Origin of the sequence: Enterococcus sp. C74 (assembly GCF_040887125.1) — a bacterium.
In the GTDB taxonomy this organism is placed as follows: domain Bacteria; phylum Bacillota; class Bacilli; order Lactobacillales; family Enterococcaceae; genus Enterococcus_B; species Enterococcus_B hirae.
In genome coordinates, this window is the sequence record NZ_JBFOFA010000005.1 from 173,014 (window position 1) to 219,793 (window position 46,780).

The window sequence follows — 46,780 nt, forward strand, 5'->3', positions numbered from 1 at the left end:
CAAAGTTAATGGTCCTTGGTAGACAGCAGGAACGATTTTTGCTTTTGACATTTTAGAAATCAATGCCATTCCGCCTTTTAATTCCGTTGCATGTCTTGTTCCACTTGGGAACATGATCAAACCTAAATGAGTAGATTTTAAAATTTTAACTGGCGTTTTGATGACACTAGGTCCTGGATTTTCTCTTTTTACTGGAAACGCATGGGCATGTGTCAAAATAAAGCGTAATACTGGATTTTTGAATAATTCTTCTTTTGCCATAAAGCTAAATTCTTTAGGCGAAGCTGCTACAGCAAGATATAAAGGATCCCACCAAGTTCGATGTGGCGCTACCAAAATATAATTCTCATCTTGTGGTAAAACTTCTTTATTTTCATATCGGGCATTGCCGTTGATCACTGCTAAGATCACTCGGACTAGCCCTCTCATAAATCGATAGAACATAGTCTCTTCCTTTCTAGGTGTATGGTCATAGTATGCCTAAATTTAGGAAACTTTACAAGCTACCTTGGTTCTTTTTTATAAAAATAGTATAATACAATCAATTAGTTTTTTCATTTTGGAGGGAACCCATGCTTCACGAAGATGAACGGATCGATCAATTATATGCAAATGATATTAAAATCATTCAAAGTCCTCACGTTTTTTCTTTTTCACTAGATGCTGTTTTGCTTGCTCATTTTGCACGTGTACCGAAAAAAGGACAAATCGTTGACCTCTGTGCAGGGAATGGTGCAGTCGGTCTTTTTTTGAGCAAACGAACGAATGCGTTGATTGATGGAATCGAAATTCAACCACGTTTAGCGGATATGGCAAGACGTAGTATCCAATTAAACGAGCTAACACACCAAATGACCATCCATACGCTTGATTTAAAAGAAAGTTTATCCGTTGTTCGTCATAATTCATGTGATTTAGTCGTCTGTAATCCCCCTTATTTTAAGGGATTACCAACCAATAAAAAAAATCCGAATGAGCATTTAGCGATTGCTCGACATGAAATCCATACTACCCTTGAAGATGTGATCCAAATTTCTAGTAAATTATTAAAAACCAATGGACGCTTTGCAATGGTCCATCGCCCAGACCGCTTTTTAGAAATTATTCAGTTACTAGAAAAACACCGTATCGCCCCTAAAAAAATTCAATTCGTTTATCCAAAAATGGGGAAAGAGGCAAATATTTTGTTGATCGAAGGAATCAAAGAAGGCAAATTAGATGGCTTTAAAGTTGCTTCACCGTTGATCACATACATGCCTGATGGTAGCTATACAAATGAAATCCGAGAAATTCTTTATGGCCAGTGAGCATTATTTTTATGTCTTAGCTTGTAAAGATGGCACGTTTTACGGTGGCTATACGACGGATCTTTCAAGAAGATTAGCAGAACACAATCATGGGACAGGAGCTAAATATACCCGATTACAAAAAAGGCGCCCCGTCAAAATGATCCATGCTGAGGTGTTTGCAACTAGGAGTGACGCAACAAAAGCCGAAGCAGCCTTTAAAAAACTCACGCGCTCTCAAAAAGAACGGTATTTAAAGACACAGCCCTCTCACATGTTGCCAGAACAATAATTTGGGTCAATATTACTGGGCATGTTGCCAGAACAATAATTTGGGGCAATATTACTGGGGCTGAATCGACCTTTTAAGGGAATGTATGAGAACTAAACAAAAACACAAAAATTAGTTTTTTGGCTGTTGATTGTTACCTACTTCAAACAATTGAAAAGACATCTTGAGATCCTTTCAAATGAGTTCAGCACTTATTGATAGAGGAAAATCGGCTCTATAATTTATGGGACTGATGATGTATCGAGGTTGCTTACGAAAGCTTCCAGAAGAATCCCCATATAAAGACAATCAAACGTGTAGCTTACGGATTTAAATCATTTGAGAACATGAATATTAGGATCTTTTTGAGCGATCAATTAATTAACGTGAAATAACAAAAAATCCGAGTCAGAATAAGGTTCATTCTGACCCGGATTTGATTTTATACCACTCATCGGTTCTTATTGACAAAGAATTAAAATAATGTTGAGGCGTTTTATGGATTTGATGATTTTTACATAAAGTTACAACCAAAAATCAAAAATTATTAGCAGTTATGAGTTTAAAACGATACTTTGTGAAAATATCGGCAGCATTTAAAGGTAACGTGATAAATTGAAATAGGAAGTATGGTGTCAAATTAATTTAAGGAGGTGAAGAATAATGAAAAAAGTGATACTAAAAGGCTTAATTTTAACTACATACATGGTAATGACGTGTTCAATGATTATTATAGGTGAAGTTGCTTTTGCCAGTGAAAACACTATGGCTGGTACTGAAGAAGTTATAGCCGAACCCACTAATAATATACAGTATGACATGTCAGGATTAATGATACATAGTAGCGCTAGCACGCTTAATTTTTCTGAGTATGTTTATATGCAAAACAAACCATATGGATCAAGTCGTTGGATTCCAAGCTTGACAAAAATTTGGCAAGTTAAATATAAAGACGGAAAAAAATACCAAGGCTATGTGAAGTGGACGGGTAAGTATAAAAACGGCACGCATATTGGTGCATATTATCAATACACTGGCGTATTAACTTTATAGGAAAGATAAAGTTATGATTCTTGTATAAACGAAAGGTGACAGTATATTGAAATTAAAAACGATTCGTTCTATTAGAATAGTCAAAGTAATACAGTTCTTACTTAGTTTTTCTTCTGTCTACTTACTAATAAAAGGATCTAAGTATGTATTTTTAATACCATTATTATTTGGTTTTCTCTTGGAACTAATACTTCCAAAAGAATATGGTGGTGGACTAGTTAAAAATAAAAAGAATGTATTTATAAATTCAGAAAAAATTTGGATTGAACCACTGATTGAAATTATACTTTTGATTTTATTTATTATTTTTTCAACTATTAATTGACCTAGGAAGAAGAAGATGTTTCATCTCAAAGATTCTATCTTATTCTTCTCCTTATTAAAAAAACTTCCATAAGCGCTGGATGATCGCTTTCGAGCGAAACTTCAAAACCTTCTTTCTTATGAAGAAGGAATTACCAATGCACTGATTTACCCTTACTCTAATGGAAAAATAGAAGCAAAGAATCCCCACATAAAGACAGTCAAATGTGTAGCTTACGGACTTAAATCATTTGAGAACATGAATATTAGGATCTTTTTGAGCAATCAATTAATTAACGTGAAATAACAAAAAATCCGTGTCAGAATGAGGTTTATTCTGACCCGGATTTAATTTTATACCACTCATCAGTCCTTATTGACAAAGAGCCGGAAAATCAAGATGTCTTATCTCTTATTCAACTATTCCGTACTACCATTTCCATTAGCAGAACTAGCTACACTACCACTATTAGTATTCGTATCATTTTGGGTTGATTCACTTGAAACAGTTTTCTTCGTTTTATCTTTCCCTAATAAAGTTTCGCTTACTAAATGGATATAGTGTTTCATTCCTTCTGGATTTGGATGTACTTGGTCATCATAAAACCAATCATTGTGGCTATTACTATAATCATACCAGTCGATCAATGTAAGATTATCGTATTTTTTAGCCATTTGTGCTAACAAGGCATTCACATCGTTTTGCCAACGTTTTGTAGGAACGCGGACATTTACCCAGTAAACTTTACGATCTCCTAAGGCACTCATGATGCTATCAAATTGCGATTCAGAAAAGGCTCCATTTGTTCCTAAGCCAATCAAAACCGTATCTTTCAATAAGTTTTGTTTTTTCAGTTCTTCAATATATGGCTCACTCGCATATAATTGTCGACCAACGTCTCCATCAACAACAACTTTAGGATATAACTCCTTCAAATCAGTCGCTGCATCTAACATGACTGAGTCCCCAAATGCTGTCAATTCTAATTTCTGCGCTTTCTTTCCTTGTTTAGCTGTTAGCCCATATTTATCAAGAACTGCTTGATCAACGGTGTTGGAATTATTATCTTCATTTTTCTGGCTTTCCTCCGCCAATCTTTTACTTTCAGCAATTTGTGCTTGTAATTTTTTTTGATCCGCAGTCACTGAATTCTTAGGTGCTGTAACAAAACCAACAAGAGCGATCAACACCATCAATGTTCCCGGAATGACCCAAGGTTTTTGCTTGCTGATAATCGGCTTAGTGAACCAGCCTTTGACTACTTGAATCGTTTGTCCATAATCGAATCGTGCCAAAGGACGTTCAATGTAGCGATAAGAAAGTTCGCTAATGATCAGGATCAATGAAATCTCGATCAATGTATGAAGCAAAACATGATCCGCAATATTCGCAACTTTTGCTTCATAAAAAATCATGACTGGAAATTGATACAGATAGATGCCGTAACTTCGTTTACCGATCCAAGAAAACACGGGATTGGTTAACCATTTGTTCACACTTGCGCCTGGATGCGCTGTTACCGCAACTAAAACGACACAGAAGAGACTAACTAACAGCATGCCCCCATAATAGACAAAACTATAATGATCATCTAACAAGAAAAAGAAGAGGATCAATGCGATCAGTGAAATCAATCCGGCTAGATTCAACACCCGTTTTGCTTGCTTTGGAATATTTTTTTTCAATCGGGTACTTGGCCAGACAAAAGCCAAAGCACTTCCTAACCAAATTGAAAACAATCGCGTATCTGTTCCATAATATACTCGAGTTGGATCGCCGCCTGGCGTAAACAGGATCATCATGAGGATCGCAGAAATAAGTGATCCTCCTAAGACTGTATAAACGATCCACTTCTTTTTACGTACAAAAACCATTAACAAAACAAAAAGAATGGGCCAAACTAAGTAGTTTTGACCTTCCACCGCCAATGACCAAATATGGGTAAACGGTGATTCATTGGCAAATCGATCAAAATAAGACAAACCATTTTTTATTTGCCACCAGTTGTTGACATACAATAAACTACTAACGACTGTTCCTCGTAAGTTATTCAATAACCCTCGTTGAAATAACGTAATATAAGCAGATGCAGTGATTAGTAAAAACACTAATCCTGGATATAACCTTTTCATTCGTCGGACATAAAACTGCCAAATATTGATTTTGCCATTTTGTTCCCATTCTTGCCGTAGTAAATCAGTGATCAAATAGCCTGATACAACAAAAAATATCGGGACGCCCAAATAACCACCCTTCAAACTTGTAGGGAGCAAATGGTACAAAATCACTCCTACTACTGCCAAAGAACGAATACCGTCAAAACCAGTAATGTAGCGACTATTTTTTAACCTTTTTTGTTTTTCCATTCAATATTCCAACTTTTCATAAACTTTTTTCATTTGTAATATACGTGTATTGTACAAAAATAGCAAGAAAAATTCATATGATTTTCGCTATCATTTCTATCTTCCCATAAAACTTTGAAAAAAAGAATAACTTTTTCCGCAACTTTAATAAAAATTCAACTATGAACAACATATAACTAAAAATAACCTTGAAGTCTCAGTAAGATTACATCTAACTGAAAGAATCACTTTACTAAGATCGTTACGACAAATTTAGCAAAATGAAGGGTGAAAATCTCAAAACAGGATAAACTGTTTGAAGATTCTCACCCTCCAGATACAAATCAAGCTACACAATGCCCAACTTTATCAAACGATTTGTAGAATAAAGTTGTTTCCAGCCACACTGATCGATTCATTTATTTGGATATGTCACTTTTTCTGTCAATAAGTTGCACTTGCACTAAACGCCCTCTTCATAAAACCGACCAAGAATTTGGACATTTTCGGCGATACTGACAAACGCTTGTGGATCAGAAGCTTTCATCGCTTCTCTTAACAAAGGCAACTCATAGCGTGTAACGATCGTCATCAACACCGTTTGTTTATCGTGCTTGTAAGCTCCTTCTGCCTCATTGATGATCGTGATTCCACGACGCATACAGTTTTGAATTTCATTGACTACTCGTTCGGGATGCTTCGTTACGATCATCACTTGCATTTTCTTTTGTTTCGTATACATCACGTCGGTTACTTTTCCACTGACAAAGATCGAAAGTGCGCTATAAAACATGTATTGCCAGCCAAAAAGGATACCAGCTACGAAAACAATCAATGCATTGAAGTAAATCGAAATTGAACCAATCGATTTTCCTGTCTTTTTACGAATAGTGATACTGACGATATCCAAACCACCTGAGGATAAGCCATTTCTTAAGGCTAACCCGATCCCTAACCCCATCACAGCACCCCCAAAAATCGCGCAGATGATTGGATCAGTTGAAAGAACCGTTAGAGGAAGGATATGGATACAAAGTGACGTCAATGTCACGGTGATAAATGTAAAAATCGTAAACTTCTTACCGATCTTCACCCAAGCAAGAACAAATAAAGGAATATTCAATAAGTATAAAGTCGTTGAGACGGGTACTTCGAATCCAATCAACGATTTAGATAAAGTAGTCAGTATTTGTGCCAAGCCAGTGATTCCGCTTGAATAAATATGTCCTGGTTGATAAAAAAAGTTTAGTGCTACTGATGCAATCAATGCATAAACGATAGATACCGAAAGCTTGGTCGTATAATCATGATGCGCCCAATTTTCGAAAGTTTTTTTCATTGCTTTGTATTTCCGGTTACGATTTCGTAATTTTCATATGAATTCGTATGAAGAGACAATCATTGGCTGGAAGTCAATTTCTCTCTTTTCCCGGAATTTCCTTTCTTAATTTTAATTTGGATAGTGAGTAAAGATACGTAGTATATAATGAAAGAACGAACGATTACGTTCAGTGACTACTCTATAATGATCCATCATTACACTAACCAAAAAGAAGGATTCATTCTTCGCCTATCGCATCACTAAACGTAGCATCCATTGAAAATATGGGTTAAAACTCAACTGACATTATACGCTATGGCTTAATTATAAATCGTTTTGGAATTAAATCAAGACAACATAAACAAGTACGAGAGTCTTTTTACACCTAGTCCAGACTCCCGTACTTATTATTTATAAAACGATCAATGGAATTGAGTTACTAGTCTTTTGTTCAATACGAATAAACTTAGTCCATGCTGGTTACATCAATATTCAAGTCAAATAATTGGGCATCTGATACCGTACTTGGTGCATCACTCATGACATCCGCTGCTCTACCATTTTTAGGGAAAGCAATAACTTCACGAATGTTTTCTTCACCAGCAAGTAACATCACAAAACGGTCCAAGCCAAGAGCAATACCGCCATGTGGTGGGAACCCATAATCCAATGCAGTTAATAGGAAACCAAATTGTTCCTCCATTTGTTCCTTCGTAAAGCCTAAAGTTTCTAAGACTTTTTCTTGGATTTCACGAGTATGGATCCGGATTGAACCACCGCCTAGCTCATAGCCATTCAATACGATATCATATGCTTCTGCATAGACACTAGCTGGATCTGTACTCAAGCGTTCAAGATCTTCTTCTTTTGGCATCGTAAATGGATGATGAGCGGATACGTAGCGTCCTTCTTCTGCAGAATATTCAAATTGTGGCCATTCTGTGATCCACAAGAAATTGAATTTTGATTCATCAATTAAGCCTAATTCTTTTCCTAAGCGTGTACGGATTGCACCTAGTGTTGCAGCTACGATTTCTTTTGTATCCGCACCAAATAATAAAATGTCTCCAACTTCAGCGTTTGTCGCTTGAACGATTGCTTCTGTTGCATCTCCCATAAATTTAGCGATTGGACCTTTCAAGCCGTCCTCTTCTACTTTTAGCCAAGCTAATCCCTTCGCACCAAATTGGCTAGCGTATTGCCCAAGATTATCTAAATCTTTACGAGAGTAGTTGCTTGAAGCATTTTTAGCATTTAAAACTTTGACGACGCCACCTTTTTCAAGAGCCATTTGGAAGACTTTGAAATCAACATCTTTGACGATTTCACTTAAGTCGATCAACTCCATCTCAAAACGTGTATCTGGTTTATCACTACCGTAGCGATTCATTGCTTCGTCATACGTCATGCGAGGAAACGGTAAAGTAACGTCGATTCCACGAACATCTTTCATCACTTTCGCAATCAAGCCTTCGGTATAAGCTTGGATTTCTTCTGCCGTCAAGAATGTCGTTTCAATATCTACTTGAGTAAATTCTGGCTGACGATCACCACGAAGATCTTCGTCACGAAAACAACGAACGATTTGGTAGTAACGATCAAACCCTGCGTTCATCAATAATTGTTTAAACAACTGCGGTGATTGAGGTAAAGCATAAAAGTGCCCTGGGTAAACACGCGAAGGAACAAGATAGTCACGAGCCCCTTCTGGCGTTGATTTTCCTAAATAAGGTGTTTCGATATCCATGAAATCATTATCATCTAAATAATGACGGATTGCTTTCGTTGTTTCATTTCTCATTTTGATATTTTTCGTCATTTTTGGACGACGCAAATCTAAATAACGATATTTCATACGGATCTCGTCTCCGACTGTTTGATCGTCTTCAATCAAAAACGGTGGTGTTTTTGCTTTGTTCAAGATAACAATTTCGTTTGCGAATACTTCATATTCACCAGTGACCATTTTAGGGTTGATGGCTAGCTCTTCACGTTTACGAACCACACCAGTGATTTCAATCACGTATTCACTCCGACATTTATCCGCGATTTCCCATGCTTCTTTATTGACTTCAGGATTGAAAACGATTTGGACGATTCCTTCTCGGTCACGTAAATCAATAAAGATTACTCCCCCTAGGTCTCTTCGCTTTTGTACCCACCCTTTTAATGTAACAGTTTGATCTAGTTCTTTTGCTGAAATCAAACCGCAATAAGTTGTTCTTTGTGCCATTTTTCTTTTTCCTCCTACTCGAATAAAGTCATTTCATCATAGACTTCATCAAAATGTTCATAAACTTCTGTTAAACTAAAGCTTTTTTCTTTTCTATTAGCCATTGATTTGACTGTGACGGTTTGGTTTTCCAGCTCATCTCCGCCAATAACTAACACTAACTTAGCATTCGCTTTATCAGCCGTTTTGAATTGTGCTTTTGCTTTACGATCCATAAAATCACGATCAGCTGAAAACCCAAAATTGCGGATCGTTTGCACCAGTTTCAATGCTTCGATATTCGTTTCTTCACCTAAAGCCACGACATAAGCATCTAATTCATTAAATGCCGGAATCACGACTTCTTCTGCTTCCATTGTTAACAGCAAGCGTTCAATCCCCATCGCAAAACCAAAACCGGGTGTTTGAGGTCCGCCTAGTTCTTCAACCAGATTATCGTAACGTCCACCTGCACAAATCGTCGCTTGTGCGCCCATCTTTGGTGCATCACTCATAATCTCAAAGATTGTATGTGTATAGTAATCCAACCCTCGAACCATCGTGCTATCGATTTCGTAAGGTATATTAAGTGCATCCAACATAGCAACGACCATATCAAAATGTTTTTGCGCTGTTTCGCTTAAGAAATCTAAAATCGATGGTGCATCAGCAACAAACTTTTGATCTCGTTTGTCTTTACTATCTAACACCCGCAACGGATTCTCATGCAAACGACGTTGTGAATCTTCACTCAACTCTTTTTCAAATGGTGAAAGATAGTCGATCAATGCTTGACGATATGCTTGACGCGTTTCTTTATCTCCTAGCGAGTTGATCACTAATCGAATTTGAGTGATTCCTAATTGTTTGAAGAAATCAAGGGCCATAACCATGCTTTCCACGTCAGTTGCTGGATTGTCAGAACCAAAAGCTTCTACTCCGATTTGATGGAATTGACGTAAACGACCTTTTTGAGGGCGTTCATAACGAAACATTGGTCCCATATAAAATGTTTTATAAGGTTTTGCATATTCTGGTCCAAATAATTTATGTTCCACAAAAGAACGAACGATCGGTGCTGTTCCTTCTGGACGTAAAGTGATGTGGCGTTCCCCTTTGTCATAGAAATCATACATTTCTTTTGACACGATATCCGTTGTATCCCCTACACTTCGAGAAATGACTTCATAGTGTTCAAAAATAGGCGTGCGGATTTCATTGTATTGATAATCTCTAAACAATAAACGCGCTGTTTCTTCCACGAACTGCCATTTTTCTGACTCACCAGGTAAAATATCATTTGTTCCTTTTGGTCTTTGGAAACTCATTTTTTTCTCCCCTTTACTTTTCTATGTAAAAAAAAAATCCACCCTTATTCATTACGAACAAGGGTGAATGACTAATTCATACACGGTACCACCTATTTTTGAAAGATTGCTCTTTCCTCTAACGATTAACGCTCGTACACGGGACGGCTTTTCACTCGTCCATCTCCAGAGTGTCTTTTAGAACCTAAAACTTTAGATCATTTTCAGCCTTGATGATCCTCTCTTGTAAAGCTTCAGAAACTTACTCGCTCTTTCATTGATATTTTCAATATTACCTATAACCTACTAAAAACAAGGCGTAAAGTCAAGAAAAATCTGTAAATCAACTGAGAATTAATAAGGTGCTAACCGACTAGCTGAATGAAACATCTCTTTAATTACTAGCATCCTTCATTCCAGCACACGCTCATTTTTTCAGAGCTAACTTCTTCTGTCACGACCTTCTCTGTATTTTTCTAAAAATCTTTAAAGAGTTGATCAATGGTATGGTAATCAGTGGACGATAAATGAATATCTAATGCACGAGCATTATCTCTAACTTGTTCCGGTTTTTTTGCTCCAGGTATCACGACAGAAATCCGTGGATTTTTCATATACCAAGCTAAAACGAGTTGAGCAATACTAGCTTGATTGTTTTTCGCAATCGGTGCAAGTTGTTCGACAGCCTGAATGATTTTTTCAAACCTCTCTCCTTGAAAATCCGGATTCTTCTTACGAGGGTCATCTGACGCCATACTTTTAAGACTATTTAAGTGATATTTTCCCGTTAACAAGCCGGAAGCAAGTGGAAAATAAGGGACGAAACTAATGTTATGTTGTTCAAGATAAGGCCAACGTTCTTTTTCAGCTTCACGATGGATCAAACTAAATTTATCTTCAACAACATCAACATAGCCATCTTGATTTGCTTCTTTCAGTTGAGTCATTGAAAAATTAGAGACTCCGATTGCACGGATCTTCCCTGCTTCTTTTAGTTTGTGCAACGCAGCGACTGCTTCATTTTTTGGCGTTTCTTTATCTGGAAAATGGATATAAAAAATATCAATATAATCAGTTTGTAAACGTCGGAGTGCTTCTTCTACAGAACGGGTCAAAAATTCTGGTGAATTATTGAATACCCCTTTTTGTCCAGGAACATGGGCAGCTTTAGTGGCAATGATCACCCGTGAACGATCAAATTCATTTTCTTGCAAGACTTCACCGATCAGTTCTTCTGAACGTCCATTTCCATAAGCATAAGCAGTATCAATTAAATTGATGCCGTTTTGCAAAGCGGTTCGTACAACTTCTTTCCCAGTTTCATCTTTTAAGTTAGCAAAGAGATTATGACCACCAATCGCATTCGCTCCTAAGCCAAGTTGTTCAGCGTAAACTTGTGAATGTCCAATTCTTATTTCTGCCATTCGCAATTCCTCCTTTTTTCTTTAGTCTAAAACAAAAAGAAAAAAAGCTAAACTAAAAGAACTTTTGAAACAAGAGGTTGTGAAAGCAACGGGAAGCTCCGATGATAATAAGAAAGAATTTTTTAAAACAGCTTCTCATGTTTTGAAAAATTCAGGCTTATCTCAAGGAGCTGATGCTTGAACACCGTTTACTTGCTTTAGAATAAAAAATAAAGCCCCCCAAAAGTTAGTTTTTTTAGTCTAACTTTTTTTGGGGGGCGCTACAGAATGAGATTTATATTTCAGACTTTTTATTTTCTACGCACTATTCTTTATATAAGAGTACACGACTATTAGGATAAGTTGGAAATTGATTACTAGGGATCGTCCAATCTTGTTCAGGTACTGAAAATTCATAATGGTTGACTAATTGGTCAGAAAAGACCCGTAAACTGTGTAAAGTGATCCATTCTCCTGCACAGCGATGCATTTGTCGAAAGTCTCCTCCACCTTGAGCAAGCATCTCATATTCCTCTTCGTAAGAAAGATCTTTTGCTTTCCCTAAATAACGTTTGATCATGAATGAATCTGGCGCATCGATTGTACGCTCATCATGATTCGTCCCGTATAGATCCAAAATAACCCAACTATCTTTAGGAATAAGATAGCCGTCAACTGACACATCTTTTAAAGCAATGGCTGGCAACATTGGGAAAAATGGATAGTAACGACGCATTTCCTGAATAAACGGATCTTGAAGTTCTGTAAAGTCATTTTTTAACTGCTGTTTTAAGTCTGGTCGACTGAATAAAGCATGTCCCATCAAAGCTGCCCAGACTGTCAATGCTACAGTTGGTCGAATAATATTGAGCAATTCCACCGCAGCCACTTCGATTGGCAACAAATTACCATCAAGATCAGTTGCTTGGGCAAAAGCATATAAAGCGACATCTTCTTTACCTGGAACAGGGTTTGCTCGTGCATCCTCAATCAACCTTTGAGCCCATTGTTCAGATTTTTTACGATTTTCAACCCCTTTGATATGATCGATTGGCGACGTAAATGTCTCACTGATCATAGAAATTTGGTAATCAGCGAACTGATTGATTTCTTCATCGGTCAATTCTGCTAAGTTGATTCCTGACCATTCACAAATCGAAGTAAATAGTACTTGTTTACTTAAATCAAATAATTCAAATTGTCCATGTTGTTCGTTTAACGCTTGAGACAAATTTTTTTCTAAAATTTGATGGTACGTATCCATTCTTTCCGGTGTCATCAAATCCATAAAAATCGATTTGCGATGATGGTGTTGGGCACCGTCTAGTGTTTGAACACCATCTTTCCCAAACAACGTTTTTAATACTAATTTAGGCATTGCTCCTTTTCGTTTGAAATTCCTTGGATCATAAAAAATTTGAGCGGCTTCTTTTCCATAGATCACAATCGCTTCTTTATTGAAGATTTTTGCTTTCACTACTGGCGCATTTGCCTCTTTACGTAATTCCTCTAACAAGTGATAACCTTGCTCATATCGTTTTTTAATCTCGGTTATCTTTATATCGACTACTGGTACCTCTTTCATCTTTTATCTCCTCCAATAGAACACTTCATCTATTATTAGCTTATCTTTTTTTTAGATAGCTGACAAAAAAAGTGTTCTAAAACCAAAAAGACCAAATGGACTCGATTTTAGAACTATTTCTCCTCTAAAATCACTCTTTTTTCCTTAAAAAATAGGTTCCCCCATCTGTATGACACTTTTCGAGTAGGCACACAAAAAACCGAACACTCAAAGATTCATCGCTTGTGCGAATCTCTGAGGATCGGTTAAAGAAATTGACGAGTCCTGCTCATCTTATTTCAATCAATTATGAATATACTAGCATCTCTTATTTATTTTGAGAATCAATAATGATAGTAACCGGACCGTCATTGATCAAAGATACTGCCATGTCAGCTCCAAATTGGCCGGTTGCTACGGTAATCCCTCTATTTCTAATCCCTTCATTAAAAGCCTCGTATAGTGGAATAGCTGTTTCGGGACGAGCTGCTGAGATGAAACTTGGACGATTTCCTTTTTTAGTATCTGCAAACAGCGTAAATTGGGACACACTCAAAATTTGTCCTTCGACATCTTCTACACTACGGTTCATTTTTCCTTGTTCATCTTCAAAAATACGCATTTGTGCAATTTTTTTTACTAAATAATCAACATCATCTTGCGTATCTTTTTCATGAATACCTAGTAAAATAACCAGCCCTTGATCGATCTTCCCAACTTCTTGTTGATCGATCGTCACTGAAGCTTTACTTACTCGTTGGACAACAGCTCTCACGTGTTTTCCTCCTAACCATTGGTTCGTCGCACGCTATACACATCTGGTACAGCTTTGATTTTATCCACGATGCTCTTTAGGTGAGCAAGATTTTGGATCCCTACTGTTAAATGGATCGTTGCCATTTTGTCTTTGTTGGTTCTCGCTTCCACGCTGTTTAAGTTTTTAGTCATGGTATTTACCGTTTGTAAGACATCATTTAACATGCCGGAACGATTATAACCATAAATTTCCAGATCAGCATCATATTCTTTTCTGGTATTCGAGGTATCTTCCCATTCAACTTCAATCAGGCGTTCGGCTACATTCGGCTTGTCTACTTGGACATTCGGACAGTCTCTTCGGTGAATTGAGATTCCTCTTCCTTTAGTGATATAACCCACGATATCATCTCCAGGGATCGGGTTACAGCAACGACTGATCCGAATCAACAAGTTATCGACACCTTGAATCACGACACCACCTTCATGGCGAACCTTCATTTTTTCCGGTTCTTTTTTCGGTTGGTTCATGATTTCTTCAGCTTCTTGTTTTTGTTGCTCGATCTTTTGTTCTTTTCTTTCTTTTTCAGTCAAACGGTTCGCCATCGTCAATGCACTAACTTCACCATAACCCACAGCTGCATACATATCATCTTCCGTTTGATAATTCAGCTTTTCTAAAGCATCTTGCAGCTTACTTTTTGCTAAAATTTCTTTTGGTGCAAAGCCTAGATCGATGATACATTTTGTGATTGCTTCATGTCCTTTGATGATATTTTCTTCTCTGTCTTGCGCTTTGAAGAAACGTTTGATTTTATTACGAGCTTTACTCGTAGCAACTAATTTCAACCAATCTCGACTTGGACCAAACGAATTAGGTGAAGTCAAAATCTCAATAATGTCTCCATTTTTCAACTTATAATCTAATTGAACCATTTTGCCGTTGATTTTGGCACCCGTTGTTTTATTTCCAATGTCAGTATGGATACTATAAGCAAAATCTAAAGGTCCAGAACCTTTTGGCAGTTCTGTCACGTCCCCTTTAGGAGTGAAAACATAGACCTTATCACTAAAGATATCTCCTTTGACACCTTCCATAAATTCTGAAGCATCATAACTTTCATCTTGCAGTTCAATGATTTCGTGGAACCAGCTTAATTGTTTCGTGATACCATCTGGTTCGACCTTATCATTTTTACCTTCTTTGTATGCCCAATGTGCAGCCACCCCGAACTCGGCGATTTCGTGCATTTCTTGAGTTCGTATCTGGATCTCTACCGGATTTCCAGCTGGTCCAATGACTGTTGTATGCAAGGATTGATACATATTTGCTTTAGGCATAGCAATATAATCTTTAAACCGCCCTGGCATTGGTTTCCATTTGGTATGGATTGCTCCTAAAACAGCATAACAATCCTTGATAGAGTCAACGATTACCCGTATTGCAAGTAAATCATAGATTTCATTGAATTGTTTCTTTTGGTCTTTCATTTTCCGATAAATAGAATAAATGTGTTTAGGACGTCCATAGATTTCTGCATAAATATCTAGTTCTTCTGTTGCTAGACGAATATCTTCGACTGTGGCGTTGACATATTTTTCTCGTTCTTCTCGTTTCGTTTGCATCAAATGCACGATTCGATAATATTGTTTAGGATTGAGATAGCGAAGTGCGGTATCTTCTAATTCCCATTTGATTCGACTGATCCCCAAGCGATGAGCTAATGGTGCATAAATTTCTAAAGTTTCTTGGGCGATTCGACGTTGTTTATCTTCACGAAGATGTTTTAGCGTACGCATGTTATGTAGTCGATCAGCTAATTTCACCATAATTACACGTAAATCTTGCGCCATAGCTAATAACATCTTTCGATGATTTTCTGCTAATTGTTCTTCATGTGATTTGTATTTAATTTTCCCTAGTTTCGTTACACCGTCAACTAACATCGCAACGTCTGGACCAAATTCTTCTTTCAAATCATCCAAAGTAACGTCGGTGTCTTCTACAACATCATGCAAAAAACCAGTTGCAACAGTATGGGGGTCCATTCTTAAATCAGCTAAGATCCCAGCAACTTGGATAGGATGGATAATGTATGGTTCGCCTGATTTACGAAACTGGCCATCGTGAGCAGCCGTTGCATAATCGCAAGCTTTTTGAACAAATGCTACATGATCAGGTCCCATGTATTGGCTAACCAATTTAATCACTCCAGGACCTGTCAATAATTCTTCTTTTGGCATGGAACATCCCCCTTTCAAAGGTTACGAACAACAGCTGTTGCTCCGAATAATATTAAAAACCATTCTTCTTTTTTATAACATAACTAGAAACAAACTCATGCACACCATTCATTTGATGTCATCCGTTGTTTACAATAAAATAATTGTTTTTATTATACAGATTGTTCGGAATTTTTTCAATTTTTCCTGATTTTATTCAGTTATTATCAGTGAGTGAGCTCCCACTGATAACTTGCCGCACTTAAAAGATAAAGAGGTGCCGTCTCCGTACGTAAAATCCGTGGTCCTAATCCACATAAGATTCCACCTTTTGCAACAAAGGCTTCAACTTCTTCAGGAGCAAGACCTCCTTCAGGACCAAAAATGGCTAAAATCCGACTACCATCAGTGAGTTCTTGGAATACCTTAGCTAAATTGGCTAGTTCTCCTTGTTTTGCTGACTCTTCATAAGCAATCAACAACACATCATAAGCAGATAGTCGATCAAAAAGAGCTTGCTGACTTTCCAATAATTCCACTTGGGGCGCAATCTGTCTATGAGATTGTTCAGCTGCTTCTTGAGCAATTTTGTTCAAACGTTCTTGACGTTTGTTTCTTTTTTTCGCATCCCATTTTACAATAGATGTTTTAGCTGGAAAGCCAATAAATCCATGCGCACCTAATTCTGTTCCTTTTTGAACGATCCAGTCTAGTTTATCCCCTTTTGGATAACCACTGGCAATCGTGATGTTATTGGGTAATTCCTTTTGGCTTTTTTCTTTTTCAAGCTCGCTCAAATAAACGGTATCTTCACTGATTTCTGTGATTTCCGCACGAATCGATACTTGATCGTTGAATGCTAAATAGACTTGATCTTTTGGCGCCATGCGCATGACCCGTACGATATGATAAAATGCCTCTCCCGAAAGTTCGAAGCGTGTATTTGGTTGATACGCCTCTTCTAAAAAGTAACGTTGCATTTATTCCACCTCAGGCTTTTTCAAGATAATTGCATACCAATCTTTTTGTTGGAAAATTTGATCAACGACAAAGCCCTGTTCTTTCATGGCGTCAATGACCATTTGTTTTTTTTCTTCAATGATACCAGATACGATCAGGCGCCCCGTTTGTTTTAATAAGCGCCAAGCATCAGGGATCATCAACAAAATAATATCTGCTAAGATGTTCGCCACGATAACATCACTTTCGATTGTGATGCCGTTCAATAAATCATTAGCAGCTACGTGAACATCTTTGGCTACTTCATTCATATCCATATTTTCTTTCGCTGCACGAACAGCCACTTCATCCAGATCATAGGCATAAACATCTTTGGCTCCTAAGTATTTTGCTGCGATACTTAAGACGCCAGAACCAGTTCCTACATCTAAAAGTGTTTCTCCGCCACGCAATACCGTTTCTAATGCTTGCAATGTTAAAGAGGTAGTTGGATGTGTCCCTGTTCCAAATGCCATTCCAGGATCTAATGTAATGATCTTTTCTAATGGATCACTTGTTTGATACGCTTCCCAACTAGGCACGATCGTTAACATTCTGGTGATCCGTACTGGGTGATAATACTTTTTCCAAGCAGTTGCCCAGTTGCTTTCTTCCACTTCACTAACGGTGATGATATTTTTACCGATCGCCAAGCCAAATTCTGGGAGTTGGGCTACACGGTCTTTGATAAAAGGCAAAATCTCTGGTAAAAAAATCGTTTCAGGGAAATAAGCCATCACCAGTGCGCCTTCTGTTAATGAAGTAAAATCTTCTTTATTCAAGATTTCCCCATATTGATCAGACTTGAAATTTTCAACGTCTAAAGCATCTTCAATCGCAACACCGCTTGCTCCTGCTTCCATTAGTATATTAGCCACAGCTTCCACTGCTTCACTGGCGGTTTCAACTTTTACTTCATTCCATTTCATGACATTCACTCCTTAATAACTTGGATAAGGCAAATAGACGTCCGTCTCATTTTGCTGTTTTTCTTCGACTAGTTTTGCTAACTGTTGATTGTCCCAATTCAACTCAAACACTGCTGTTTCATCATCTGCATCAAGAAAATCTAAGAGATCACTTTGCCCTTGCGCTAATACTTCGTTCAAATACTCAATCAATGCATCAATGACCGATTTGATTATCCCTTTCTTTCCTTCATAAGGAATAACCGCTAAATAATCTTTTTCATCAAAATGGGATTTTTGTGGATTGAACAATAAAATACCATCTTCAAATTCAATGATTTCTTCTTCGGAAACTACACCTTCGGCATCATCGATTTCCAAATGCGCTTTATTTTCTGCAAATAGTCGGACAATGATTTCAATCGTATGGTTTTTCGTATCCCAGTCTAATGCCACATCATAATCAGTGATCGTTTTTTCGATTGTTTTGTCTAAGTAGTCTAGTAAGTTTGTTTTTTTCATTTTTTCTTCCTCCAGCCCCAGTCTTCCTCCACCAGGTTCTTTCTTTGTAATGATAGATATGGATTTCCAGCCACTACAAAACGTAATGGTTTGTCTGTCCATTCTCCTTTGTTAGGAATACCGATCCTTGGCAAAGCCATGATTTTCTTAGGTATTTTTGTTTTTTCAAAAACAAAATGCAACGGACTGTCTAAAATCGATTGTCCATAAAGTTCTTGTGGTAATCCTAATGCCGCTACCAATTTTCCGGGACCGTTACTAATATCAGGACCAGTCTTCCCACCTCTGTTAATGCTCATTTGAGCCACACCAGTTGCAGGCTCGATTGCACGGATCATTACCCCTTGTGGAATCCCTTCAGGTTGCGTAATAATATTTAAAATACGGTGGGTGTGCATCGTATAAAGATAAATCGTTCCTGGCTTTTCATACATCGCTGCCACTCGTGGGGTTCTGCGCATCCCAAAACTATGAGCCGCTTCATCTTCTGGACCAAGATATGCCTCTGCATCAACGATGTAACCACCAACGGTACCAGTTGGCGTAACATATTCTAAATACATCCCTAAAAGATCTCTGGCAACTTCGGGTGTTGTTTTATTCAATAAAAGTTCATCTAATTGCTCTTTATTTGTCATTTTATTCACCACCCTTATCATACACAATATTGAAAGCATAAGCTATGGAAACCAAGAAAAACCTACAGCAATAGACAGGCAGATAAGAATAGCCGAAAAATCCCAAAAATAGGAAGAACTATCTTCGGATTCTCCGGCTTATTTTTCAGAACTAGACACTTCTGTCACAGCCTTTTATAGGATTTTACATAGACCGTTCAAACCAGAACAAGGTTTAGCATTCATTATTTACCGAGCACCAGTCGGCGAGTATAGATCCCCTGACCAGAATGCATCACTGCATCATCAATGATCGACACGAGACGATCTTCACGTGTGACAGGAGGTGTCCAGTTGGAATCAATGACTTCATCAAGTGTTCCTTCATCGACTTGTTCCAAGTACTCAATCGTCAATGAAACACTATTAGCTAAATAATCTGTAAGTAGTTTTTTGTCTGTTACGACGACTTTTTTTGCTTCCGCAGGTGTGTGTTGCCAATCTTGCGTATCATCAGGCAGATCTAATGCAAATTTTCCAGACCAGTCTTGACTAAACCACAGTGGTTCACTATTTTTCAAATCGGATATTTGAAGGTCTAATTCTCGAGCAGTATGCCAGATCAGCCAAGTTACTGATTTGATCAAAGGTGCCGGCATCGTATTTGCTTCTGCTACATCTAGCTGGTCTAACGTTTCTTCAAACCGTTCTTGTGCTCGTAACAATGTTTCACTCAATAATCGTGTCGCTTTCATTTTTTTCCTCCTCTAAGCCATCTATGTCTTCACTCCCTTTATTTTACCTCAAATCAGAATAAACGAGGAAACTGGTGCTTTATTTTAAAAGTCCCCCAGTCCTTTCAATAAGGATCCTCTCTGTTAAACTTAGCTTGAATATGAGTAAACTCGTTTCCTTTCACTTTTACGGTTTACGGCGTTCTAAATTAGCGTTACCATAAAGTGGATTGTCTTAATGTATGGTATAATTAACGAACGAAAAATAAAAAAAGGAGGCCGTTTTATGCAGCAACCTTTAGCTTATCGGATGCGTCCACGAACGATCGATGAAGTCGTAGGACAAGAACATTTAGTTGGTGAAGGAAAAATTATTCGGCGAATGGTTGATGCCAAAATGCTGTCTTCCATGATTTTATATGGTCCACCAGGAACTGGTAAAACCAGTATTGCTAGTGCGATTGCTGGCTCAACCAAATTTGCCTTTCGCATGCTCAATGCAGCAACTGATTCCAAGAAAGACTTACAAGTAGTTGCCGAAGAAGCCAAAATGAGTGGCACTGTCATTCTCTTACTTGATGAAATCCATCGTCTTGATAAAACGAAACAAGATTTTTTGCTCCCTCATCTGGAAAATGGACGGATCATCATGATTGGCGCAACAACTGAAAACCCCTATATCACGATTAATCCTGCTATTCGCAGTCGAACACAGATTTTTGAAGTAAAACCCTTAAACGAATTAGATATCCAGCAAGCGGTTCGATCAGCTCTAAGTGATAAAGAGCGTGGACTTGGTAATCTAGCTATTGAATTAGACGAAAACGCTTTGCTTCATCTATCACGGGCAACGAACGGCGATCTTCGAAGCACACTCAACGGCTTGGAATTAGCGGCTCGTTCGACCGAGCCAAATGAACAGGGCATCATTCACTTGACGCTAACGATCGTTGAAGAATGTATCCAACGAAAAGCCCTCACTCATGATAAAGACGGAGATGCTCATTATGATGTGATTTCAGCTTTTCAAAAATCGATCCGAGGAAGCGATGTTGACGCAGCACTTCATTATTTAGCCCGTTTGGTTGAAGCTGGTGACCTGGCAAGTATCTGTCGGCGCTTGATGGTGATTGGTTATGAAGATATTGGTCTAGGAAATCCTGCTGCCGCAGCTAGAACTGTCAATGCTGTCTTAGCTGCTGAACGTCTAGGACTTCCCGAAGCAAGGATTCCTTTAGCAGATGCCGTAGTTGATCTTTGTCTCTCTCCTAAATCAAATTCTGCTTATGCCGCTTTAGATGAAGCGATTGCTGATATCCGCTCAGGCAACGCTGGCGAAGTGCCCGATCATTTACGAGACAGTCATTACCAAGGAGCCAAGGCATTGAATCGTGGGATTGGTTATCAATACCCTCACAATTTTGATCAAGCCTGGGTGAACCAACAATATTTACCCGACAAATTAAAACAAGCGTCTTATTATCATCCGAAGACTACAGGAAAATATGAACAAGCCCTTGGGCAACAATATCAGCGAATCAAAGAATGGAAAAAATCAGGAGGCAATAAGCCAACGACATAGACTTGATTTTCCATGAGCGCTCTCATTGCTCTTTTTATTTCCATATGCTACTATAGAGGTGGGAAATCTGTGATGTTCGAATTGTCCTCTTTGTGTGTTGACCGAACATTTTTATTGATATCTTGGGACCCGTCTTGTGTCACTGCTGGTAACATGCCTTATCATTTGGTAGTTCGAGGCTACGACCGTGGGACCCACCTGCTTGAATTCGCGGGATCAATACTACAGGACGAACAACGGCATTAACGGAGATTACCATTTTTTGAAGATTAAGGGGCTATGCCAATTACTTGGTACAGCTCCTTTTTTTTCGAGTAGATCCCTTGAAAAACATTATTTGACCAATCTTTAGACTTTTGGAGGAATTTCTATGATTCAACTTTTAATGGGCATTGCCGCATTATTATTATTATTTGTTAGCTATTATTTATTAAAAAAACAACCCATCTTTTTCGTATTAATAGAAGAAACAGAAAAAAATCGTGGCTATTTACAATTCTATGGTGCCATTTACGCTTTCCTAGGGGTGTTAGGTATTTTTGTCGCCTTCTTCAATCAACGATTTATTGCTTTGGCTTACCTGCTCTTGGTCATTATTGTTGCTTCTGTCTTCAGTTTTACTTTCGCTCGGAAAATGGTCAAACCAAACAGTAAATAATTCTCTTTTTGTTCAACTTGTTTTACAATAGAATTATAAATGATTGATTTATCTGAAGGAGTGAATGCTTATGTTACAACAGTACAAAAAAATTATGGTTGCCGTAGATGGCTCTGATGAAGCTGAATTAGCTTTTAAAAAAGCCGTAAACGTTGCTATCAGAAATAATGGAGAACTTTTATTAGCACACGTGATTGATACTCGTTCTTTCCAAACCGTTTCATCATTTGATGGCATGTTGGCAGAGCAAGCAACTGAAATGGCGAAGCAAACGCTAGCTGATTATGAAGCAAATGCTAAAAAAGCGGGATTGAACAATGTTACTACCGTGATTGAATACGGCTCGCCGAAACAAATCATCGCTAAAGAAATTCCTGAGGATAACCATGTAGATTTAATCATGTTAGGTGCAACAGGATTGAATGCTGTTGAACGTCTATTTATTGGTTCTGTTTCAGAATATGTGATTCGTAACGCCACTTGTGATGTTCTAGTGGTACGTACTGATTTAGAGAATAAATTACCTGAAAAAGAATGATTAATTACTAAACAAGCGGTTGTGACAAAAGTAAAGAATACTTTTGTCACAACCGCTTTTATTTATTTTTACATATGCTAAAGAGCTTGGCACGTTCTTTTGTTCCAAGCTCTTTTTTAGATTATTTATCCAATCAATCATTTTTTCTAACCTAATCGATTTCATGATAAAAATATTTCTTTGTCATCAATTCGCCTATTTATTTCCTTTAGGAAGTACAATAATGTGCGCATCATTATAAGCTTTTTGTGCTTCTTGTACTTTCGCTAACAGTCTGTCTTTATAAGGTCCATCCACAAGACGGTGGACAAGATTCAATGCAGTATTAATATCATTTTGAGTATTGTTTGTACTTGGTTTACCATTAAAAAACAGACGATCCACCACTGGCGTTGCGTTTGATACAGCAATTAACTGATCGTATTTTTCATGCAATTCATTGGTCGTATAGCCTTCTAAAAATGGAATGTTTATATAAGGAAGTTCACCTAGTTTTTCTGCAAGATCGATCATTTCTTCTGTTGTAAAACTACCTTTAGGATTACCGATATCTCCATCAATAAAGTGTTTATCCATCGTCTCATTCGCAACTTGCCATTTTTGCATCAATGTATCGTATGCTTTTTGTGCTTGATTGACTTTTTCCAATAACGCTGTTTTTTGATCACTATCTGGTAAGCTTTCGACTTGTTGTTTCGCCGCATCAATTTGAGCTTTAGTATTGCCTACTTTTGCTCCATTTCCATCAAACAAATTATTTACTATCGTTAAAGCATCTTCGATTGCTGAATTCAAGATAGAAACTTGTTTGCTCAAAATTTCTTTCCCTTGTTCATCTAAGCTCACTAAAGTAATTGTTTTAGACGTTGCTGATACTTTATTTTTTGCATATACTTCAAATCGATTATTCTTTAACAACTTAAATCCTGGGAAGTACTCTTTTCCATCTACTATCAATTTGAATTTCTTGACATTGCCGGTCACGCTTCCTGTAATATAATCAGTGTTTACTTTATAATAATCTACAACTAAGCTTGGAGCGTTAAGGGTGATTTCTTGCATGCCGATTTCTATACCTTCAGCATTTAAAACTTTTAAAATCACTTTTTTGGAATCTACTGTTACTTTATTTTTTGCATACACTTCAAAATTATTATTCTCTAAAAGTTTAAATCCTGGTGTATATTCTTTGCCATCAACAATTAATTTGAATTGTTTAGCCTCACCTGCAATTTGACCTTTGATGTAATCTTTACCTACTGTATATTCTTCCACCGTTAATTTAGGTGATTGTACAGCAACTTCTCTTGTACCTGTTTCTTTTCCATTTGAATCAAAACTTTTCACTGTAACTGTTTTTGTTGTCGAAGGAATCCTTTTCCCAATATAAAGTTGAAATTTATTGTTTGCTAATAATTTAAATCCTGGTGTGTATTCTTTGCCATCAACAATCAACTTGAACTTCTTGATTTTCCCACTGTATTCTCCCGTCATATGGACATTTCCATAATGATAAACATCCACTTTGAATGCATTTACTCTATCATCCAAAGCTGCTTGAGCGATTTCTAATTTTTTCAATAATTGTGCTTTAACAGGAGATATATTATTTACCGCATCTACTTTTCTTCTAGCTTCATCTATTGCTTCTTGAGTATTACTTTCTTTGGGAGTGTCTCCATTAAAGAGCTGATTTACAGCTTCTACCGCTTGTTTTTCTGCAGGATCTTGGACAATATGTGCATCATTATAAGCTTTTTGTGCTTCTTGTACTTTCGCTAATAGTCTGTCTTTATAAGGTCCATCCACAAGACGGTGGACAAGATTCAATGCAGTATTAATATCATTTTGAGTATTGTTTGTACTTGGTTTACCATTAAAAAACAGACGATCCACCACTGGCGTTGCGTTTGATACAGCAATTAACTGATCGTATTTTTCATGCAATTCATTGGTCGTATAGCCTTCTAAAAATGGAATGTTTATATAAGGAAGTTCACCTAGTTTTTCTGCAAGATCGATCATTTCTTCTGTTGTAAAACTACCTTTAGGATTACCGATATCTCCATCAATAAAGTGTTTATCCATCGTCTCATTCGCAACTTGCCATTTTTGCATCAATGTATCGTATGCTTTTTGTGCTTGATTGACTTTTTCCAACAACGCTGTTTTTTGATCACTATCTGGTAAGCTTTCGACTTGTTGTTTCGCCGCATCAATTTGAGCTTTAGTATTGCCTACTTTTGCTCCATTTCCATCAAATAGATTATTGACTGCATCAGTAGCCTGTTGAATCACTTCATCTGCAAGTGTATTCTTCTGTTCCGGTACTGGCACACTTGATGCGTTCTGTTCTTTTGTAGTGGAAGATGTTGTTGTTTCTTCTACTTTTTTATTTTCTTTTTCTTCTGAAGCGTGTGTTTGACTTGTTTCACTCGCCTGACTTGATTGATTTGATTGATTTGCTTCTTCTTTTTTCTCATTTTTTTCCGAAGTAGTAATAGTGATGCCTTCTCCCGCCCCATTTTGATCTGCATGGACCATTGGTGTCACTACTCCAGATAAACTAGATAATACTAATGCACTCGTAGTTGAAAACGACACTAAATTCTTTTTCAAGTTCCCCTTTTTCAATTAAAAACCACCCTTTTTTGTTTATTTGATTTAAGGAAATAATAACCTATTCGGGCTCGCTATTTTTTTAATTATTTAAAAAAAAATGTCATTTTTTTAAATAGACTATTTTATAAAATAAAAAACAATGTTAAAGTTACTCACTTCGGTAAAAAAATTTTTGTTTGTGACACTGGCTGTTCTTCTATTTCTATTCAAGTAACTTTTTATACGAGTCGTTAATGCTTCAGCTATAAAAATAGTCAGTCTTTATTCGTTGAATCAATGAAAACCACTTGCTTACTAACGATTTCTTTTCCTTGTTCATCTAAACTAATCAAAGTAATAGATTTAGTTAGCGCCGATACCTTGTTTTTCGCGTAGACTTCAAATTGATTATCCTTTAACAATTTAAATCCTGGAAAATACTCTTTCCCATCCACTACTAACTTAAATTTCTTTACTGCCCCAGCATAGGTACCTGTAATATATTCATTTCCTAATTTATAGTCATTTATATCTAAGTAGGGAGATTGGACTCTAACTAAACCAGATTTTAACAAATCTCCTTCTGAATTCAGAGCAACCAAAACGACTCTTTTACTTCCACGTAATATTTTATCTTTCGCATAGACTTCAAATTGATTATTCGCTAATCGTCTAAAACCTGGAGTGTATTCTTTCGTGCTTCCTGTGGTCCCCACCCTCAATTTAAATTTAGCAACATCACCAATAAACTCACCTTTGACATAGTTTTCTCCTAATGTGTAATTGTTAATGGTGAGTTTCGGTGCTTGAACTGAAACGTTTTGAGAACTTGTCTCTTTTCCTTTTTTATCAAAGATTTTTACTGTGACTGAAAAAATTGAAGGCGGAATTTTCTTTCCAATATAAAGTTTGTACTGATTATTTGGTAACAAAGTAAAACCTGGGGTATATTCTTTATCGCCAACAATCAATTCAAATTGATTGATTTCCCCTTCATAAGCACCAGTCATATATACGTTTCCATAAATATAGGGGTCGATTGTACAGGAAGGAGTTTTTTCGTCAAATTCTTTTTGTCCATTTTTTTCTTTAGAATTTGTCATTTTAGTCTGTTTTGAATCATACATTTCTTGCGCTTGAACAATTTTTTCAAATAATTTTGTTTTTTGTACACTTTCTGTTAATTCCATTACTTGTAGCTTTACTTCATTAATTTTTGCTTGGGTATTACTTGTTTTTGCTCCTGTTTCATCAAACAGAAGTTTCACTGCCTCAGTCGCTTTCTTAACGTTTTGATCATTAGGAATGTTCGTTTGTTTCACATCTGAATGTTCACCTGAAATATTTGCCTGGCTGATTTCACTTTTCATTGTTTTCTTTCCTGAGACTTCATTTTGTTCTGCGTATACAAATGGACTGGCAGTTATAGATGAATTAGCTAATATTAGTACACTCATAATCGTTATCGTTAATCGATTTGTTTTTCTCAATTCAATCTCCTCCCTTTTTTTCATAATACTTTATTTTATTTCTATATTTTTTATTGATTTAAAAAAGAACATTTCTTTTTTTCAATCAATCACTTTTTATAGACAAAACAAAAAAACGAAGTGAACAATGTTCACTTCGGAAAAAATTTATTCTTAAAATTATGATACGTTCGTTACACTATTTCATACCTAAAAAAGGCTAACAACTATTTCATTAGAATATTTATTTACGTAAACGTTCCACGTCACGAGCGATCATCAATTCTTCATCAGTTGGAATGACAAGTACTTTGACTTTTGAATCTTTTGTGGAGATATCTAATTCTTCCCCACGTTTTTTATTCATTTCAGGATCAATTTCACAACCAAACCATGTCATGCCTTTAATGATTTCACTACGGACGTGCCCATCATTTTCGCCAATTCCAGCAGTGAAAACAATTGCGTCAACGCCGTTCATCGTTGTCACATATCCACCAATATATTTACGGATACGGTCTACAAAGATGTCATATGCCAAATGGATATGCTCTTGTTCATAGTTTTTCTCAAGGTCACGCATGTCACTTGATAAACCTGTTAGACCTAACAAACCTGATTTTTTATTTAAAATGTTGACCATTTCATCAATATCAATCTCTAATTTTTCCATTAGATAAGGTAAAACAGCTGGATCGATGTCCCCTGAGCGTGTTCCCATTGTTACACCTGCCAGTGGTGTGAATCCCATCGAAGTATCAACTGATTTTCCACCATCTACTGCCGTAATTGAAACACCATTCCCTAAGTGACAAGTGATCAATTTCAACTCTTCGATTGGTTTCTCTAACATCTTAGCCGCACGTTCTGCTACATAGCGATGACTTGTACCATGGAAGCCATATTTTCTTACTTTGAAATCTTCATAGTAAGAAACAGGTAAGCTATACAAATAACTGCTTTTTGGCATTGTTGCGTGGAATGACGTGTCAAACACAGCCACACTTTGGATATCAGGTAAGATTTTTTTAAATGCTTTGATACCCATTAAGTTAGCAGGGTTATGCAATGGTGCAAACTCTGCCAATTCTTCAATGCGATCCATCACAGCTTCATCCACGATTACAGAATCAGCATAAGTTTCTCCACCATGAACCACACGATGTCCTACACCAGTGATTTCATCGTAAGAGCTTAAGATTTGTAATGCAATCAGTTGATCTAACAACATTTTTACTGCTACTTCATGATCATCGATGTCCATGATTTTCTCAAATTTTTGATCTTCACCATATTTGATCGTAAAAATTGAATCTTCTAAACCGATTCTTTCGACAATTCCTTTAGCAATTACGGTTTCTTCTGGCATTTGATATAGCTGCCATTTTAAACTTGAACTTCCAGCGTTGATAGCAATTGTTTTAGACATATAATTCTCCTTCTTAGTGCGTGATTAAAGAGAAGACGATTTCCATGTTTCAAATTCTTTAAAAAATTCAGTCACCTTCTCTGGTTTCTTTAGTGAATCAAGTTTTACAAGTAATACTTCTTGTGCTTGTTTTGCCTTTGTTCCTTTTTTCTGCAAGATCAAAATACTTTTTTGTGATTGCTTGTTACGGAATAATTCATCTGGTAATTGGATCATTCCTTGAAGATATCCTTCTTCTTTAAACCATCTTTTGACTTCTTCACTTTGTTCTGTTTCTAAGAAGTTACTTGGCATCAAAAACAGACCGAATCCATCTGGTTTGACATACTTCATTGCCTGTTCTAATAGCAGATGATGGGCATAACTATGCCCTTGTGTGGTGCTTGTTAAAAACTCTTTTGCTTTTTGATCATTCGGATAATAACCAATCGGTAAATCGCTGATAGCTACATCCACTGGATCAATCAGTAATTCTTGTAAGCCATCTTGGTGAAAATATTGAACATTCGCCTGAGTCAGATCACTTGTTGAAGCAGCAACCGCTAATAACGTATCGTCAATATCTACACCCATCCCTTCCGCTTGGTATCCCGCACTTGATAGGTTTAAAAGAACTGTTAATAACAAGTTGCCCATTCCTGCTGCAATGTCCAAAATCTTGATTGGCTCTTCTTTATTTGTGAATAGCTGTTCAATTAAAAAGACAAATAAAAAACCAATACTATCTGGAGTAAGTTGATGGTTCGCTTGAAGATGTTCTGTCTGACTCCCCTTTAGTAACAGTAGTTGTGACAGACGGCGCCACTCTTCTGGTTCAAAGGAAAGTTGACTGAGTTCTTTATACAAAGCAGAAATCTGTTGCTTGATTTCTTCAGACGGTACTCCATCTACCACTCGTACTTGATAGTTGTCGATTAAGTTTTCAGCATTTTCGACATAGGCTTCTAAAAAGGAAGTTCCCAATGCATTTTGTAAAAGCTGAATCGCTTTTAGGTTTTGTTCAAACCCCTGTTCCATTTTTTCTGGTAACATGGTGCACCTCATTTCTAGATATATTATAACAATTATTTTACCTGTTTAATTTTAACGAACTATGAGCAAAATTTCAATCGTTTTCACACTTTTTTGTTTGTGAAATAAAAAACATAAACGTTATGTAAACAGCGGTAACACAGAAAAGAGTGCGTTTTCATGGATTCACTCGCTTTCTGTGTTACTTTCTGTATCACTGTTAAGCATTTCCATGAACTGAAAATGCTGAGATTCGATCTGAATTTCGATCGTTAGCTGATTCGCTTTTCTTTTGTAATGAGCCTTTCCTAAATTATATTGATACATTCCCTGTTCTTTCAACTCGTTACTTTCAGATAAAACCATTTGTTTGATTATTTTTGCTACATAATAATTTTTGGTGCGTTGATTCAAATCTACTGTCGAGCGATAAGTTTGTACAATGATCGACAATAAGGAACTACAAACTAAAAACAATAGTAAGGTTGAGAATAAGATATTACTACTGAACCCCTTGTTATGCTTTTTATGATAGTGGCTTGGTCCAAATTCCCTCATACTTTTCTCCGTTTATAAATTCGATTAAAAATGTGATAGCTGCAGTAGAATCTCTCACTTCCCAATGCTTAACTTGTGTCAACACAGGTTGGTGTCCCCCTGATACTTCTCGTTTACGTATCAACGCATGATATTGCTCAAATAAATAGGTTTTCTTTTCCAACTCATAATAAATACGGTTATCTTTAATGACGACATTTTTTCCTTTTTTTATTTCTTCTTCAAACTGAGCTAAAAAAATCAGCCACTCTTTTTGATCCTTTCGTTGTAAATATTGTTCCACTTTCGTTGTTTGCCTGATTAAAAGACTGATTGAAAGTAAAATAGCACTTAAAATGGCAAGCGAAATCAAACATTCAATCAGTGTAAAGGCAGCTTTATTCTGGTATTTTGGTAATCTCAATCACTTTGTCTCCTTGTGTGAGCTTCACTTTTTCGATCTTTTTCTTTTTAGCGGTTATGGTTGTCTGACTATCTGGTCCATTTAACGTTCGATTCGGTATTTGTTCATACATTCGGTAGGTTTTTACATCTTCATATAGCCTGCGAAGTAATAAGATTTCCTGATTATTTTGCTTTTCTGCATTTAATAAATACAAATTCCCATGGCTGACAAGAAAGATACACGATAAGGTAATGGATAAAGCCATTACTGTTTCTAATAGAACAAAAGCATGTCTATTCGATTTTTTTAATATATCGGCCACTCCCTAGCTGAAATTGATAAACGATTGTTTGTCTTTTATTTGTCCAATAGAACCGATAGGCTTGCAATGAACTTTCATTGCCGGTTCCCGAAGCGAATATGAGCTTTTCCATCTGTTGGACAGTAATTTCATCTGGCACCTCTAAAGTTGACCAACCGAGATTTGGATTAGGTACGTCAAAAACAATTTGATTCTTTGATTGATCGTAAAAGATTCTTGTAGCTTGTTGGCTGACAATGGCTATTTTCTGCGTGGCATATATCCTACTTTCAAATTGTGCAAAAAATTGCTCTATTGTCATCTGCTTTTGCCAAGCTGAGACCGAAAGTGAAGGGAATAGAAATAATCCTAAAGTGATCGTCAAAACAAATAAGGTTTCAATCAAAGTATAACCAGTAAAGCAAATTGGTTTATTTGCGGTTATAGGCATCTGCATGTTCTTGCTTTATATATCCCTCCTTTAAGAGTTCTGCGATCGTTGGGACTTTCCCATTATTTTGCAAAGAGTACAATTCTTTTTGAGCATCGACCAATTGCATCACTGCTTGTTTGCCTTCTCGATTGACATGATCTCGATAGCGGGAAATATTAGGGATGAACAAGAGAACTAATGCACTGATCACTAATAAGACGATCAGCATTTCGATCAACGTAAAACTCTCAACATTCCTTAATTGTTTTCGTCTGAAATTGACTAGATATTTCATAATAAAACCTCCTCAATGTTGCCATAAACCGGCAGTAAAATTGCTGCATAAATCAATAGAATCAAGCTGGCAATTCCTAGAAAAAGGACTGGCTGTATCCATGAAAGTCCACGGTTCACCTTTTGGAAAAAATGCTGTCTTGCTAATTTACTGTAAAACAAAAGTTCTTTACCTAAGTTTCCTTTTGCTTCCCCTTGTAAAACGATTTGACTAAATTCAGCCGTTAAAAATGAATAAGTCTCAAACTGCTGTGCTAAAGAAATTCCTGATTCTAACCCTTTTGTCAGACGAAATGCTAATAGTTGGATCAAACTCCCTTGTTTTGTTTCTTTCAAACAAAAAATAATTTGGCGCAATTCTAATCCCTCGTAGAATAATTTCCCAAATTCTAAAGCGATATAAGAAGACTGGTAGAGGGAAAAAAGCGAACCAATCAATGGTTTGTTGCTGAACCATTCCCCTCGTTGAATCATATCCATTTTTAGGAGCCTGATCTTGATAAACAGACATAATAAACCAACAGATAGTAAAACAAGAAGAACATACCAATGAAAGGACTGCAAGAATCGGATTCCCCAATGCGTATCCATGACCATTTCCGAAGTTAATAACTGTGGCAAAATAAATTGGCGTAATGCAACTAAGATCCCTAATAAAAACAAACACAGTAAACACGGGTAACTGATCATCTTTTTTAATTCTTTTCGAAATTCTGCTACGAGACGAAATTGTTCTGCCATCCCATTCAATGTTTGGATCAAGTTCCCATGCGCACTGGCTAACTCGATTTGCACAAGCTTGTCTTGAGTAAAACCCAATGCTTGTAGAACCTCATAAAAAGAATGTCCTTCTTGCAATAAACGGTGTCCTTGCTGTAAATAAATATGGGGGACAGGTGTGATCTTCAACAATATTTCCGTTGCTTCTTGAATACTAAATCCATGGTCAAGTAACTCCCCCATCAGTCGAATATACTTTGCTTGATGGTTCAGTGACATTTTCTTAGAAGGCAAACGATCGCCAGCGACTATTTTTTGCTTCTTCATAGCTTTGGTCCCACCCTTTCCTCTCAAAATCATTGTAGGTAAAGTTGTAACCCCATAAAGCCGCTGCTGCTTGTGTTTGGTCTAAAAGGATTTCTTGGTAGATTACGCCAGATAAACATTCAAAAAACTCATCGCTTCTGCCAACTAATTCAAGAATTCTCGCTTCGGTTCCATCTAAATGGCGGGCATGAACCGTCGCAAATACACGGTGACCTGTCAACGCTGCTCGAATTGCTACATTCGCTGTCTTGCTATCTCTGATTTCTCCAATGATCAATAAATCTGGACGATGACGTAACGCAAGCTTCAGCAATTCCTCATACGTTTGTTCGATTTTGTCGTTTACTTGTAATTGTAAAAAGGCTGTTTCTTCAATTTCTACTGGGTCCTCTATTGTAATTACTTGTACCTCTTTGTCTTGTGCCAAATAGTACATCAAAGAAGTTTTTCCTGATCCAACTGGTCCGCTGAACAAATAGAGCCCACGCTTTTTACTCCGCTCATTGATCACCTTTAAATCCTCAGGACAAAAACAGCGGAACTGTTTTTCAGACAAATCATAAAGTAATCGAATCACCAAACTTTCTCTTTGTAAGTAATCACCTACAGAAGACAGTCTCAGTCTGACCTCTTTTTCTTTTAAGACGTAAGTCATTGCACCTAATTGCGCTTTTCTTCTCTCACCGATATCCATCTCTCCTAAATATTTAAAGCGTGAGATTAATTGTTGTCCAATATCTGGTGCAATACTTTTTTGGAATGTTCGTTTTTTACTATAGCGGTAATAAATATTGAAATCAGTTTGATTAGGCATTATATAGATATCTTGAACACGTTTTTTATAACTTTCATTAATGAGATCATCTGATATCTCCTTTATATCCATCTTATCCCCTCCATAAAAAACATACGTCTTTTTTCTAATACTATTTTATTTTTGTATCATTAAATGCTAAAAGATGGGCAAAATCCGAATTTATGTTATACTATTAAAAATTTATTTTGGAGGGAACATGGTGGAATCATTACGAACAAAGCATATTTTAGTCGCTGGGAAAAAAGAACCAGCTGATCTGGTAATCAAACATGCACAAATCGTCAACGTTTTTACAAAAGAAATCCTAACCGGTGATGTTGCGATTTGTGACGGTAAAATCGTGGGGATCGGTCAATACGAAGGCAAAGAAATCTATGATGCAAAAAATCAATACCTCGTACCAGGACTTATTGATGGGCATGTGCATATCGAAAGTTCACTTTTATCTCCAAGCGAGTTTGCAAAAATTTCTTTATTACATGGCGTCACCTCGGTAATTACTGATCCTCATGAAATAGGAAACGTAGCAGGAAGTATTGGGCTTGATTTTATGATTGAAGATGCCCAATCCGTACCAATGAATATTTTTATCATGCTGCCATCCTGCGTTCCTGTAACACCTTTTGAAACAAGCGGCGCAGTGCTAGACGCCCAATCATTCATTCCTTTTCTTGATCGTCCTGAAGTGTTGGGACTTGCTGAAGTGATGAACTACCAAGCTGTTGCAAATAACGAAAAAACCATCATTGATAAATTACAATTGATGCATGAGAAAAATATGAAAATCGATGGTCATGCAGCTGGTATTCAAGGAGATGAGCTAAACGTCTATTTGACGGCTGGTATAAAAACCGACCATGAAGCGACTAACGCACAAGAAGCAAAAGAACGTCTAGCTTTAGGGATGTATTTAATGATTCGAGAAGGGACAGTTGCAAAAGACCTCGAAGCACTCCTTCCCGTTGTAACACCAGAAAATTCACGACGTTGTTTATTTGTCACGGATGATAAACTGATCGATGATCTGGTTGCAGAAGGCTCTATCGATCACATCATACGCCAAGCAATCCATTTAGGAATGGAACCATTACAAGCTATTCAAATGGCCACACTAAACGCTGCCGAATGTTTTGGCTTAAGTCAGCTAGGCGCCATCGCACCTGGCTATCAAGCTGATTTCTTTTTAACCAATGATTTAACGACTCTTCCAATCAATACTGTCTTTTCTAATGGAAAAATCGTGGTAGAGAATGCACAATTGAATCTGGAACAATTTCCGAGACAAAAAAATACTTATGCTCAAAAATTACCAAAAATGGATGTGAAACCATTAACGGTCGATTCTTTTGCTTTACCACTTTGTACTGAAAAAGCCCACATGATCGAAGTCATTCCTAATAGTTTATTGACCAATGATTGTCTCGTAGAAGTAGACACAAAAAACGGTGTCTTTGTTCCTTCAATTGCCAACGACCAACTAAAAATTGCTGTGATCGAACGTCACCATCGAACAGGAAATGTTGGCGTTGGGATCGTTAAGGGATTTCAACTAAAGAAAGGAGCTCTTGCAACAACTGTTGCGCATGATTCCCATAACATCGTCGTGGTGGGAACGAATGACGAAGATATGTTAATAGCAGCAAACCAATTAATCAAAAAAGGTGGCGGAATGATCGCTGTTGCAGATGGTCAAGAGTTGGCTTGTTTACCCTTACCAATCGGTGGCTTAATGTCTCAAGAACCTTTTTTAGCTGTGAATGAGCAGCTAGTTTCCTTAACTAAAGAAGCACATGCGTTAGGTGCCAGTCAATCATTCGATCCATTTTTAACACTTTCATTTTTAACATTATCTGTCATCCCCGAATTAAAGATCACAGATAAAGGCTTATTTTCATTTTCTAAATTTAACTTGATTGAACCTTCTATATAAAATAAATACGAAAATATTTTGTCCTACAATTTTTCCTTGCTCGAACAGCTGCATCTACAATCAAAAGCAACCGAAACAAAAATGTTTCGGTTGCTTTTGATTAAATGAAGTCATTATTTCTTCGTTTTATCTGGAAATTGAGCTTCAACACGATAGATTCTTTGACCTCTTGAAGAAAATTTTTCTTCGTATTCAGTCATGATATTTCCTTCATATTTACTTTGATGTAAATCTAACCATACTTGTTTGATGATCATGCCGTATTGAGAAAAACTAGCTAATGAATATTCAAATAGTCCTTGGTTATCTGTTTTAAAATGGATTTCTCCTTTAGGGCGTAGAATTTGTTCATCCACAGCTAAAAATGTATGATACGTTAACCGGCGTTTTTCATGTCTTTTTTTAGGCCACGGATCAGAAAAGTTCAAATAGATTTGATCAATCTCACTATCTGCAAAATATTCCGTCAACGCTGAACCATCAACATGCAATAGTTTTAAATTTGGTAATGGTTGTTCAATTAATTTATCTAAAGCAATTGATACAACGCTGACTTGCATTTCTACCCCGATATAATTGATTTCAGGATGAGCCTTAGCCATTCCTGTGATAAACTGACCTTTTCCCATACCAATTTCAATATGGATCGGCTGCTCATTGCCAAATAGTTCGTTCCACTTACCTCTCCACTTGGTTGGTTCACTTATTACTAGATCTGGATGCGCTGCTAGCATTTCAGCAGCACCTGGGCGATTACGTACACGCATGAAAACTCCATTCCTTTCTTTCCTAAAAAAATAAAGATCAGACAAGTGATGTTCTACTCTTCTGATCTTAACTCTGAATAAATAATCGACAATAAATGCTTTATTCGTACACCGTACTCATTCTTTTTGACTCTTTGCTCAACCACTAAAAATTCTCTTCAACTGTAAGATCTCTTCATTCATTCGTCGATGATCTTCACGCTGACAATATCGGGTAATCTCTTGTAAAAGATTCATCGCAGCATACCAATGTAATTTTTCTAATATCTCATCCGTTGGGCGAATCCCATAAGTAACGAGCCATTGATTCCAATTAGATAATGGAACATAATTCCCTAAAATCGTGGCAATATCCACCGCTGGATCAGCAAACATAATTGAATCCCAATCAACTAGATACAAATAATTTTTGCACACTAACCAGTTCCGATGATTGACATCTCCGTGTACAACTGCAAAGTTCTCTTTATCCATCTGTGGAATTTGTTGACGCAAAAACTGGTGAACGATTTGTAAAAATCGATTCTTTCTGAGTGTCTCAGGTAACTCCAGTTCATATTGTTGCAACATTTTTTCTGGTGTCATCACTCTACCACCGATCCGAGTCAACATCGTTTTAAGTGAAGCAGAATGATGCAAATGATACAAGACATCAATAACATCATTTCGCTGGCCGATCTCGGTCGGAGTTAATAAACGTCCTTCTAGCCATTCCTGTGCTGTTAAGGTATCGCCATTTCCTGTCCGTTTCGTCCATACCAGTTTTGGTGTAATTCCTTCTCGGGATAGTGCAGCAAGCATTGGAGTCGTATTGCGTTTAATAAAGACCTTATCTTCATCGCGCATGCCTATGTATGTTTTTCCCGTATCACCTTTGATTGGGCGTAAACGCCATTCTTGGTCTAACTGAAACTCCATCATGCATTCTCCCGTCCTCTAAACTCTATGATTTGCAGTACTTATTATTCTAGTCGCCTAAGCCCCGAACGTCAAGCACATATACGTTCTTTTTTCCTGTATTCCTCTCTAAAAAACCATCTTTTATCAAAAAAACGAGAGAAAAAGCAAATCTGCCTTATTCTCTCGTTTTTTCACCTCTTTTATTCGTTCATTTTCTTGATCCGAGTCGGTGTATAGATTTTAATAAACAAGCCGATGACGATCAAATAACTGATAATCGGTATGAGTTTGTCTAGACCATTTAATACGATCGCACCAATCAATCCAAAAAGACTAGCGGCAATCAGCAAAAGATTTAACAATAACTTTTGCAGCGCAACTTCTTTTTGCTTTTCCGTGATTGGATAAAGTTGGACAAGTGTCATGTAACGAAATTGATTGTATAAAGGAATCACTTGGAATCCGATCAAATAGATAAAAAGCGCACCAATAGCAGTTATAAAATAAACATCTTCAATACCTGCAATCAAGATACTTCCAATCAACACTAAGCGTAAGAAAAGACCACTGAAATCAGAACCTCTAATAAATCTTCTGACATAAAGATAATAATAAGTATTATCTTTCGTTTTCTTCGTATGTTGAAGCAACGGGTCTAAATACCTTCTTCTTTTGACTTTAGAAGTGATTTCCGGCACGCCAGTAAAAAGATTGATGAATTGATAGATTTGATGTAAACGTTGCTCTTCTTTTTGTATCATTTTTTCCCAATCCAACCGATACGTCATATTTTTCCATAAAAACCAAAAGTAAATATTTAATTGAATCAACATAGCTAACAATCCAAGCCAGAGCCATCCATAGACCGTAAGCAACAAGATCAGCAATGTCGAAAGATACCAAGAAGCTTTCCATACCATCAATTTTTTCTCTTCAATTCGGAAAAGCTCCACTCGTTTGATTTGTAGTTGACTACTCTTCAATCCCCAGAGAATCAGTAAATAAACGAAATAAAAAGAAAAAGGCTGCCCGGTTGTCACAACCACGAGGGGCATTGAAAAGCCACAAGCTAGTCCTAAGAACAGAAAAGGAAATAGACTGGAATAAAGAAAAGCTCGTTGGAGATACTGATGCATCTCCTTTTCTTTCGGTAGTAGAAAAACCAGATCGGCCGCTTGCGTGAAAGTGGCAAATTTACCAAAAAACAAACAAATAAACCAAAAGATCGTAAGGATAATCCCACCCATTTGAAAAGGAGTCGTTAACGTTTTTAACCAGTTTGAATAATAAAAGCCGACTCCGCCAAATAGAAATAAGCAAACCAATACAAAATGATCATTTAGTACATAACGCAAATACTTCATCATTTTTTTCTGGTGTTTTGCTAATCGCAATTGAAAGAAATTATTCATGATCCTGCTCCTTTGTCAAGGAGATATAAATTTCATCCAGTGAAGAATCAGGTAGTCGGAATTCCTCCTGTAAGTCTTTTAAGGTTCCATCTGCACGTATTTCTCCATTGTGCAGAACTACAAAACGATCACAATATTTTTCTGCCGTAGCTAAAATATGCGTAGACATCAAGATCCCTGAACCTTCATTTTTCATTTCTACCATTAGTTCTAAAAGAGCATTGATTGCTAATGGATCTAATCCTAAAAAAGGCTCATCAATAATATACAAAGAAGGCTCGATCAAGAAAGCACACAAGATCATCACCTTTTGTTTCATCCCTTTTGAAAAATTGGCTGGCAACCATTCCAAACGATTCTCTAAACGAAACGTATGTAACAATTTCTCAGCTCGTTGCATCGCTATATCGATTGGAATATCATAGGCCATCGCAGTCACTTCGATATGTTCTCTTAAAGTTAGTTCTTCATATAAAGAAGGCGTTTCAGGTATAAAACCGATTTGTTTTCGGTATTCTTCAGTATTTTTTTTCAAACTCAGATCATTAATCGTGATAGATCCTTTTTTTTGTTCTAAGAGGCCAATGATATGTTTGATCGTTGTACTTTTTCCAGCGCCATTTAAACCGATCAATCCTACCATTTCGCCAGGCTGTACACTAAAACTAATATCTTTTAAAACAGGTAGATGTCCATAGCCACCTGTTACATGTTCCACAATTAGACTCATAATTTTTCCTCCGTCGTTCGATTGTTTTTATTATACCATGAAGAAAACGAAGTCAATTTATTTTTTTTCATACAAATCTTTGAACATATGGTAAAGTTAACATAAATAATATTTTTGATGGAAAGGATGTTTCCTATGGAAAACTGTATCTTTTGTAAAATTATTAAACAAGAAATCCCTAGTTATAAAATCTACGAAGACGAAAAAGTCTATGCATTTTTAGATATATCCCAAGCGACAAAAGGACACACACTAGTTATTCCAAAACAACACGTTTCTGATATTTTTGAATATGACGAAGTACTAGCAGCTGATGTTTTTTCACGTATCCCTAAAATTGCTCGTTCAATTGAAGAAGCCTTTCCTGAGATGCAAGGACTGAATATCTTGAATAATAACCGTGAATTGGCTTATCAATCTGTATTTCATTCACATGTCCATTTGGTCCCTCGCTATAGTAAAGAAGATGATTTTTCGATCCACTTTGGCAACCATCAGTCAGAATATAGTGCGGAAGAATTGCAACAAATTCAACATACCATTGTAAAGCAGGTGAAGAACATTGATTAAAAACTTTTTAAAAGGAATCGTTTTTGGAACGACCGTTGGAGCTATATCCGGGTTGTTATTTGCTCCTAGAAGCGGGAACGAAACCAGAAAAAAATTGATCGCTGAACTAGACGAAGCAACGGAATTAACAAATGATTTAAATAACAGTCTTAATAATTTCAAACAAGCATTAGTTGACACAAAAGAAACAGCTAATACTTTGATCCCCGCTTTTCAAGAATCAATGAAAAAAGATATTGAAAATTTTAAATTTCAAGCAGAACCAAGAATTGCACAAATCCAAGAACAAGTTGAAAAATTAACAAATGATTTGCCACAAGACATGCAATAATGCGGAATTTTATAACACTTTTGATTTTAATTTTATTGTTTTTTTAATTTTTAGTTAGGAATGTGATCAAAATTTGAATTTTATTTGAAACTATCACGAGAACGTTTTTATTAATAAATAGATATGGTATAGTTATTATTGTAAGAATAATAATAAATCACAGGAGAGCAATTTTAATGAAAAAGAAAAAAATAATTTTAGCTGCAACTAGTGCGCTAGCTGTATTAGCATTAGCTGCTTGTTCAGGTAGTACAAATAAAGACATCGCCACAATGAAAGGCGGAACTATCACGGTTGAAGATTTTTATAATGAAGCAAAACATACGCAAAACAACCAACAATTAGTTCAAAATATGATTATTTACAAAGCCTTTGAAAATAAATATGGCGATAAAGTAACGGATAAAGATGTCAATGCTGAATACAAAAAGAATGAAGAAACTTACGGTGACACCTTTAAATCACAATTAGAAGCAGCTGGTTATACAGAAGACTCATATAAACAAGCACTTAGAAGCAGTTTAGTATTAAAAGCTGGTATAAGTGCTAACGTCAAAGTGACAGAAAAAGATTTAAAAGAAGCTTGGAAAACTTTCCATCCAGAAGTTGAAGCACAAATCATTAAAGTAAGCAGTGAAGATGAAGCAAAAGAAGTGAAAAAATCAGCAGATGACGGAACTGATTTTGCGAAACTGGCAAAAGAAAAATCAACCGATGAAGCAACTAAAAAAGATGGCGGAAAAATCAAATTTGATTCTCAAACGACAGATGTTCCAACTGAAGTGAAAGAAGCAGCCTTCAAATTAAAAGACGGTCAAGTATCTGACGTTATCTCAGCGACAAATACAACTTCATACTCAACAGATTATTATGTTGTAAAAATGGTCAAAAACCAAAATAAAGGCGATGACATGAATAAATACAAGAAACAATTAGAATCAATCGCCCGAGATACAAAAGAAAGTGATCAAGACCTACAAAAAGAAATTATCGCTAAAGTATTAAAAGAAGAAAATGTAAAAGTCACAGATGATGCCTTTAAAAATGTATTAACGCCATTTACTATGGAAACAGCTAATACCAATACATCTGAGTCTAAAACAAAATCAACAAAATCTTCTGAATCTAAAACAACTGAATCAACAAAAACTTCTGAATCTAAAACAACTGAATCATCAAGCAAATAAGATGAAAAAAACAGACCTATCCTGGTCTGTTTTTTTTTGACGCTATAATTTCTAAGAAGGATCGTAATTTCCACCTTATTTTTTATAAAAGATAAGCATAGATTAAAACACCAAAGTAAATGATTGACTTTGATGTTTTTTCGCTACCTATTCACTTTGACAAAGAGCTGTTTTTTAGTAACTGATTCTGGTCATCAGTGTAACGATCGTTGCAAACATAGCAAAAATACAAATAAAGACGCCCGTAGTCGTTAAAGTAATCAAAGCAATCTTGGATTTGTTTCTCAATTTATAAGCCATATACAACAAACATACTGAGAAGAAAATTCCCAATACCCAGAAAAATAGCGGATCTCTTTGAACGCCAAGAGATTGGATATAATGATTCATTAACTATTTTCCCCCTATTAGTAAAACGGTTTCTCATCTGACTACAATCTTACACTATTGTAGATTTTTATCAATAACAAAATAAATTTTCCAATAATAAAGACACGTAGGCTCACAAGTAGTTCGTGTTAGGCTACGTGCCTTTAGTTATCTATAGTTCTTTGGGAACATAGAAACTACGATTTTCCATTCCAAAAATCCGTTCAGTGTATTTTCCAGGTTCTGTTTGACGAATCGACGTCAACATCATTTGCATTGAAGCATCGAGATTATCGATCTGATGTAAGATTTCTGCTTCCATGATACGTGGTCGAACAGGCGATCCGTATTCTAATAAGCCGTGATGTGCTAAGACCATATGTCTTAATACCAAAACATCTTCATCTGCTTCATTTATTTTCAACGCGATACATGCTCTCGTGATTTCTTCATCTACTAGTACCAAATGCCCCACTAGATTACCCGCTAAAGTATATTCCGTACTCATCGGTCCAGATAATTCAATCACTTTTCCGAGATCGTGTAAAATGATTCCTGCGTATAACAACGATCGATTCAATTCTGGATATTCATCAGCAATCGTTTTACCTAAATGTAACATAGTTACTGTGTGGTAAGCTAATCCACTCGCAAAAGCATGATGGTTCCGTTTTGCCGCTGGAAATTCAAAAAATTGCTTTTGATATTTATTTAGTAAATGACGGACAATTCGATTCCAATGAGCATTCGTTATCTCAAATAATAATTGGTTGATCTCTTCTTCCATTTCTTCTTTTTTCAAAGGAGCTCTTTCCATATAAGAACCAGGATCACTTGGCTCTTCGAGTTTAGTCAATCGCATATGCAAAATCTTTACTTGTGGGTTTCCTTGATAGATTTCCCGCTTCCCGTTTAAAAAAACAACTGTTCCTGGAGTAAACTTTTTGATCTCTTCCTCAGAAGCATCCCAATATTTGCCATCAATCGTTCCAGACGTATCTTGAAAAGTAAATGCAATAAATTTTTTTCCGTTTTTCGCAACTCTGACATCAGCATTTTTAATTAAAACAAACAATTCAAATTGTTCATCGACAACTAATTCACGAATTTTTTTCATTCTTTATACATCCTTTAATATATTCACAGATTGTTGAAGCTCTTGATAATAGCTTACCATTTCTTGGTCAGAAGAAAAACAAATAACTTGATAATTTTGACCAAAATCAGCTAACAATTTGGCTAATTGATATTTTCTTTGATGGTCATAATGCAACCAACCGTCATCAATGATAATTGGACAAATCGAACGTTTTGATTCTAACGATAGATAGGCAAAGCGCATGGCCATAATCAGTTGATCTTTCGTTCCTGTAGATAATTCATAAATGGGAAAATCAGTTACACCGTCTGTTAGCGTCAAAGTATCATTTCTCAATAATATCTCTTGGTAATGATTTTGTGTTAAGACTCCTAAATAGTGACCAGCAGCTTTTAACAATTGTGGTAATTGACGTTCACTCATTTCTGTAGACAGATCCCCTAAAAAAGTCCCAGCGACCATTAGACCGCCCCAATGTTCCATCAGTTGTTGCAGTTGTGCTCTCAATAAACTTTCTTCTTGGTACATCTCATCCAACGTACCATCTTTTTGTAATTCCTCGATTTGGATCTTTAACCGCTGACGTTGTTCGATCAATTGTTTTTCTTCAAACTGATACTGCCGTTGTTTCTCTTGATTATGATACAGTTCAGTACTTAATTGCTCCCGTGTCCGTTTTTTTGGAAAAAGTGGCGCGAGAATCTCATCCAACTCTTTTAGTCGTTGAAGTTGTGTTTTTGTTTGTTGCGCTTTTTGCAAATAAGCAGCTACTTCGGATGGATAAGCAAGTCCGACCTGTTCCATCTGTCCGCTATAGTGTTCGATCAAACTTTTTTGTTTCTTTTTCAATTGGTTGATTTCTTGTTTCAATAGTGTATTTTGTTGATAACTTCTAGCGAATTTCAATTGTTCCATTTCTTGGATGAAGTTCGTTAAAAGCACCATTTTTTCAGCGATTCCTTTATCTTGTAACGGTAACCATTCCTTAATCAATTCAAACTGACGATCAAGCTGTACCAACTTTTGTTGAATCTCATTTGCTCGTTCTTGTTTCTTGATCAAGCGGCTATACAAGTCTTGATAATCGGATACTTCATGCCCATATTCCTTCATCGCTTCTAAGGTATTCATCGTTCCTAAGTGATGGACCTTTGTAAAATCGAAAGCTTTTTGTTGGATTTTTTGTTGTTCAATCACTAGCTTGTTTTTACTTTGATTAATCTCTTCGATTTGGGCTAACGTATTGTCTAATTGTCCCAGTTTTTCTTGCCACTTACCTTTGATTTCTGATAAATCACTTTTCTGACCATTCAGTGATTTCCTTTCATAAAATGAATACCCCAATGTACCTAAGGCTAATAAAAAGACTCCTAGTTTCCAAGGCATTGGTAGGAAGATCCCCACCACAAAAAAGAATCCGCCGATAATAGCAAACGGTGTTTTGTTCTTTGAACGAACTTCTGAAGGTGCCGACTGTAATAATTCTGGATGTGTGGCTTCTAATTGGTTGATCTCCGCTTCAATCGTCCGCTGCTGCTCTAAGACGATTTCTGATCTGATTGATAATTGATTGGCTTGTTCTTTCAACAAACGATTTTCAGAAAATAGTTGTTGCCACTCTTCAGTATGCAAAAATTCTTGTGGCTCTTGTGTCCGTTGCCATTGCCAGCTTTGTTCTAAAATTTTTAATTCTGAATCAATTTCTCGTTCTTCCACTTGGAGTCTTTGCCATTCATTCAGCCAATGTTCGATTTGTGTTTGCTGTTGTTGCAATTCTTTTAGTACTTGCTCTTGTTCCAAATAGAAATAATATCGTGCCGACTGTTGATCCATTCCGCTATGTTTTTCTAAAGTAGCTTCGAGCTCATCTAGGCGTTCCGTCATCTGCTGATAGCGTTTAGTGAATTCCTCTAAGTCTAAAAGCAACTGTTCTTCAGGAACTTGTGGTAAGGTATTGGCTTTAAGTGTTTGCCACTCTTCGTATAAAGAATAATTCAGCTCTTGCTGCTTGATCTGAGAAATTTTTTCGTTTATCTCTTGGAGTTTTTTTTGTAGCTCTCTTTGATCTTGACTGTAGGCTTGTTCTTGTCGAACGAGTTCACCGAAAAAAGATTCCTGCTCTTGTTTTTGATGGACTCTTTCTTGAAGGTTCTTCCACTCATTCAATTTCTGATTGATAAGCAGTTTCTGCCCTTTTTTCTTAAAAAGCTGTTGGGCTTGCTGATAATATTCTTGTCTTTTTTGAAAAACATACGAACTACCCGTAATCCCTAATGAGATCAGTGCATCATGTAATTCTTTTTCTCGTAGATGATCTAGTTCAGTTAACTGTTCTTGTTGAAAAGTAAAAACCTGCTGAAATAAATCCTTTGTTAGTGGAGAAAGTAATTTCTCTAATAATTCATCACTTCCCTGTTGCTCATTAAAAAGGACTTTGGATTTCCCACGATTTTGCTGTTTGTAACGTTCAACTAGTATTTCTCCATGAACTGGATGTTCTAACCAAATTTTTCCACCATAGGCAGCCCCATCTTTCGGCGTATAGTCTTTTTTCTTCTTTCCTTTTGAAGGGAAGCCAAATAATACAGCCTGAATAAATTGGTAAATCGTTGACTTGCCTGCTTCATTTTCACCGTAGATCAATTGATTTCCAGAAATAAAATCAAATGTTTTTTGTCTCCACTTACCAAATGCAGCTATTTCGATTCGAAGGATTCTCATATACTTTCCTCCTCAAACACAAAATCTTGCTCCAGTATTTCCTTGGCTTTAGTCAAGGTACCTTCCTGATATTCAGGTAAATCATTCATCAAGCGAACCGCATCAGGATGACTGTACATCTCACCTAAAATCTGATGGAAATCTTCACTTACCCGATAAGTTTCAAAGAGTTGGTCAACTAATGTCTGTGAGACCTTCAACGATACTCGATTCATTCTTTCATCTTCCTTAATAGATATACGCCAAATAAGTAAATTTGTAGACAGGTTGGCTATTTTTTCCATTAAATACTCAAGTAATTCGCCAGAATAGATTCGATCAATCACTTCTTGGTTCAAGTGATGATACTCTGTTACCTTTAAATCTAACAACGTCAGTTTTGGATTTCCCATAGTTAACTGCTCTTGGATCACTTGTAACACGTCTTGCGTAGTCCGAGCAGTTTTTAAAGACACGGTCTTACTCTCCCAGTATACTTCTGCGACCTCTAGCGGAATCGTCTGGCATTCACTGGAGGTCAATTCAACCAATAAAACATTTCTAGCTGTCTGCTCTTTTTGGGTATGGCCTTGAGGTGCCCCTGGATAATTCATTGTTTCTTTTTCGTTTAAAGACATTGGCACATGGATATGTCCTAATGCCCAATAATCATAGCCTTTTTCCTGCATTTTAGACGGCTGAAAAGGTGCATAGTTTCCCCTCTGATTGCTCCCTATTTCGCCATGATACAGACCGATATGATAATCCACTGAGTGTCGTAAAGGAAATTCAGCAACTTTATCTCCCTGTATCCATTGGTGTAAATAACTAAACCCGCTGATGGCGACCTTTTCCCCTTTTTTAGATAAAAATGTCTTTGTTTCTACCTCTTCCGAAGTAAATAAATGGACATTTTCGGGAAAAGTAAACCAGTAGCGCTCTGATTGATAATAATCATGATTTCCAAATGTCAAATAGACAGCAATCTCTTTTTCATTCAATCGTTCGATTTGATCAAAAAAATGTTTTTGGATTTTTAATGAAGGACGATTTTGATGGAAGGTGTCTCCCGCAAGTAAAACAAAATCAACTTCATTTATTATAGCCTTGTCTACAATATTTGCTAAAACTTTTAAATTAACCTCTAATAATTTTTCCTGTACCGATTTATCTAAATTTACTAGTCCTTCAAAAGAGCGATCGATATGTAAATCAGCTGCATGGATGAATTTAACCATCGAGTGTCCTCCTTTTTACTCAAGATGAATTTATGCCTTATCCGGCTTTATTTGAATAATTTTTATAAAATAGGTACTGCTTTATAAAATTATATGCCCTTTTATCATACCATTTTCATTGCTTTTTTTCATCAAAAACCGAAAATTTGTTCGCATTCACTCGAATAGATTACTCCGACCAATTCTCCCCTTGCTTTATGCCTAACTTTTTTGTATTTTATGGTAAAAGTAGAAACATGAGGATTATTTACTCCTTTTTCTCTAAAAGGATAGAAAAAGAAAATGGGGAATTAACACACTGTCTTTTGATATGTAGCGTAACTTGTATTTCCAGCTGTCTATCTTTAATCTGTTTGCAAATTTCAGTGCAATTTTTTTACTTGGCAGCCTCACTTCGTCAAACAACCTGTTAACTATATTTAATTTTGTCACCTTTTATCTTTTACTAAAAACCAGCTAAATAGGAGGAATGCCTCGCTTGTCCATCTTCATTGTTTTAATATACCTTTGTTTGTAAAAAAGCTAGGAACAATCCCAAATACGATTATTCCTAACTTTTTATTTTCTCTTAATTTATGCAAACAAAAAAGCAGATGAAC

At 36.5% G+C, this 46,780-nt stretch carries 44 protein-coding genes, 1 other RNA gene and 2 pseudogenes (1 of these 47 cut by a window edge); 14 read left to right on the plus strand and 33 right to left on the minus strand.

The window, feature by feature from the left end:
- On the minus strand, positions 1-444 hold the 5' portion of the coding sequence (locus AB3H93_RS08680) for a 1-acyl-sn-glycerol-3-phosphate acyltransferase (RefSeq protein ID WP_010720870.1). Its footprint begins 183 nt before the window's first position; the window shows 444 of its 627 coding nt (coding positions 1-444); its start codon is at positions 442-444; its stop codon lies beyond the left edge, outside the window.
- 128 nt (positions 445-572) lie between these two features.
- Between AB3H93_RS08680 and AB3H93_RS08685 the strand changes: the two genes are divergently transcribed.
- From AB3H93_RS08685 to AB3H93_RS08710, 6 genes and pseudogenes are all read left to right on the plus strand, one after another.
- Positions 573-1,307: a tRNA1(Val) (adenine(37)-N6)-methyltransferase gene (locus tag AB3H93_RS08685; protein WP_010720871.1), complete on the plus strand. Its 735-nt coding sequence runs from the start codon at positions 573-575 to the stop codon at positions 1,305-1,307.
- Entirely contained in the window at positions 1,297-1,578 is a 282-nt protein-coding gene (locus tag AB3H93_RS08690) for a GIY-YIG nuclease family protein (RefSeq protein ID WP_123875011.1), read from the plus strand. Before AB3H93_RS08685 ends, AB3H93_RS08690 begins: the two co-directional genes overlap by 11 nt.
- 266 nt (positions 1,579-1,844) lie before the next feature.
- Positions 1,845-1,952: pseudogene (locus tag AB3H93_RS08695) on the plus strand (transposase); the annotation flags it as partial.
- Between the two features lie 268 nt (positions 1,953-2,220).
- Positions 2,221-2,610, plus strand: coding sequence for a hypothetical protein (locus AB3H93_RS08700; RefSeq protein WP_181915117.1), 390 nt, complete (start codon positions 2,221-2,223; stop codon positions 2,608-2,610).
- Positions 2,611-2,656: 46 nt separating this feature from the next.
- Positions 2,657-2,935: a hypothetical protein gene (locus AB3H93_RS08705; RefSeq protein ID WP_081128426.1), complete on the plus strand. Its 279-nt coding sequence runs from the start codon at positions 2,657-2,659 to the stop codon at positions 2,933-2,935.
- Positions 2,936-2,962: 27 nt separating this feature from the next.
- Positions 2,963-3,220: pseudogene (locus tag AB3H93_RS08710) on the plus strand (transposase); the annotation flags it as partial.
- Between the two features lie 113 nt (positions 3,221-3,333).
- Here the strand turns inward: AB3H93_RS08710 and AB3H93_RS08715 are convergent.
- The 13 genes from AB3H93_RS08715 to AB3H93_RS08775 all read right to left on the minus strand — a co-directional run bounded on the left by AB3H93_RS08715 (position 3,334) and on the right by AB3H93_RS08775 (position 19,846).
- Entirely contained in the window at positions 3,334-5,280 is a 1,947-nt protein-coding gene (locus tag AB3H93_RS08715) for an acyltransferase family protein (protein WP_010720873.1), read from the minus strand.
- A gap of 442 nt (positions 5,281-5,722) precedes the next feature.
- The gene (locus tag AB3H93_RS08720) at positions 5,723-6,598 is read right to left on the minus strand and encodes a YitT family protein (protein ID WP_010720874.1); all 876 of its coding nucleotides are present in this window, start codon (positions 6,596-6,598) and stop codon (positions 5,723-5,725) included.
- Positions 6,599-7,046: 448 nt separating this feature from the next.
- Positions 7,047-8,813, minus strand: a complete 1,767-nt coding sequence (gene aspS / locus AB3H93_RS08725; protein ID WP_081128424.1) for an aspartate--tRNA ligase — start codon at positions 8,811-8,813, stop codon at positions 7,047-7,049.
- Between the two features lie 14 nt (positions 8,814-8,827).
- Positions 8,828-10,120, minus strand: a complete 1,293-nt coding sequence (hisS, locus tag AB3H93_RS08730) for a histidine--tRNA ligase (RefSeq protein WP_010720876.1) — start codon at positions 10,118-10,120, stop codon at positions 8,828-8,830.
- 455 nt (positions 10,121-10,575) lie between these two features.
- On the minus strand, positions 10,576-11,523 hold the full coding sequence (locus AB3H93_RS08735; RefSeq protein ID WP_063627543.1) for an aldo/keto reductase: 948 nt from the start codon (positions 11,521-11,523) through the stop codon (positions 10,576-10,578).
- 304 nt (positions 11,524-11,827) lie between these two features.
- Positions 11,828-13,087: a cytochrome P450 gene (locus tag AB3H93_RS08740; RefSeq protein ID WP_368020446.1), complete on the minus strand. Its 1,260-nt coding sequence runs from the start codon at positions 13,085-13,087 to the stop codon at positions 11,828-11,830.
- A 307-nt stretch (positions 13,088-13,394) separates the two neighbouring features.
- Complete coding sequence (gene dtd / locus AB3H93_RS08745; RefSeq protein ID WP_034699948.1) at positions 13,395-13,841, minus strand: D-aminoacyl-tRNA deacylase; 447 nt, start codon at positions 13,839-13,841, stop codon at positions 13,395-13,397.
- 11 nt (positions 13,842-13,852) lie between these two features.
- Entirely contained in the window at positions 13,853-16,066 is a 2,214-nt protein-coding gene (locus AB3H93_RS08750) for a bifunctional (p)ppGpp synthetase/guanosine-3',5'-bis(diphosphate) 3'-pyrophosphohydrolase (protein ID WP_010720880.1), read from the minus strand.
- 206 nt (positions 16,067-16,272) lie between these two features.
- Positions 16,273-17,025 carry a 16S rRNA (uracil(1498)-N(3))-methyltransferase gene (locus AB3H93_RS08755; protein ID WP_368020447.1) on the minus strand — a complete coding sequence of 251 codons (753 nt, stop codon included), beginning with the start codon at positions 17,023-17,025 and terminating at the stop codon, positions 16,273-16,275.
- Entirely contained in the window at positions 17,026-17,973 is a 948-nt protein-coding gene (prmA, locus tag AB3H93_RS08760; RefSeq protein ID WP_010720882.1) for a 50S ribosomal protein L11 methyltransferase, read from the minus strand.
- Between the two features lie 12 nt (positions 17,974-17,985).
- Positions 17,986-18,474, minus strand: a complete 489-nt coding sequence (locus tag AB3H93_RS08765; RefSeq protein WP_368020448.1) for a DUF3013 family protein — start codon at positions 18,472-18,474, stop codon at positions 17,986-17,988.
- The gene (locus AB3H93_RS08770; RefSeq protein WP_053766269.1) at positions 18,471-19,112 is read right to left on the minus strand and encodes a DNA-3-methyladenine glycosylase; all 642 of its coding nucleotides are present in this window, start codon (positions 19,110-19,112) and stop codon (positions 18,471-18,473) included. Before AB3H93_RS08770 ends, AB3H93_RS08765 begins: the two co-directional genes overlap by 4 nt.
- A gap of 224 nt (positions 19,113-19,336) precedes the next feature.
- Positions 19,337-19,846, minus strand: coding sequence for a DinB family protein (locus AB3H93_RS08775; protein ID WP_053766268.1), 510 nt, complete (start codon positions 19,844-19,846; stop codon positions 19,337-19,339).
- Positions 19,847-20,111: 265 nt separating this feature from the next.
- Between AB3H93_RS08775 and AB3H93_RS08780 the strand changes: the two genes are divergently transcribed.
- The 4 genes from AB3H93_RS08780 (at position 20,112) to AB3H93_RS08795 (ending at position 22,603) form a co-directional block, all read left to right on the plus strand.
- Positions 20,112-21,407 (plus strand): replication-associated recombination protein A, encoded by a 1,296-nt coding sequence (locus AB3H93_RS08780; protein ID WP_010720886.1) that lies wholly within the window; start codon positions 20,112-20,114, stop codon positions 21,405-21,407.
- A gap of 61 nt (positions 21,408-21,468) precedes the next feature.
- Positions 21,469-21,663, plus strand: a non-coding RNA gene (gene ssrS / locus AB3H93_RS08785) — 6S RNA.
- A 114-nt stretch (positions 21,664-21,777) separates the two neighbouring features.
- Positions 21,778-22,065, plus strand: coding sequence for a hypothetical protein (locus tag AB3H93_RS08790; protein WP_010720887.1), 288 nt, complete (start codon positions 21,778-21,780; stop codon positions 22,063-22,065).
- A gap of 70 nt (positions 22,066-22,135) precedes the next feature.
- Positions 22,136-22,603 carry a universal stress protein gene (locus AB3H93_RS08795; RefSeq protein WP_010720888.1) on the plus strand — a complete coding sequence of 156 codons (468 nt, stop codon included), beginning with the start codon at positions 22,136-22,138 and terminating at the stop codon, positions 22,601-22,603.
- A 195-nt stretch (positions 22,604-22,798) separates the two neighbouring features.
- On the opposite strand, the gene AB3H93_RS08800 is transcribed toward AB3H93_RS08795, so the two are convergent.
- The 11 genes from AB3H93_RS08800 to comGA all read right to left on the minus strand — a co-directional run bounded on the left by AB3H93_RS08800 (position 22,799) and on the right by comGA (position 33,017).
- Positions 22,799-25,237 carry an immunoglobulin-like domain-containing protein gene (locus AB3H93_RS08800; RefSeq protein ID WP_368020449.1) on the minus strand — a complete coding sequence of 813 codons (2,439 nt, stop codon included), beginning with the start codon at positions 25,235-25,237 and terminating at the stop codon, positions 22,799-22,801.
- Positions 25,238-25,479: 242 nt separating this feature from the next.
- Positions 25,480-26,694 (minus strand): immunoglobulin-like domain-containing protein, encoded by a 1,215-nt coding sequence (locus AB3H93_RS08805; RefSeq protein ID WP_368020450.1) that lies wholly within the window; start codon positions 26,692-26,694, stop codon positions 25,480-25,482.
- Between the two features lie 223 nt (positions 26,695-26,917).
- Positions 26,918-28,102 carry an acetate/propionate family kinase gene (locus AB3H93_RS08810; RefSeq protein ID WP_010737077.1) on the minus strand — a complete coding sequence of 395 codons (1,185 nt, stop codon included), beginning with the start codon at positions 28,100-28,102 and terminating at the stop codon, positions 26,918-26,920.
- 24 nt (positions 28,103-28,126) lie between these two features.
- Positions 28,127-29,134 (minus strand): class I SAM-dependent methyltransferase, encoded by a 1,008-nt coding sequence (locus AB3H93_RS08815; protein ID WP_010720892.1) that lies wholly within the window; start codon positions 29,132-29,134, stop codon positions 28,127-28,129.
- A 165-nt stretch (positions 29,135-29,299) separates the two neighbouring features.
- Positions 29,300-29,671 carry a competence type IV pilus minor pilin ComGG gene (comGG, locus tag AB3H93_RS08820; RefSeq protein WP_034700733.1) on the minus strand — a complete coding sequence of 124 codons (372 nt, stop codon included), beginning with the start codon at positions 29,669-29,671 and terminating at the stop codon, positions 29,300-29,302.
- Positions 29,640-30,074: a competence type IV pilus minor pilin ComGF gene (gene comGF / locus AB3H93_RS08825; protein WP_368020451.1), complete on the minus strand. Its 435-nt coding sequence runs from the start codon at positions 30,072-30,074 to the stop codon at positions 29,640-29,642. The genes comGG and comGF overlap by 32 nt, the downstream gene beginning before the upstream one ends.
- Entirely contained in the window at positions 30,049-30,321 is a 273-nt protein-coding gene (locus AB3H93_RS08830; protein ID WP_368020452.1) for a hypothetical protein, read from the minus strand. Before AB3H93_RS08830 ends, comGF begins: the two co-directional genes overlap by 26 nt.
- A gap of 28 nt (positions 30,322-30,349) precedes the next feature.
- Positions 30,350-30,814 carry a competence type IV pilus minor pilin ComGD gene (gene comGD / locus AB3H93_RS08835; RefSeq protein ID WP_025480307.1) on the minus strand — a complete coding sequence of 155 codons (465 nt, stop codon included), beginning with the start codon at positions 30,812-30,814 and terminating at the stop codon, positions 30,350-30,352.
- On the minus strand, positions 30,789-31,085 hold the full coding sequence (comGC, locus tag AB3H93_RS08840) for a competence type IV pilus major pilin ComGC (protein WP_010720897.1): 297 nt from the start codon (positions 31,083-31,085) through the stop codon (positions 30,789-30,791). The genes comGD and comGC overlap by 26 nt, the downstream gene beginning before the upstream one ends.
- A complete protein-coding gene (gene comGB, locus AB3H93_RS08845; RefSeq protein WP_010737072.1) occupies positions 31,082-32,131 on the minus strand; it encodes a competence type IV pilus assembly protein ComGB in 1,050 nt (349 codons plus the stop codon). The genes comGC and comGB overlap by 4 nt, the downstream gene beginning before the upstream one ends.
- A complete protein-coding gene (gene comGA / locus AB3H93_RS08850; protein WP_368020453.1) occupies positions 32,088-33,017 on the minus strand; it encodes a competence type IV pilus ATPase ComGA in 930 nt (309 codons plus the stop codon). The genes comGB and comGA overlap by 44 nt, the downstream gene beginning before the upstream one ends.
- Positions 33,018-33,147: 130 nt before the next feature.
- On the opposite strand from comGA, the gene ade reads away from it, so the two are divergent.
- Positions 33,148-34,878 carry an adenine deaminase gene (ade, locus tag AB3H93_RS08855; protein WP_053766349.1) on the plus strand — a complete coding sequence of 577 codons (1,731 nt, stop codon included), beginning with the start codon at positions 33,148-33,150 and terminating at the stop codon, positions 34,876-34,878.
- 113 nt (positions 34,879-34,991) lie between these two features.
- Here ade and trmB read toward each other — a convergent pair whose 3' ends face one another.
- The 4 genes from trmB to AB3H93_RS08875 all read right to left on the minus strand — a co-directional run bounded on the left by trmB (position 34,992) and on the right by AB3H93_RS08875 (position 38,687).
- Positions 34,992-35,645, minus strand: coding sequence for a tRNA (guanosine(46)-N7)-methyltransferase TrmB (trmB, locus tag AB3H93_RS08860; RefSeq protein WP_010720901.1), 654 nt, complete (start codon positions 35,643-35,645; stop codon positions 34,992-34,994).
- A 138-nt stretch (positions 35,646-35,783) separates the two neighbouring features.
- Positions 35,784-36,566, minus strand: a complete 783-nt coding sequence (locus AB3H93_RS08865) for a phosphotransferase family protein (RefSeq protein WP_010720902.1) — start codon at positions 36,564-36,566, stop codon at positions 35,784-35,786.
- 179 nt (positions 36,567-36,745) lie between these two features.
- On the minus strand, positions 36,746-37,957 hold the full coding sequence (locus AB3H93_RS08870; RefSeq protein ID WP_368020454.1) for an ABC transporter permease: 1,212 nt from the start codon (positions 37,955-37,957) through the stop codon (positions 36,746-36,748).
- A complete protein-coding gene (locus AB3H93_RS08875) occupies positions 37,950-38,687 on the minus strand; it encodes an ABC transporter ATP-binding protein (RefSeq protein WP_010720904.1) in 738 nt (245 codons plus the stop codon). Before AB3H93_RS08875 ends, AB3H93_RS08870 begins: the two co-directional genes overlap by 8 nt.
- 135 nt (positions 38,688-38,822) lie before the next feature.
- Between AB3H93_RS08875 and AB3H93_RS08880 the strand changes: the two genes are divergently transcribed.
- From AB3H93_RS08880 to AB3H93_RS08890, 3 genes are all read left to right on the plus strand, one after another.
- Complete coding sequence (locus AB3H93_RS08880; protein WP_010720905.1) at positions 38,823-39,257, plus strand: HIT family protein; 435 nt, start codon at positions 38,823-38,825, stop codon at positions 39,255-39,257.
- On the plus strand, positions 39,250-39,588 hold the full coding sequence (locus AB3H93_RS08885) for a YtxH domain-containing protein (protein WP_010720906.1): 339 nt from the start codon (positions 39,250-39,252) through the stop codon (positions 39,586-39,588). Before AB3H93_RS08880 ends, AB3H93_RS08885 begins: the two co-directional genes overlap by 8 nt.
- Positions 39,589-39,764: 176 nt before the next feature.
- Positions 39,765-40,775, plus strand: a complete 1,011-nt coding sequence (locus AB3H93_RS08890; RefSeq protein ID WP_161440461.1) for a peptidylprolyl isomerase — start codon at positions 39,765-39,767, stop codon at positions 40,773-40,775.
- 174 nt (positions 40,776-40,949) lie between these two features.
- Here AB3H93_RS08890 and AB3H93_RS08895 read toward each other — a convergent pair whose 3' ends face one another.
- From AB3H93_RS08895 to AB3H93_RS08910, 4 genes are all read right to left on the minus strand, one after another.
- Positions 40,950-41,165 carry a hypothetical protein gene (locus AB3H93_RS08895; protein ID WP_010720908.1) on the minus strand — a complete coding sequence of 72 codons (216 nt, stop codon included), beginning with the start codon at positions 41,163-41,165 and terminating at the stop codon, positions 40,950-40,952.
- A 151-nt stretch (positions 41,166-41,316) separates the two neighbouring features.
- Positions 41,317-42,261, minus strand: coding sequence for a 3'-5' exoribonuclease YhaM family protein (locus AB3H93_RS08900; protein WP_368020455.1), 945 nt, complete (start codon positions 42,259-42,261; stop codon positions 41,317-41,319).
- Positions 42,262-42,264: 3 nt separating this feature from the next.
- Positions 42,265-44,964, minus strand: a complete 2,700-nt coding sequence (locus AB3H93_RS08905) for an AAA family ATPase (RefSeq protein ID WP_053766257.1) — start codon at positions 44,962-44,964, stop codon at positions 42,265-42,267.
- The gene (locus AB3H93_RS08910) at positions 44,961-46,181 is read right to left on the minus strand and encodes a DNA repair exonuclease (RefSeq protein ID WP_207428600.1); all 1,221 of its coding nucleotides are present in this window, start codon (positions 46,179-46,181) and stop codon (positions 44,961-44,963) included. Before AB3H93_RS08910 ends, AB3H93_RS08905 begins: the two co-directional genes overlap by 4 nt.
- Positions 46,182-46,780 lie beyond the last annotated feature (599 nt).

Bases quoted from the DNA above. Each gene is read 5' to 3' on its own strand.
- AB3H93_RS08685 (WP_010720871.1), top strand. From the start codon at position 573: ATGCTTCACGAAGATGAACGGATCGATCAATTATATGCAAATGATATT.
- prmA (WP_010720882.1), bottom strand. From the start codon at position 17,973: ATGAAATGGAATGAAGTAAAAGTTGAAACCGCCAGTGAAGCAGTGGAA.
- AB3H93_RS08690 (WP_123875011.1), top strand. From the start codon at position 1,297: ATGGCCAGTGAGCATTATTTTTATGTCTTAGCTTGTAAAGATGGCACG.
- AB3H93_RS08780 (WP_010720886.1), top strand. From the start codon at position 20,112: ATGCAGCAACCTTTAGCTTATCGGATGCGTCCACGAACGATCGATGAA.
- AB3H93_RS08700 (WP_181915117.1), top strand. From the start codon at position 2,221: ATGAAAAAAGTGATACTAAAAGGCTTAATTTTAACTACATACATGGTA.
- AB3H93_RS08810 (WP_010737077.1), bottom strand. From the start codon at position 28,102: ATGTCTAAAACAATTGCTATCAACGCTGGAAGTTCAAGTTTAAAATGG.
- AB3H93_RS08740 (WP_368020446.1), bottom strand. From the start codon at position 13,087: ATGAAAGAGGTACCAGTAGTCGATATAAAGATAACCGAGATTAAAAAA.
- trmB (WP_010720901.1), bottom strand. From the start codon at position 35,645: ATGCGTGTACGTAATCGCCCAGGTGCTGCTGAAATGCTAGCAGCGCAT.
- AB3H93_RS08890 (WP_161440461.1), top strand. From the start codon at position 39,765: ATGAAAAAGAAAAAAATAATTTTAGCTGCAACTAGTGCGCTAGCTGTA.
- comGA (WP_368020453.1), bottom strand. From the start codon at position 33,017: ATGGATATAAAGGAGATATCAGATGATCTCATTAATGAAAGTTATAAA.
- AB3H93_RS08770 (WP_053766269.1), bottom strand. From the start codon at position 19,112: ATGACAAATAAAGAGCAATTAGATGAACTTTTATTGAATAAAACAACA.
- AB3H93_RS08715 (WP_010720873.1), bottom strand. From the start codon at position 5,280: ATGGAAAAACAAAAAAGGTTAAAAAATAGTCGCTACATTACTGGTTTT.
- AB3H93_RS08900 (WP_368020455.1), bottom strand. From the start codon at position 42,261: ATGAAAAAAATTCGTGAATTAGTTGTCGATGAACAATTTGAATTGTTT.
- AB3H93_RS08750 (WP_010720880.1), bottom strand. From the start codon at position 16,066: ATGCCAAAAGAAGAATTATTGACAGGTCCTGGAGTGATTAAATTGGTT.
- AB3H93_RS08765 (WP_368020448.1), bottom strand. From the start codon at position 18,474: ATGAAAAAAACAAACTTACTAGACTACTTAGACAAAACAATCGAAAAA.
- comGC (WP_010720897.1), bottom strand. From the start codon at position 31,085: ATGAAATATCTAGTCAATTTCAGACGAAAACAATTAAGGAATGTTGAG.
- AB3H93_RS08905 (WP_053766257.1), bottom strand. From the start codon at position 44,964: ATGAGAATCCTTCGAATCGAAATAGCTGCATTTGGTAAGTGGAGACAA.
- AB3H93_RS08910 (WP_207428600.1), bottom strand. From the start codon at position 46,181: ATGGTTAAATTCATCCATGCAGCTGATTTACATATCGATCGCTCTTTT.
- AB3H93_RS08755 (WP_368020447.1), bottom strand. From the start codon at position 17,025: ATGCAACGTTACTTTTTAGAAGAGGCGTATCAACCAAATACACGCTTC.
- hisS (WP_010720876.1), bottom strand. From the start codon at position 10,120: ATGAGTTTCCAAAGACCAAAAGGAACAAATGATATTTTACCTGGTGAG.
- AB3H93_RS08720 (WP_010720874.1), bottom strand. From the start codon at position 6,598: ATGAAAAAAACTTTCGAAAATTGGGCGCATCATGATTATACGACCAAG.
- AB3H93_RS08870 (WP_368020454.1), bottom strand. From the start codon at position 37,957: ATGAATAATTTCTTTCAATTGCGATTAGCAAAACACCAGAAAAAAATG.
- AB3H93_RS08735 (WP_063627543.1), bottom strand. From the start codon at position 11,523: ATGGCAGAAATAAGAATTGGACATTCACAAGTTTACGCTGAACAACTT.
- comGD (WP_025480307.1), bottom strand. From the start codon at position 30,814: ATGCAGATGCCTATAACCGCAAATAAACCAATTTGCTTTACTGGTTAT.
- comGB (WP_010737072.1), bottom strand. From the start codon at position 32,131: ATGAAGAAGCAAAAAATAGTCGCTGGCGATCGTTTGCCTTCTAAGAAA.
- AB3H93_RS08895 (WP_010720908.1), bottom strand. From the start codon at position 41,165: ATGAATCATTATATCCAATCTCTTGGCGTTCAAAGAGATCCGCTATTT.
- AB3H93_RS08790 (WP_010720887.1), top strand. From the start codon at position 21,778: ATGATTCAACTTTTAATGGGCATTGCCGCATTATTATTATTATTTGTT.
- AB3H93_RS08830 (WP_368020452.1), bottom strand. From the start codon at position 30,321: ATGGCTTTATCCATTACCTTATCGTGTATCTTTCTTGTCAGCCATGGG.
- aspS (WP_081128424.1), bottom strand. From the start codon at position 8,813: ATGGCACAAAGAACAACTTATTGCGGTTTGATTTCAGCAAAAGAACTA.
- AB3H93_RS08815 (WP_010720892.1), bottom strand. From the start codon at position 29,134: ATGTTACCAGAAAAAATGGAACAGGGGTTTGAACAAAACCTAAAAGCG.
- comGG (WP_034700733.1), bottom strand. From the start codon at position 29,671: ATGAGGGAATTTGGACCAAGCCACTATCATAAAAAGCATAACAAGGGG.
- AB3H93_RS08795 (WP_010720888.1), top strand. From the start codon at position 22,136: ATGTTACAACAGTACAAAAAAATTATGGTTGCCGTAGATGGCTCTGAT.
- AB3H93_RS08775 (WP_053766268.1), bottom strand. From the start codon at position 19,846: ATGAAAGCGACACGATTATTGAGTGAAACATTGTTACGAGCACAAGAA.
- AB3H93_RS08865 (WP_010720902.1), bottom strand. From the start codon at position 36,566: ATGATGGAGTTTCAGTTAGACCAAGAATGGCGTTTACGCCCAATCAAA.
- AB3H93_RS08875 (WP_010720904.1), bottom strand. From the start codon at position 38,687: ATGAGTCTAATTGTGGAACATGTAACAGGTGGCTATGGACATCTACCT.
- AB3H93_RS08880 (WP_010720905.1), top strand. From the start codon at position 38,823: ATGGAAAACTGTATCTTTTGTAAAATTATTAAACAAGAAATCCCTAGT.